The 57671-nt window shown below is 68.0% G+C and carries 50 protein-coding genes, 1 tRNA gene and 1 pseudogene (2 of these 52 cut by a window edge); 21 read left to right on the top strand and 31 right to left on the bottom strand.

What is annotated here, in order from left to right; translation table 11 throughout:
* From murC to dinB, 13 genes are all read right to left on the bottom strand, one after another.
* Positions 1-885: the 5' portion of a UDP-N-acetylmuramate--L-alanine ligase gene (murC, locus tag LTH96_RS03365; RefSeq protein WP_241464328.1), read on the bottom strand. 552 nt of this gene lie to the left of the window's left edge; only the first 885 of its 1437 coding nucleotides appear in the window; its start codon is at positions 883-885; its stop codon lies off the left edge, out of view.
* 14 nt (positions 886-899) lie between these two features.
* Positions 900-2018 (bottom strand): undecaprenyldiphospho-muramoylpentapeptide beta-N-acetylglucosaminyltransferase, encoded by a 1119-nt coding sequence (murG, locus tag LTH96_RS03360; RefSeq protein WP_241464327.1) that lies wholly within the window; start codon positions 2016-2018, stop codon positions 900-902.
* Positions 2019-2038: 20 nt separating this feature from the next.
* The gene (gene ftsW / locus LTH96_RS03355) at positions 2039-3535 is read right to left on the bottom strand and encodes a putative lipid II flippase FtsW (protein WP_241464326.1); all 1497 of its coding nucleotides are present in this window, start codon (positions 3533-3535) and stop codon (positions 2039-2041) included.
* 47 nt (positions 3536-3582) lie between these two features.
* Positions 3583-5172 (bottom strand): UDP-N-acetylmuramoyl-L-alanine--D-glutamate ligase, encoded by a 1590-nt coding sequence (gene murD, locus LTH96_RS03350; protein WP_370644367.1) that lies wholly within the window; start codon positions 5170-5172, stop codon positions 3583-3585.
* On the bottom strand, positions 5154-6257 hold the full coding sequence (mraY, locus tag LTH96_RS03345; RefSeq protein ID WP_241464325.1) for a phospho-N-acetylmuramoyl-pentapeptide-transferase: 1104 nt from the start codon (positions 6255-6257) through the stop codon (positions 5154-5156). The genes murD and mraY overlap by 19 nt, the downstream gene beginning before the upstream one ends.
* Positions 6254-7756, bottom strand: a complete 1503-nt coding sequence (murF, locus tag LTH96_RS03340; RefSeq protein WP_241464324.1) for a UDP-N-acetylmuramoyl-tripeptide--D-alanyl-D-alanine ligase — start codon at positions 7754-7756, stop codon at positions 6254-6256. Before murF ends, mraY begins: the two co-directional genes overlap by 4 nt.
* On the bottom strand, positions 7753-9489 hold the full coding sequence (locus LTH96_RS03335; RefSeq protein WP_241464323.1) for a UDP-N-acetylmuramoyl-L-alanyl-D-glutamate--2,6-diaminopimelate ligase: 1737 nt from the start codon (positions 9487-9489) through the stop codon (positions 7753-7755). Before LTH96_RS03335 ends, murF begins: the two co-directional genes overlap by 4 nt.
* Positions 9486-11276, bottom strand: coding sequence for a penicillin-binding protein 2 (locus LTH96_RS03330; protein ID WP_241464322.1), 1791 nt, complete (start codon positions 11274-11276; stop codon positions 9486-9488). The genes LTH96_RS03335 and LTH96_RS03330 overlap by 4 nt, the downstream gene beginning before the upstream one ends.
* Before the next feature lie 27 nt (positions 11277-11303).
* The gene (locus LTH96_RS03325) at positions 11304-11981 is read right to left on the bottom strand and encodes a hypothetical protein (protein ID WP_241464321.1); all 678 of its coding nucleotides are present in this window, start codon (positions 11979-11981) and stop codon (positions 11304-11306) included.
* Positions 11978-12985 (bottom strand): 16S rRNA (cytosine(1402)-N(4))-methyltransferase RsmH, encoded by a 1008-nt coding sequence (gene rsmH / locus LTH96_RS03320; protein ID WP_241464320.1) that lies wholly within the window; start codon positions 12983-12985, stop codon positions 11978-11980. Before rsmH ends, LTH96_RS03325 begins: the two co-directional genes overlap by 4 nt.
* A gap of 197 nt (positions 12986-13182) precedes the next feature.
* Complete coding sequence (gene mraZ, locus LTH96_RS03315) at positions 13183-13614, bottom strand: division/cell wall cluster transcriptional repressor MraZ (protein ID WP_241464319.1); 432 nt, start codon at positions 13612-13614, stop codon at positions 13183-13185.
* Positions 13615-14122: 508 nt separating this feature from the next.
* Complete coding sequence (locus LTH96_RS03310; protein WP_241464318.1) at positions 14123-14530, bottom strand: DUF3040 domain-containing protein; 408 nt, start codon at positions 14528-14530, stop codon at positions 14123-14125.
* Positions 14531-14673: 143 nt separating this feature from the next.
* The gene (gene dinB, locus LTH96_RS03305; RefSeq protein WP_241464317.1) at positions 14674-15867 is read right to left on the bottom strand and encodes a DNA polymerase IV; all 1194 of its coding nucleotides are present in this window, start codon (positions 15865-15867) and stop codon (positions 14674-14676) included.
* A gap of 18 nt (positions 15868-15885) precedes the next feature.
* Here dinB and LTH96_RS03300 point away from each other — a divergent pair, with 18 nt between their 5' ends.
* Both LTH96_RS03300 and LTH96_RS03295 read left to right on the top strand, forming a co-directional pair.
* The gene (locus LTH96_RS03300) at positions 15886-16974 is read left to right on the top strand and encodes a polyprenyl synthetase family protein (protein ID WP_241464316.1); all 1089 of its coding nucleotides are present in this window, start codon (positions 15886-15888) and stop codon (positions 16972-16974) included.
* 78 nt (positions 16975-17052) lie between these two features.
* A complete protein-coding gene (locus LTH96_RS03295; protein ID WP_241464315.1) occupies positions 17053-18510 on the top strand; it encodes a protein kinase in 1458 nt (485 codons plus the stop codon).
* A gap of 76 nt (positions 18511-18586) precedes the next feature.
* Here LTH96_RS03295 and LTH96_RS03290 read toward each other — a convergent pair whose 3' ends face one another.
* The 4 genes from LTH96_RS03290 to LTH96_RS03275 all read right to left on the bottom strand — a co-directional run bounded on the left by LTH96_RS03290 (position 18587) and on the right by LTH96_RS03275 (position 23199).
* The gene (locus tag LTH96_RS03290) at positions 18587-19957 is read right to left on the bottom strand and encodes a class II 3-deoxy-7-phosphoheptulonate synthase (protein ID WP_241464449.1); all 1371 of its coding nucleotides are present in this window, start codon (positions 19955-19957) and stop codon (positions 18587-18589) included.
* Between the two features lie 189 nt (positions 19958-20146).
* Complete coding sequence (locus LTH96_RS03285) at positions 20147-21970, bottom strand: AMP-dependent synthetase/ligase (protein WP_241464314.1); 1824 nt, start codon at positions 21968-21970, stop codon at positions 20147-20149.
* Between the two features lie 96 nt (positions 21971-22066).
* The gene (locus tag LTH96_RS03280) at positions 22067-22456 is read right to left on the bottom strand and encodes a hypothetical protein (RefSeq protein ID WP_241464313.1); all 390 of its coding nucleotides are present in this window, start codon (positions 22454-22456) and stop codon (positions 22067-22069) included.
* Positions 22453-23199 carry a carboxylesterase gene (locus LTH96_RS03275; RefSeq protein ID WP_241464312.1) on the bottom strand — a complete coding sequence of 249 codons (747 nt, stop codon included), beginning with the start codon at positions 23197-23199 and terminating at the stop codon, positions 22453-22455. Before LTH96_RS03275 ends, LTH96_RS03280 begins: the two co-directional genes overlap by 4 nt.
* Positions 23200-23264: 65 nt before the next feature.
* Between LTH96_RS03275 and LTH96_RS03270 the strand changes: the two genes are divergently transcribed.
* Positions 23265-24026: a lysophospholipid acyltransferase family protein gene (locus LTH96_RS03270; protein ID WP_241464311.1), complete on the top strand. Its 762-nt coding sequence runs from the start codon at positions 23265-23267 to the stop codon at positions 24024-24026.
* Between the two features lie 27 nt (positions 24027-24053).
* On the opposite strand, the gene LTH96_RS03265 is transcribed toward LTH96_RS03270, so the two are convergent.
* Positions 24054-25034, bottom strand: coding sequence for a YeeE/YedE thiosulfate transporter family protein (locus tag LTH96_RS03265; protein WP_241464310.1), 981 nt, complete (start codon positions 25032-25034; stop codon positions 24054-24056).
* A gap of 99 nt (positions 25035-25133) precedes the next feature.
* Here LTH96_RS03265 and LTH96_RS13175 point away from each other — a divergent pair.
* The 4 genes and pseudogenes from LTH96_RS13175 to LTH96_RS13170 form a co-directional block, all read left to right on the top strand.
* Positions 25134-25409 (top strand): annotated as a pseudogene (locus LTH96_RS13175) (helix-turn-helix domain-containing protein); the annotation flags it as partial.
* A gap of 67 nt (positions 25410-25476) precedes the next feature.
* Positions 25477-26313: an IS30 family transposase gene (locus tag LTH96_RS03260; protein ID WP_241464309.1), complete on the top strand. Its 837-nt coding sequence runs from the start codon at positions 25477-25479 to the stop codon at positions 26311-26313.
* 274 nt (positions 26314-26587) lie between these two features.
* Positions 26588-27064, top strand: coding sequence for a DUF2975 domain-containing protein (locus tag LTH96_RS03255; protein WP_241464308.1), 477 nt, complete (start codon positions 26588-26590; stop codon positions 27062-27064).
* The gene (locus LTH96_RS13170) at positions 27064-27381 is read left to right on the top strand and encodes a helix-turn-helix domain-containing protein (RefSeq protein ID WP_370644365.1); all 318 of its coding nucleotides are present in this window, start codon (positions 27064-27066) and stop codon (positions 27379-27381) included. Before LTH96_RS03255 ends, LTH96_RS13170 begins: the two co-directional genes overlap by 1 nt.
* A gap of 292 nt (positions 27382-27673) precedes the next feature.
* On the opposite strand, the gene LTH96_RS03245 is transcribed toward LTH96_RS13170, so the two are convergent.
* The 4 genes from LTH96_RS03245 to LTH96_RS03230 all read right to left on the bottom strand — a co-directional run bounded on the left by LTH96_RS03245 (position 27674) and on the right by LTH96_RS03230 (position 30594).
* A complete protein-coding gene (locus tag LTH96_RS03245; protein WP_241464307.1) occupies positions 27674-28456 on the bottom strand; it encodes an alpha/beta fold hydrolase in 783 nt (260 codons plus the stop codon).
* A 37-nt stretch (positions 28457-28493) separates the two neighbouring features.
* Complete coding sequence (locus tag LTH96_RS03240; protein WP_241464306.1) at positions 28494-28967, bottom strand: hypothetical protein; 474 nt, start codon at positions 28965-28967, stop codon at positions 28494-28496.
* A gap of 104 nt (positions 28968-29071) precedes the next feature.
* Positions 29072-30277 (bottom strand): sulfurtransferase, encoded by a 1206-nt coding sequence (locus LTH96_RS03235; RefSeq protein WP_241464305.1) that lies wholly within the window; start codon positions 30275-30277, stop codon positions 29072-29074.
* Positions 30278-30510: 233 nt separating this feature from the next.
* Positions 30511-30594, bottom strand: a tRNA-Leu gene (locus tag LTH96_RS03230).
* Between the two features lie 195 nt (positions 30595-30789).
* Between LTH96_RS03230 and hrpA the strand changes: the two genes are divergently transcribed.
* Positions 30790-35055: an ATP-dependent RNA helicase HrpA gene (hrpA, locus tag LTH96_RS03225; protein WP_241464304.1), complete on the top strand. Its 4266-nt coding sequence runs from the start codon at positions 30790-30792 to the stop codon at positions 35053-35055.
* 57 nt (positions 35056-35112) lie between these two features.
* On the opposite strand, the gene LTH96_RS03220 is transcribed toward hrpA, so the two are convergent.
* Entirely contained in the window at positions 35113-35547 is a 435-nt protein-coding gene (locus LTH96_RS03220; protein ID WP_241464303.1) for an HIT family protein, read from the bottom strand.
* 38 nt (positions 35548-35585) lie between these two features.
* Between LTH96_RS03220 and LTH96_RS03215 the strand changes: the two genes are divergently transcribed.
* Positions 35586-36011: a Fur family transcriptional regulator gene (locus LTH96_RS03215; protein WP_241464302.1), complete on the top strand. Its 426-nt coding sequence runs from the start codon at positions 35586-35588 to the stop codon at positions 36009-36011.
* A 3-nt stretch (positions 36012-36014) separates the two neighbouring features.
* On the opposite strand, the gene LTH96_RS03210 is transcribed toward LTH96_RS03215, so the two are convergent.
* The 6 genes from LTH96_RS03210 to LTH96_RS03185 all read right to left on the bottom strand — a co-directional run bounded on the left by LTH96_RS03210 (position 36015) and on the right by LTH96_RS03185 (position 42985).
* Positions 36015-36896 carry a metal ABC transporter permease gene (locus tag LTH96_RS03210; protein ID WP_370644380.1) on the bottom strand — a complete coding sequence of 294 codons (882 nt, stop codon included), beginning with the start codon at positions 36894-36896 and terminating at the stop codon, positions 36015-36017.
* A complete protein-coding gene (locus LTH96_RS03205; RefSeq protein ID WP_241464300.1) occupies positions 36896-37702 on the bottom strand; it encodes an ABC transporter ATP-binding protein in 807 nt (268 codons plus the stop codon). The genes LTH96_RS03210 and LTH96_RS03205 overlap by 1 nt, the downstream gene beginning before the upstream one ends.
* Complete coding sequence (locus tag LTH96_RS03200) at positions 37695-38780, bottom strand: metal ABC transporter solute-binding protein, Zn/Mn family (protein WP_241464299.1); 1086 nt, start codon at positions 38778-38780, stop codon at positions 37695-37697. The genes LTH96_RS03205 and LTH96_RS03200 overlap by 8 nt, the downstream gene beginning before the upstream one ends.
* A 140-nt stretch (positions 38781-38920) precedes the next feature.
* On the bottom strand, positions 38921-40000 hold the full coding sequence (locus LTH96_RS03195; protein ID WP_241464298.1) for a hemolysin family protein: 1080 nt from the start codon (positions 39998-40000) through the stop codon (positions 38921-38923).
* Positions 39997-41397, bottom strand: coding sequence for a hemolysin family protein (locus tag LTH96_RS03190; RefSeq protein WP_241464297.1), 1401 nt, complete (start codon positions 41395-41397; stop codon positions 39997-39999). The genes LTH96_RS03195 and LTH96_RS03190 overlap by 4 nt, the downstream gene beginning before the upstream one ends.
* 127 nt (positions 41398-41524) lie before the next feature.
* Positions 41525-42985: a GuaB1 family IMP dehydrogenase-related protein gene (locus LTH96_RS03185; protein WP_241464296.1), complete on the bottom strand. Its 1461-nt coding sequence runs from the start codon at positions 42983-42985 to the stop codon at positions 41525-41527.
* Between the two features lie 262 nt (positions 42986-43247).
* Here LTH96_RS03185 and LTH96_RS03180 point away from each other — a divergent pair, with 262 nt between their 5' ends.
* Genes LTH96_RS03180 through LTH96_RS13165 form a run of 3 tightly spaced genes read left to right on the top strand, consistent with a single transcriptional unit; the run spans position 43248 to position 47914 of the window.
* Complete coding sequence (locus LTH96_RS03180; protein ID WP_241464295.1) at positions 43248-47144, top strand: multifunctional oxoglutarate decarboxylase/oxoglutarate dehydrogenase thiamine pyrophosphate-binding subunit/dihydrolipoyllysine-residue succinyltransferase subunit; 3897 nt, start codon at positions 43248-43250, stop codon at positions 47142-47144.
* A gap of 5 nt (positions 47145-47149) precedes the next feature.
* Entirely contained in the window at positions 47150-47809 is a 660-nt protein-coding gene (locus LTH96_RS03175) for a GDSL-type esterase/lipase family protein (RefSeq protein WP_241464294.1), read from the top strand.
* A 30-nt stretch (positions 47810-47839) separates the two neighbouring features.
* Positions 47840-47914 (top strand): 50S ribosomal protein bL37, encoded by a 75-nt coding sequence (locus tag LTH96_RS13165; protein ID WP_369699669.1) that lies wholly within the window; start codon positions 47840-47842, stop codon positions 47912-47914.
* Positions 47915-48058: 144 nt separating this feature from the next.
* Here the strand turns inward: LTH96_RS13165 and rsrA are convergent, their stop codons facing one another.
* Together rsrA and LTH96_RS03165 are read right to left on the bottom strand one after the other, a co-directional pair.
* A complete protein-coding gene (gene rsrA, locus LTH96_RS03170; protein ID WP_241464293.1) occupies positions 48059-48400 on the bottom strand; it encodes a mycothiol system anti-sigma-R factor in 342 nt (113 codons plus the stop codon).
* Positions 48397-49035, bottom strand: coding sequence for a sigma-70 family RNA polymerase sigma factor (locus LTH96_RS03165; RefSeq protein ID WP_241464292.1), 639 nt, complete (start codon positions 49033-49035; stop codon positions 48397-48399). Before LTH96_RS03165 ends, rsrA begins: the two co-directional genes overlap by 4 nt.
* 275 nt (positions 49036-49310) lie before the next feature.
* Here LTH96_RS03165 and LTH96_RS03160 point away from each other — a divergent pair, with 275 nt between their 5' ends.
* From LTH96_RS03160 to LTH96_RS03120, 9 genes are all read left to right on the top strand, one after another.
* Positions 49311-49967 (top strand): DoxX family protein, encoded by a 657-nt coding sequence (locus LTH96_RS03160; RefSeq protein ID WP_241464291.1) that lies wholly within the window; start codon positions 49311-49313, stop codon positions 49965-49967.
* 11 nt (positions 49968-49978) lie between these two features.
* A complete protein-coding gene (locus LTH96_RS03155; RefSeq protein ID WP_241464290.1) occupies positions 49979-51538 on the top strand; it encodes a 3-phosphoshikimate 1-carboxyvinyltransferase in 1560 nt (519 codons plus the stop codon).
* Positions 51535-52650: a ribosome small subunit-dependent GTPase A gene (gene rsgA, locus LTH96_RS03150; RefSeq protein ID WP_241464289.1), complete on the top strand. Its 1116-nt coding sequence runs from the start codon at positions 51535-51537 to the stop codon at positions 52648-52650. Before LTH96_RS03155 ends, rsgA begins: the two co-directional genes overlap by 4 nt.
* Positions 52651-52697: 47 nt before the next feature.
* A complete protein-coding gene (hisN, locus tag LTH96_RS03145) occupies positions 52698-53510 on the top strand; it encodes a histidinol-phosphatase (RefSeq protein WP_241464288.1) in 813 nt (270 codons plus the stop codon).
* A gap of 136 nt (positions 53511-53646) precedes the next feature.
* Positions 53647-54651, top strand: a complete 1005-nt coding sequence (locus tag LTH96_RS03140) for a metal ABC transporter solute-binding protein, Zn/Mn family (RefSeq protein ID WP_241464287.1) — start codon at positions 53647-53649, stop codon at positions 54649-54651.
* Positions 54648-55433, top strand: a complete 786-nt coding sequence (locus LTH96_RS03135) for a metal ABC transporter ATP-binding protein (RefSeq protein WP_241464286.1) — start codon at positions 54648-54650, stop codon at positions 55431-55433. Before LTH96_RS03140 ends, LTH96_RS03135 begins: the two co-directional genes overlap by 4 nt.
* A 16-nt stretch (positions 55434-55449) precedes the next feature.
* Positions 55450-56361, top strand: coding sequence for a metal ABC transporter permease (locus LTH96_RS03130; RefSeq protein ID WP_241464285.1), 912 nt, complete (start codon positions 55450-55452; stop codon positions 56359-56361).
* A complete protein-coding gene (locus tag LTH96_RS03125) occupies positions 56362-57120 on the top strand; it encodes a metal-dependent transcriptional regulator (RefSeq protein WP_241464284.1) in 759 nt (252 codons plus the stop codon).
* Positions 57121-57150: 30 nt separating this feature from the next.
* Positions 57151-57671, top strand: partial view of a CrcB family protein gene (locus LTH96_RS03120; protein WP_241464283.1) — the 5' portion only. Its footprint extends 19 nt past the window's final position; the window shows 521 of its 540 coding nt (coding positions 1-521); its start codon is at positions 57151-57153; its stop codon lies off the right edge, out of view.

Here is a 57671-nt window from a genome sequence, read left to right as displayed (position 1 = left end):
CGCCTCCTCGGCGCCCTCACGCACCACCCCGCCGTCGCGGGTGACGCTGCTCAGCCGAAGGTCGGCGTCCTCGCGGGTGCCGTAGCTGGTGATGCTCACGCCGCGGGCGGCCAGCGGCTGCTCCACCTTCGCCAGCAGTTCGCGGGCACCGGAGTCGTCGGCGCAGATGATCAGCGCCCCGCCGTCGGTGATCCGCTCGGTGAAGTCCACGAAGACCTGCTCCACCGCCTCCGCGGTGCCGTAGTGATCGAGGTGGTCGGCTTCGACATTGGTGACCACACCGACCTCTGGGGCGTAGTTCAGCAGCGAACCGTCGGACTCGTCGGCTTCGGCGATGAACCACTCCCCGGTGCCCGCCGCGGCGTTGACGCCGAGTCCGGCGACGTTGGCGCCGACGGCGAAGGTCGGGGAGAGTCCGGCCTGCTCCAGCAGCACGGTGGCCATCGAGGAGGTGGTGGTCTTGCCGTGGGTGCCCGCGACGGCGACGGCGCGGCGGGTCCGCATCAGCGCCGCCAGACCCTGCGAGCGGTGCAGCACCGGCAGGCCGCGGCGCACGGCCTCGTCGTATTCGGGATTGCCGGCAGCGGCGATCGAGGAGGCGATCACCGCGGTGATGGGTTGGCCCAGCTGTTCCTCCGCCGCGGCCAGGTTCTCGGCGCGGTAGCCCACCTGCACGGCGGCGCCGCCGCGACGGAACTCCTCGAGCACGGGGAGCTCCTTGGCGTCGGTGCCGGAGATCGGCACGCCGTCGGCGGCCATCAGGCGTGCGACGGCGGAGACGCCCACTCCGCCGAGCCCCAGGAAGTGGACGTGCCCGAGTCCGGCGGCGGGAGGTTCAGCGGAGCTGGGCCGGGCGGTGGGCTCCGCGGCGTGAGCAGGATTCATGGGAGGCAGGGTCACTACGCGGTCTCGGACTTGCTCATCGGGTGGCCGGCGGCGGCGAGGGTGGCGCGGGCCATCCGATCGTCGGCATCGGTGATCCCGCGCGAGGCCGACTGCTGCTCCATGGTGGCCAGCAGCTGCGGGTCCTCGAGCAGCGGAACGATGTTGCGCCGGATCCAGGACTTGTTGAAATGTTCGTCCTTGACCAGCAGGGCGCCGCCTGCGGCGACAAGTTCGCGGGCGTTGAGCTCCTGCTCGCCGTTGCCCACCGGCAGCGGCACGAAGATCGCGGGAAGCCCCACGGCGGCGACCTCGCTCACCGTGGCGGCGCCGGCGCGGGCGATGATGAGGTCCGCGGCGGCGTAGGCGAGCTCCATGCCGTCGAGGTATTCCCGCTGGTGGTAGCCGGGGGCTTGGATCAGCGCGCCGTGCTCACCGGTGAGCGCCTTGTCCCGGCCGGTCAGGTGCAGCACCTGGGCCCCGGTGCCGAGCAGATCGGTCAGCGCCGCCTTGATCGAGTTGTTCAGCGACAGCGCCCCGGAGGAGCCGCCGGTGATCACCAGGGTGACCTTCTCCGGGTCCAGGCCCAGGGTCTTGCGGGCCTGTTCCCGCTGCTGGGCGCGGTCGAGCTGGGAGATCTCTCGGGCCATCGGCATGCCCACCCATTCGGAGCCCTTCAGCGGGGTGCCTTCGAAGGCGACGCCGGTGAAGGCGGCGAACCGGTGGCCCAGCTTGTTCGCCAGACCGGGACGAGCGTTGGCCTCGTGGATGACCACGGGGATGCCCAGCCGGCGGGCCGCTACGAACACCGGGGTGCACACGTACCCGCCGACGCCCATGACCACGTCGGCCTGCTCGGCGCGGAGGATCCCGGCGGCGTCGCGCACGGCCTGCCCGAAGCGGGAGGGGAAGCGCAGCATGTCACGGGAGGGCCGCCGGGGCATGGCGACCTTGTCGATGGTCTCCAGTCGGTAGCCGGCCTCGGGGACCAGCCGGGTCTCGAGTCCGGCGGCGGTGCCGATGACGGTCTGGCGGACCTCGGGGGCGAGGCGATCGAGGGCACGGGCGACTGCCAGCATCGGGCTGACGTGCCCGGCGGTTCCCCCGCCTGCGAGAACTATGGAGAGCTCATTCATGGGTTTTCCTTCGGCAGCCATCAGACGGACATGGGGTTTCGGTGGGAGGCTTTGGTGGCCTTCGACGGGGAGCTGCTCCGGCGAGGCCGGGGTCGGCCGTCCAGGCGCTGCCTGCGGGCGAAGTTCAGCACCACCCCGACGGCGATCAGGGTCACGGTCAGCGCCGAGCCGCCGTAGGAGATGAACGGCAGCGGCACGCCCACCACCGGGAGCAGCCCGGTGACCATGCCGATGTTGATGAAGGCCTGACCGTTGATCCAGGCGATGACCCCGAGGCAGACCAGTCGGGTGAACTGGTCGTTCGTGTTGTAGGCCACGCGGAACATCCCCACGGCGAGCACCGCGAAGAGGCCCAGCACCGTGAGGGTGCCGAGCAGTCCCAGCTCCTCTCCGATGATGGTGAAGATGAAGTCGTTGTGGACCTCGGGGATGTAGTCCCATTTCTGCCGCGACTGGCCCAGGCCGACGCCCCAGAAGCCGCCCGAGGCCAGCGCGTAGTAGCCCTGCTGCATCTGGTGACAGGGATCGGTGGGGTGGTCGCAGTTGACCCCGAGCCACGCCCAGACCCGCATCATGCGGTAGGGCGTCACCAGCATCAGCAGCGCCACCATCACCGCGGCGAGGCTGGCCGCGATCACGAAGTACCGCATGGCGACCCCGGCGGCGAAGAGCAGCGTCCCGACGATCAGGATGATGATCAGGCTGGTGCCCAGGTCGCCGCCGGCGAGCACCAGGACCAGCACCGAGAGGGCACCGGGAGCCACGAAGGGAGTGACCCAGTGCGCGAACTGGGAGAGCAGCCGGCCCTTCTTGGCCAGCACCGCGGCGCCCCACATCACCAGGCCCAGCTTGGCGACCTCGGAGGGCTGTCCCTGGACCGGTCCGATCCGGAGCCAGTTCGTCGAGCCGCCGCCGGTATGGCCCAACGGGGTGAACGCGACCAGGGCGAGCAGGACGGCGGAGAGCAGCATCAGGAACCAGCCGATGGCGCGCAGCCAGCGGGTGGGCAGGACCATCATGACCAGCATGCCGACGAGCCCGATGGCCGCCCAGGTGGCCTGGCGGGTCGCTGTGGTGAAGGCTCCCCCGGTCGGATCCACCGAGGTCGAGGACAGCACGAAGGTCAGCCCGATGATCGAGAGGGCCAGGGTGGAGCCGAGGATCAGCCAGAACGTGGTGTAGGGGTTCCCGATCTCCAGGAAGCTCCAGAAGCGCTGGACCCGGTTCTGCCGGGAGTCCGCCCGCTCCGCCTTCCAGCGCCGACCTGCGGCGCCGTCGGAGGTGTCGGCGTCCCGGGTGTCCGCGGCGGGGCCCTTGGCGGCGGGGGTCTTCGCGGTGGAGGTCTTGGCAGCGGAGGTCTTCGGGGCAGAGGTCTTGGCCGCAGTCGACCGATGCACGCGCCGCTCAGCCGCCGGTTCGACAGGCTCGTCGCCCGGGTCGGTGTGGTCGTCCACGGCGCGAAGCTGGGACCTGCGCTGTTCGGGGGAGGCTGGGACTCGAGGTCTCCGCTTGTCCATCCAGTCCTCCTCCTGGTGAAGTCCCCTGCGGGGCTCCACGTCTGCGATCAATCGGTCATGAGCTCTGCCACTGCTTCGATGAATGCTTCCCCGCGGGCTGCGTAGGAGGCGAACTGGTCCATCGAGGCAGCGGCCGGGGCCATCAGCACCGTGTGGTGCGGCGCAAGCGCCTTGGCGGCTTCGGCGACGGCGGTCCGCATCGCGCGCACCCCGTCCTCACCCGCCAGCGACGCGTCCAACTCGCTGCGCCTCTCATCCTCCCGCAGGCGTCCACCGATCACCGGGACTCCCGGCGCGTGTCGCTCGAGGCTGGACCTCAGCTGGGAGGAGTCGGTGCCGATCAGGATCACCTGACGCAGCCGTGGGGCGATCTCCCGGACGAGTTCGTCGTAGACCACCCCTTTGGGCAGTCCCCCAGCGATCCAGATGACATCGGTGAAGCTGCGCAGCGAGGCCGCGGCGGCATGTGGGTTGGTGGCCTTGGAGTCGTTGATCCAGAGCACGTCGTCGGCCTTCGCCACCGGCTGGATGCGGTGATCACCGGCCTCGTAGGCCTGCACGGCCGCTCGGATCGCGTCCGGTGCGGCGCCGGCGGCGCGCGCCAGGGCGGCGGCGGCAAGGGCATTGGCGATGAGGTGCTGCGGGGCGAGCGGGCCGAAGTCGGCAAGTTCCGCCAGTTCCAGCGCCTGGTGCGCGCGATCGGCCAGGAACGCTCGGTCCACCAGCAGGTCATCGACCACGCCGAGCATCGAGGGTCCGGGGGCTCCGGTGGTGAAGCCGATGGCTCGGCATCCCTCCTGGACGTCGGCCTCGGCGACCATGTCCTCGGTGACCCGCTGGTCGGCGTTGTAGACGCAGGCCAGCTCGGTGTTCTCGTAGATCTTGGCCTTCGCCGCGCGGTAGTCCTCGAAGCTGCCGTGCCAGTCGACATGGTCCTCGGCGATGTTGAGCACCGCTGAGGCCAGCGGGGAGAGCAGCTCGGTGTATTCGAGCTGGAAGCTGGAGAGCTCCACGGCCAGGGCGTCATAGCCTTCCGGATCGCGGATCGCGTCGAGCACCGGTACACCGATGTTGCCGCAGGCGATGGCGCGCTGACCGTCGTGGATCAGCATCGACTCCAGCAGCGTGACGGTGGTGGTCTTGCCGTTGGTGCCGGTGACCACGAGCCAGCTGGGCTTCGTGGCGCCCGGGCGGGGTCCGAGCCGCCAGGCCAGCTCCACCTCGGAGAGGACCGGGATCCCGGCGGTGCGCGCCGCACTGATCAGCGCGGAGTCGGGCCGCCAGCCCGGAGAGGTGACCACGAGCTCGACGGGCTCACCGTCGAGCAGCGGCAGCTCGGAGAGGTGTTCCTCGCCGAGCAGGATCTGACTCACCCCGACCAGCCGCAGCGTCTCGGCGTCGCGGCGCGTCTTGGGTGCATCGGTTCCATCGACGACGACGACGCGCGCGCCCAGCTCGGCCAAGGTGTCGGCGGCGGCGAATCCCGAGACGCCGAGCCCGGTGACCATCGCGCGCAGTCCCTTCCAGGGGCCGTCCCAGCCGCGAAGCTCGGGGCGGATCTGCGGCTGCCGGGAATTCTGGTGCTGCGCGTGCTGTGGGTCCTGAGAGTCGGACACGCTCACTGACGGATCACCCATTCGCCGTAGAAGACGGCCAGACCGATGCCCACGGCGAGGGCGCCGATGATCCAGAACCTGACCACCACGGTGACCTCTGCCCAGCCTTTGAGCTCGAAATGGTGCTGCAGCGGGGCCATCAGGAACACCCGCTTGCCGCCGGAGAACTTGAAGTAGCCGACCTGGATGATCACCGAGAGGGTGATCAGCACGAAGAGCCCGCCCAGGATCACGAAGAGCAGCTGGGTATGGGTCAGGATCGCGAAGCCGGCCAGAGCGCCGCCGAGGGCGAGGGAGCCGGTGTCGCCCATGAAGATCTTCGCCGGTGAGGTGTTCCACCAGAGGAAGCCGATCAGCGCGCCGGTGATGATCGCGGCGATCATGGCCATGTCCATCGGGTCGCGCACCTCGTAGCAGACGCTCTCCACGGCGCTGCGGCTGCCGCAGGCCTGGTTGAACTGCCAGATCGAGATGATCGTGTAGGCGGCCGTCACCATTGCCGTGGCCGCCGTGGCGAGCCCGTCGAGGCCGTCGGTGAGGTTCACGCCGTTGGTGGTCGCGGTGACGATCAGGTTCGCCCAGATCACGAAGAGGATCATGCCGATGATCGGGCCGGCGAAGGCCAGGTCGAGCACCGTCTCGCGGACGAAGGAGATGTTCGTCGAGGCAGGGGTCAGCCCGTCGGCGTCGGGGAAGTTCAGCGCCAGCACGGCGAAGAGCACACCGACGGCGACCAGCCCGGCGATCTTGCGCCAGGGCGTCAGTCCCAGCGACTGCTTCCTGCTGATCTTCGCGAAGTCATCGGCGAAGCCGACGAGGCCCATGCCGACCATCAGCATCAGCAGCAGCAGCCCGGAGGCTGTCGGTCCGGCGGTGTCGCCGGTGATGCTCAGCAGCAGGTGGGTCAGCAGGTACGCGGCGACCACGGCCATCATGATGACCGCTCCGCCCATCGTGGGCGTGCCGCGCTTCACATGGTGGGTGGTGGGGCCGTCGTCACGGATGAACTGGCCGTATCCTCGCTTCACCAGGAAGCGGATGAACAACGGCGTCCCGACGAGGGTGAGTCCCAGGCCGAAGACGGCACCGATGACTACAGCGATCACAGGGCCCCTTCCTTTGCGGCGATCTTGTCACCCAGGAGTCTAAGCCCTGCGCTGTTGGAGGATTTGAACAGCACGATGTCACCGGGAGCGAGCTCCTGGTCCAGGTAGGCCTCGGCCTCCTCGACCGTGGCGACCCAGTGCACCTCAGAGCCCCAGCTTCCCTCCGCGATGGCGCCGCGGTAGAGCGGGTAGGCCAGATCGCCCACCACCAGGGTCTTGTCGATGTTCAGCCGCACCACGGTCTCCCCCAGCTGGGTGTGCTTGGGGATGGAGACGTCGCCGAGCTCGAGCATCGCGCCGAGCACGGCCACCGAGCGGCGTGCCGGGCGGCCCTGACCGGGTCTGGTGAGCATCGCCAGGGTGCGCAGCGCCTCCCGCATGGATTCGGGGTTGGCGTTGTAGGCGTCGTTGATCAGGGTGACCCCGTCCGCGCGCTCGGTGCGTTCCATCCGCCAGCGGCTCGCCGGGCCGAGCCCGTTCAGCCGCTCGGCGATGGCGTGAGGGGCGACGCCTGCGCGCAGCGCGCAGGCCGCCGCGGCAAGGAGGTTGGAGACGTGGTGGGCGCCGGTGAGGCCGGAGACCAGCGGGAACTCTTCGCCGGACTCGGTGAAGCGCAGCTGGAACCTCGGGTGCCCGGCCTCGTCGAGGCTGAGGTCCACAGCGCGCACCTGGTCCGGGGTCCCGGCGGCGTGGTCACCGCCGGCGGCCTGACCGGCGTCCGGACCCGTCTCCTGGCCGGTGTCTTCGCTGAACCAGGTGATCGGAGCCTTCGCGGCCTTCGCCATGGGGGCGACCTGGGCGTCGTCGCGGTTGAGCACGACGGCGCCGGTGGCGCTGATCTCCTCGACGAGCTCCGCCTTGACGGCGGCGATCTTGTCCGCGCCGCCGAACTTGCCGGCATGGGCGGATCCGACCATGAGCACCGCCCCGATGTCGGGGCGGACCATCTCCGCGAGCTCGCGGATGTTGCCGGGGGCGTCTGCGCCCATCTCCACGACCACGTACCGGGTGTCCAGCTCAGCGGTGAAGATGGTCAGCGGGACTCCGACCTCGCCGTTGTAGGAGCCCTGGGGCGCCACGGTGGGGCCCTCGGGCTCGAGGATCGACTTCAGCAGGTCCTTGGTGGTGGTCTTGCCGGCGGACCCGGTGATGCCGATGACGGTGGTGGCCGAATGGGCGCGCACCCGGTCGAGGATCGCCGCGGCGATCTGTCCCATGGCGGTGACCACGTCGGTCACGATCACGCTGGGATGCGGGGCTCCGTGTGGGGTCTGGGTCTCGCGCTCGGCCAGCACGAGGGTGGCGCCGGCGGCGAGGGCGACGTCGATGAAGCGGTGACCGTCGGTGGTCTCCCCGGGCTTGGCGATGAACAGCGAGTCCGCGACCATGCTGCGCGAGTCGGTGTCCGCGTGGCGCACGCGGACCGCGGCGGGGTCAGGGACGCCGCGCAGGGTCCCTGCGGTGATCTCGGCGATCTCTTCGGCTGAGAGTTCGATCATGCCTTGTCGCCTCCTTCTGCTGTGGAAAAGCTGTGGGTCTTGTCGGTGTTCGGAGCGGACTCGGTCTGCGGAGCATCGTCGGCGGTGGGGAATCCGCGCAGGCGCAGCGCCCGGGCCAGCTCCACCCGGTCGTCGATCGGGTGCTTCGTCCCGGCGAAGTCCTGGTGGACCTCATGTCCGCGTCCCGCGAGGATGATGGTGTCCTCGGGCTCGGCCACCGCCACGGCGCGGGTGATCGCGTCGAGTCGCGGCGAGATCTCCTCCAACGTGGTGTCCAGATCCTCTTCGGCCAGGGCCTCACGGGCGCCCTCCAGGAGCCCGGCGCGGATCTGCGCGGGGTCCTCGCCGTGCGGATCGTCGTCGCTGATGATCACGTGATCGGCCATGCGCACCGCGATGGCGCCCATCAGCGGGCGCTTGGCGCTGTCACGCTCCCCCGCGGCGCCGACGACCAGGATGGTCTTCCCGCGCGAGGTGCTCGCGGCGGCCTCGAGGGTACGGATCATGGCATCGGGGTTGTGCGCGAAGTCGACGATCGCGGCGGGCTCGGTGCCGATCACCTGCATCCTGCCTGGGACGCTGATCGTGAAGGGGTCGGCCTGCTCGAGCGCGGTGACGATCTCGTCGCGACTGACTCCGAGCGCGGTGGACTCATCGGCGGTGAGCACCATCACGGCGGCCAGCGCCGCATTGGCGACGTTGAACCGGCCGGGCAGCCCGGTGCGGGAGCGGATGCTCTCCCCGGTGTGGCGGTTGCGCAGCGTGAAGGCGCTGCCGAGCAGATGCGGGGTCACCTCGGTGACGCTCCAGTCCGCGGCCGGGTCCGGCACCTCTGCGGTGGCAAGCGTCACGACGTGGCCGGTTGCGGTCTCAGCCATCCGCCAGCCCCAGGGATCATCCACGATGACCACGCTGCTGCGGGTGCGGCGACGGGCGAACAGGGCCGCCTTGGCCGCGAAGTACTCCTCCATCGACCCGTGCAGGTCCAGGTGGTCCTGGGTGAGGTTGGTGAAGCCCGCCACGGCGTAGAAGAGCCCGGAGGTGCGCTGATAGGAGATGGCGTGGGAGGAGACCTCCATCGCGGCGGCGGCGACGTCGGCCTCGCGGAAGAGCGCCATCAGGCTGTGCAGCTGCACGGCCTCCGGCGTCGTCATCTTCGAGGGGATGGTCGCCGCACCGGAGGCGATCTCGATGGTGCCGATCAGGCCGGTGGCGCGCTCGTGCGGGCGCAGCAGCGTGTCCAGCAGGGAGCGCAGGAAGTAGGTCGTGGTGGTCTTGCCATTGGTGCCGGTGACCCCGAAGAGCGCCGGCCCGGAGGTGGCGGTGTTTCCGTAGATCAGCGCGGCCGACGGGCCCGCCGCCTCGCGCACGCGGCGCACCTCGATGACCGGGATGCGGTAGCCCACGCGTTCACGGACCTTCTCGGCGCCGGCGACGTCGGTGAGGATCGCTGCCGCCCCGCCGTCCAGAGCGGTCATCACGAAGTCAGCACCATGAGCGCGGGAGCCGGAGACCGCGACGAAGAGGTCCCCGGGGCCTACGGCCTTGGGGTCCATGGCGGCACCGGTGAGCCGGATCTCGCCTGCGGCACGACCCACGGGGGTGACCAGCGGGTCATAGCCGGTGCTGGCGAGCTCGGCGACGAGCTCTTCCACACTGGTGCCGAGCACGCCGTCTGGACGGAAGACTCGGTCCTGCTGCGCGACGCTCAGCCCTGCCTCTACCGCGCTCACCAGGGCTGATCCTGATTCTCGCCTTCGAAGCCGTCGTAGGCCTCGCTCTCCGCCCCGCTGGGCGCCTCGTCATAACTGCTAAGCACGTAGGCCATGATCTCACGGAACGTGTCGGTGACCTCCCAGTCACGCCAGTAGCCCTGCGGGCGGTGCACGGTGACGGAGACCAGATACTGCGGGTCATCCAGCGGCGCCATTCCGATGAAGGACTGGGTGTGGCCGTCGAACCCTCCGCCAGCACCGGCTGCCTCCGCGATCCCGGACTTGCCGCCCACGCGGTATCCGGAGACGGCGGCCTGGCCGCCGGTTCCGTAGTCCACCACGCCTTCGAACATCCGGAGCATCTCCGCGGAGGTCTCCTCGGAGAAGATCCGCTCACCCGGCTGGGTCTGAACCGGGTGCTCGGTGCCGTCGGCGTCGACGTAGGCGTCGATCAGGCGCAGCGGGACGTCGACTCCGCCGTTGGTCATGGTCTGGAAGGCCTGCACATTGTGCAGCACCGAGGTCGTGTAGCCCTGCCCGAACTGCGTGGTCAGGTGCTGGCGGGCGTCCCATTCCTCGGGGGGCCGCAGCACCGAGTTCGCTTCGGTCCCGAGCCCGATGTCGAGCGGTTCGCCGAGGCCGACCCGGCGCATGTAGTCGTACCGGGTCTCTTCGGGGATCTCTCCGCCGATCATCACGGTGCCGGTGTTGTAGGAGCGGGCGAAGATGCCTGCGGCCGTCATGTCCAGGGTCGGGTGGCGGGTGGCGTCGCTGATGGTCTGGCCGTCCACCTCGTAGCGGTTGTCCACGGTGAAGCCGTCGGTGGGGTTCAGCGTCCCCTCCTCGAGCGCCATGGCGAAGGTGATGGCCTTGCCGGTGGAGCCTGGTTCGAAGTCCTGGGTCAGCGCGAGCGGTCGGCGGAAGAGCTCGTCGGTCTCTCCCGGTTCGGCCGGATCGACCGTCTCGGAGTCGGCCATGGCCAGGATCTCTCCAGTGGTGAGGTCCACGACGGTGGCATTGCCCCAGGCTGCGTTGTACTGGTTCGACTTCTTCGCGATCGCCTCCTGGGCGAACCACTGCAGGTCCTGATCGATGGTCAGACGGACGTCCTGGCCGTCCTCGGCCGGGAGCTCCTCATAGGTGGCCACCGGAATCCGCACGCCGTCGCCGCCGACCTCATAGATCCGTTCCCCGTCGACGCCGCTGAGCGCCTCGTCCTGGGCGGCTTCGATTCCTTCGAGGGGGCCGTCAGCGCCCATGAATCCGATGATCGAACCCGCCACGGCGCCGGACGGGTAGCTGCGCTGGGACACCGGCTCGGCGTAGAGGCCGGGGAGCCCGATGTCCACGGCCTGCTCGCTCTGCTCAGGCGTCAGTGATCGAGCCACCACCGAATAGCGGCTCTCGCCCACGATGAGGTCTGTGAGCTCCTCGGTGCTGCGATCCAGCACCTCGCCGAGCTCGGCGATCCCGGCCTGCACCGAGATCTCCTCGCGCAGCCCGGTGGCCTCGTCGCTGCGCTCGAAGTCTTCCACCACCGCCTGGTCGACGACCAGGTCATAGCGGTTCACCGAGGCGGCGAGCACTCGACCTTCGGTGTCGAGGATGTCCCCGCGGTGTGCGGGCAGCGGGACGCTGCGCAGCCGTTCGGAGACCGCCGCCTGGGCGTTTCCTGCAGGGTCCAGGCCCTGCACGTGGAAGAGGCGTCCTCCGAGCAGGAGCAGCATCACCAGGATCAGGGTGAGTCCGATGCGCATCCGGAACGAAAGGACCCGTTCTGCGCGTTTCTTCTGAGCGGCTGCCATGGCGTCAGCGTTCTCCCAACAAGTCGATCAGTCGAATGAGGGCGCCGGTATGGTCCCGCCGTTGAGTTCAGCAGGGCTGAACTGGTCTTGCGTCCCTGCAGATGCCTCCTGGCCATTCTGCCCGCTGGGAGCCTCGATGAGCGTGTTCAACGCGCCCCCGCCGAGAATCCCTGACGGCGCGCCGGTCACGGCATCCGAGACGTTCAGCGCAGCGGCGGAGTCGCCTCCGGGAACTGCGGGCGAGGCCACGAAGCTGGAGGGACGGTCGCCGCTGTCCGCGGGCGCCGCGGTGCCGGTGACCTCACCGTTGCCGAGATCCAGGGCCGCGGCCTCGGCAGGCATGACCATGCCCAGTCCGACGGCGGCACTGGAGAGCGCCTGCGGCGATTCCAGGTGCTGGACCTCTTCGGTCAGCGCCTGGTTCGCCTGGACCAGCGAGAGGTGCTGATTCTGCAGGTCCACGACGGTGTACTGCGCGTTGGCCACGTGGATGTTCACCGCGAGCACGATCGTCAGCGCGAGCCCGAGCAGTGCGATGATCCCGCCGATGAGTCCCTTCTGCCGCCCCCGGAGCTTGGGCAGGGCGCGGAGCATCGGACTGGGGCGTGCTGGGGAGCCTGCGTCGTCGGTGCGTCCGGGGAAGGAGAGGCTGCGCGCCAGTGACCCGCGGCTGGCCGGGGCGAGGGAATGTGCTTCTGCGCTCATGCGGCGGTTCTCCTGGAGTCGGTCAGCTTCTCCACTGCACGCAGCTTCGCTGACGCTGCGCGGGGGTTCTCGGCGATCTCGGCCTCGTCGGGCAGCTCTGCCCCGCGGGTGAGGGATCTGAATGTCGGCTTGTGCTCTTCGAGCTCCACGGGCAGCCCCGTCGGCGCCGAGGACTTGGTGCGTCGAGCGAAGGCCTGCTTCACGATGCGGTCCTCCAACGAGTGATAGCTCATCGCCACGATCCGACCGCCCGGCGCCACGGCGTCCAGGGCGTTCGGGATGGTGCGCTGCAGGACCTCGAGCTCCTCGTTGACCGCGATGCGCAGGGCCTGGAAGGTGCGTTTGGCGGGGTGTCCCCCGGTGCGCTTGGAAGCCGCGGGGACCGCGCGGTCCACCACGGCGGCGAGGTCCGCGGTCGTGGTGAAGGGGCGACTCTCTCGCCGGGAGACGATGGCCGAGGCGATGCGTCCGGCGAAGCGCTCTTCGCCGTATTCGCGCAGGATCCGCCTCAGCTCGGGCACCTCGATCCGCGCCAGCAGCTCGGCGACCGACTCGTCGGGGGAATCCTCCGAGGCATCCATGCGCATGTCCAGCGGGGCATCGTAGGAGTAGGCGAAGCCGCGGGAGGCCTCGTCCAGCTGCAGCGAGGAGACCCCGAGGTCGAGAAGCACCCCGGCGACTCGCTGATCGGAGTCCAGCTCCTCTGCGGCGACCTCGTCCACGCGGTCGTAGACCGTGTGGATGCCGCGAAAGCGGTCGCCGTAGGCGGAGAGGCGCTGCGCCGCGAGGGCATGCGCCTGGGGATCCCGGTCCAGGCCGAGCACGAGCACCTCGGAGTCGGCCGCAAGCATGGCTTCGGCGTGGCCGCCCATGCCCAGGGTGGCGTCGATGACCACGGGACGGTGGCCGGCGGCCCGGATGTTCTCCACTCCGAGGGCCAACAGTCTGATGCAGCGATCTCGCATCACCGGCACGTGCCGGTCTGCTGTCTCTCGTTGCGCCATACTGCCTCCGTCATGGGAAAGGATCCTTGGACCAGCTCCTCCTCCGCTCCGGCCTGCTGCCTGACATCGGGGAAGATAAGTCAGGAGTGCGGCCGGGCGGCGGAAGAACTCACCCAAGGATCCCCTTGAAGTGTTCGAACCGTCTTCACTTGTCGTACTTTGTTCGGTCGGCGTGTCGCGTCGAGCGCCTTCGGTGCTCAGAAGAGACCGGGAATGGCGTCCCCATCGGTGGATGAGAACTCCGACTCCTTCGCCTCCAGGTACTCGTTCCAGGCTGCGGTGTCCCAGATCTCGGCGCGGTCTCCCGCTCCGATGACCGTGACATCGCGGTCCAGTCCGGCGTACTCCCTCAGCGCGGCGGGAACCGTGATCCTGCCCTGCTTGTCCGGAATCTCGTCAGAGGCTCCGGAGAGGAATACGCGGATGTAGTCGCGTGCTTGGCGTGAGGTCAGAGGAGCCTGCCGCATCTGCTGATGGACGTTCTTGAACTCTTCCGTGCTGAACACATAGATGCAGCGTTCCTGCCCGCGGGTGAGGACCAGGCCGTTGGCCAGTTCTTCGCGATACTTCGCGGGAAGGATCAGGCGAGCCTTCTCATCCATGCGAGGCGTGTATGTGCCCAGGAACAAAGGACACTCACCACCTCACTTGTTGAGGAGAATCATTCCTTCTCCCTCTACCGAGCTCCACTTTACCCCACTTCCCCCCACTTGCAACCAAAATCTGCCGTCGCACGGCCGACACTTCCCCCACGTCGGCGATTTCAAGCCTCTGACCTGGAGTGATACCACTCAGGTGCAGGTGGAGGGCGGTGGAGGGCTTCTCCCGGACAGGCCCGCTCCGGGTGCGCCGGGTGAGTGTCGCGCCGTGCGGAGCGACCCGGAGCAGCGTCGCGAGAGCCTGGATGATCCGCCTCTGACCAGGCGAGACGGGCGCAGCGGCGGGAACTGAGGACCGTTGTGGCGGGATGTGGGGTGCTGTGGGGTGGGAAGTGGGGGTGTTGTGTGGTGGGAAGTGGAGGTACCCGATGGTGGGAAGTGGAGGTACCCGATGGTGGGAAGTGGAGGCGCTGCGATCAGGCACGAAAAAGGCCCCTCCGGAGAGGGGCCTTTCGAAGTCAGGTGATGCCTGGAGGAGTCAGTCCTGCCGGCGTCGTTCTTCCCAGCGCTGTTCGAGTCCGGTCATGAAGTTTCCGGACGGACTCGGGGCCGAGCTGCGGGGTCCGCCGCCGCCGCCTCCACCGCCGTTGCCGTTGCCGCCGCCGTTGCCGCGGGAGTTTCCGGAGGTTCCTCCGGTGGTGGCGTAGTAGACGCCTGCACCCATGATCAGGAAGCCGATCACACCGACAGGGATCCACTGGTTGTAGATGCTGACCAGCAGGACGACGATGCCGAGGACTGCGACCAGAGCGCCGAGCACAATGTTGCGCACGTTGAGCTTTCCCGTCGGGGAGTCCTGCATGGAGCTTGCGAAGCTCGGATCCTCCGACTGCAGCTGTTCTTCGAGCTGCTTGAGCATGCGCTGTTCACGCTCCGACAGTGGCATCGTGAAGCTCCTCGCGGTCGTCGTATGGCGTGGTGGACGATCTGGATACGCCTAGGTGTATAGTCTAGCGGTTTCGTCACCGCAGACCTAGCCCGCAGTCCGCCCTGCGGCGATCTCTGGGCTGGTGCCCAGGAACCCTCCAGTCATGGATCCTCGCGGCGAGCGCGCAGCAGCGAGGCAGGAGCAGTCTGGACCTGTGGGAATTTCTTCGCGATCGCGTCGAGCGCACTCTCGGCGTCGAGCCAGTTCGTCTCCGTGCGATCGAAGCTCAGCTGCAGCGAGCCTCCCTCATCCACCAGCCGTTCCGCCCGGACTCCGACCAGGCGCACCGGCTGCGGCCGCTCCCCCAGCCGTTCCAGCATCCCCAGCACGCGGGCGTAGATGGCCAGTGCGGAATGGGTGGGATGGGAGAGGGTGGACGAACGGGTCAGCGTCTCGAAGTCGCTGTAGCGCAGCTTCAGGCTGATCCCCTCGGCGGAGACCCCCGACTCGCGCAGCCGCGCGGCGACCCGGTGACTGAGTCGCAGCAGCTCTGCGCGCAGCGCCGCTTCATCCTCGACATCGACCGCAAAGGTCTCTTCGGCCCCGATGGACTTCTCGATCCGGTGCGGCTGGACCTCGCGGGCGTCCTCTCCCCAGGCCAGCCGGTGCAATGCCGTGCCGGTGACCCCGAAGCGGCGGCGCAGCGCCGGTTCCGGGGTCTCTGCGAGCTGGAGCACCGTGGTGATCCCGAAGGCCTTCAGGGACTCTGCGGTCTTTCCCCCGACGCCCCACATCGCGGTCACCGGCAGGGAATGCAGGAACTCCAGGCGGCGGTGCGGCGGGACCAGCATCAGCCCGTCCGGCTTTGCCCGGGTGGAGGCGATCTTGGCGATGAACTTGCGGTCGGCGATCCCCACGGTGGCGGGGAGGTTGAACTCCTCACGGATCTCACGGCGGATCTTCTGCCCGATCTGCTCGGGTCCGCCCAACCGCCGTCGAGCCCCGGTGAGATCGAGGAAGGCCTCGTCCACGCTGAGCTGCTCCACGGCGTCGGTGACGGTGTCGAAATAGCTCATGATCCGCCGCGAGAGCTCTCGGTAGACGTCCATGTGGGGCGAGATCACGACGGCGTCGGGACTGGCCCGGCGCGCCCGGGCCAGCGGCATCGCCGAGCGCACCCCGTCCGCGCGGGCCTCATAGGAGGCCGAGAGCACCACGGAGCGACCCGAGTCCTGCGCGACGATGATCTTGCGCCCGCGCAGCTCGGGGCGGGTGAGCAGCTCGACCTCCACGTAGTAGGCATCCATATCCACATGCGCGAGGACGCGTGAATCAGCCGGTGGGGACGGTGCCATACCGATAGGCTATCCGCCATGAAGCGCGAAGAATTCATCAGCGAGGTCAACGCGAGGTGCGCCGGCTTTCTCGAGGCGCGGCACGCAGAGGTCCATGCAGTCTCCCGACACGCGGTCCCCTTGGTCACGGCGCTGATGTCACTGACCCGGGGTGGGAAGAAGATGCGTCCCGCCCTGGCACGACTGGGCTGGCAGGCGGCCTCCGGGCGCGGCGCGGGCGTCGTCGAGCTGGGGGTGGCGCTGGAGCTGTTCCAGGCGGCTGCGCTGGTCCACGACGACGTGATCGACCGCTCCGCGACCCGCCGGGGTCTGCCCAGCGCGCACATCCGCTTCGAGCAGCTCCACCGCGAATCCGGCTTCAGCGGAGACCGCGGTCATTTCGGGACCACCGGTGCGATCCTCTCCGGCGACCTCGCCCTCGCCTGGGCCTCGGAGGCCTTCTTCCATGCCCAGTCCACCGCCGCCCGGGACGGGCTGGCGAGCAGTCCGCTCGCCGCGCGGACCTTCCATCAGATGCACACCGAGGTCATCACCGGGCAGTACCTCGACGTGCTGGAGGAGGTGCGCACCCCGGCCGACACCGAGACCGAGGCGGTCAGTCGGGCCCGCGGGGTGCTGCGCTACAAGGCTGCCAAGTACTCCACCGAGTACCCGGTGGTCCTCGGCGCGGCCCTGGCCGGCGGCTCGGACCAGCTGTGCCGCGCCTTCGCCGCGGCGGCGCTGCCGGTAGGAGAGGCGTTTCAGCTGCGCGACGATCTGCTCGGGGTCTTCGGAGACCCGGAGACCACCGGCAAGCCGGTCGGTGATGATCTGCGTGAGGGCAAGCGCACCGAGCTCATCGCCTACGGGTTGTTCCGCTCCTCCGCGGCGGGAGCCCAGGAGCTCAGCCAGATGCTGGGAGACCCGGCGCTGAGCGAGGAGCAGGTGGAGCGGGCCCGCGCCATCCTCACCGAGTCTGGAGCCGTCGACGAGGTCGAGCGCAGCATCGAGAAGCTCACCGGCGAGAGCGTCGCCCGGACACAGCACCTTGTGGATCTCGGCGTCTCCGCGGAGGTGCTCGAGGAGTTCGACCAGCTGCGCGGACACCTGGTGCTGCGCACGGTCTAGCGTCGAGACCCGCGCGGGGCCCGGGATCGACTCGCGCCGCGGCAACTCGGAGTTGGGCAGGTTCGATACCCTGGGGCTGTGAGCTCTGAACAGATTGACCCGTGGATAGGTTCCAGGATCGATGACCGCTATGTGATCGATGAGCGCATCGCACGTGGCGGCATGTCCACGGTCTACCGCGCCCAGGACCAGCGGCTCGGCCGAGAGGTCGCCCTGAAGGTGCTGTTCCCGCACATGGCGGAGGATCGCAAGGTCGTGGAGCGATTCGAGCAGGAGGCCCGGAACTCCGCGCTGATCGCCCACCCCAATGTGGTCCAGGTGCTCGATCAGGGACAGGCCCAGGAGACCGCCTACCTGGTGATGGAGTACGTCCCCGGCGCCACCCTGCGCACGCTGCTCAAGCACGGGGCGATGACGCCTCGGCTGGCGCTGACCTACATGGACTCGATCCTGCAGGGCCTGGCTGCGGCACACCGCGCCGGCCTGGTCCACCGAGACATCAAGCCGGAGAACGTGCTGGTCTCCCATGACGGGCGGATCAAGCTTGCCGATCTGGGGCTGGCCCGCGCCGCGACCCACCACTCCGGGACCTCGACGCTGATGGGCACCGTGGCCTATATCTCTCCGGAGCTGCTCTCCGGAGAGGGAGCCGATGAGCGCTCCGACATCTACGCCATCGGCATCCTGCTCTACGAGATGCTCACCGGCGTGCAGCCCTTCACCGGAGACTCCCCCGTGCGGGTCGCCTACCAGCACGTGAACTCCACCGTGCCGGTCCCCTCGGCTCAGGTCCAGGGACTCGCCGGCGAGCTCGATGACCTGGTCAGCATCGCCACCCGGCCCGAGGTGGCGCTGCGGCCGAAGAACGCCGATGAGCTGCTGAAGATGCTGCGTGAGACCCGCGGCCTGCTCAGCGACGCCGAGCTCGACTTCGACGGCGCGCTCAGGAGCCCCGCGACGCGACCGATCCCCGCCATGGGCGTCTCCGCACGAGCGTCCGAGCGCACCGGCCAGCGGCCCACCACGATGCTGCCCGGGGACTCCGACGAGGCCTTCCTGGAGACCGGAGCGCAGCAGGCATCGGCTTCCCTGTTCGAGACTCCCGGGGACGAGCCGCAGCCCGACGACCTGCAGCCCTGGGACGAGGACATCGACGCGGCCCTGGGCAACGCGCGGACCACCCACCTGGAGGCCGAGCATCGCGACGCCGCCCACGGGCGCCCCTCGAGCCTGGCCGAGGAGGATCGCCAGCTGGTCACCGAGGTGCCCACCAGCGGGCTGCAGCTGCGCCCGCCCCGGCTCAGCGTCGCAGAGCCGGCGACCGGCATGCAGCCCTCCGTCGGCGCCCGACGGCCGGTGGAACGGGTCCGCACGGAGAAGCGCGAGCGTCAGCGCCCCACGGTCGAGCTTGCTGGCCCCGATGCCACCCGGGTCTGGCTGATGATCGCCGCGATCATGATCGGCAGCGCCCTGTTGGTGCTGCTGGCCGGCTGGATCGGCGTGAGCAGCGCGCTGATCCCCAGCCTCGGGGGCTGAGGACCTGCGCGCGGCCTGGGACCGGTTCGCCTGTGGCCCGCGTCAGCGGCCCGTCCCGAGAACCTGCCGCTGGGGCCTATCTCACCTGGGTGAGGGACTCTGCCACCAGGAACGCCAGCTCCAGGGACTGCTTGTGGTTCAGCCGCGGGTCCACCAGGGACTCATAGCGCTGATCGAAGGCTGATTCGTCGACCATGTCGGAGCCGCCGAGGCACTCGGCGACGTCGTCGCCGGTCATCTCCACGTGCAGCCCACCCGGGTAGGTGCCCAGCGAGCGGTGGACCTCGAAGAAGCCGCGCACCTCGTCGAGGATGTCGTCGAAGCGGCGGGTCTTGTAGCCGTTGTCGGCCGTGATGGTGTTACCGTGCATCGGGTCGGTCACCCAGACCACCTTGGCGCCGGAGTCGCGCACCGCGGTCACCAGCGGCGGGAGCTTCTCCCGGACGTTGGAGGCGCCCATCCGCACGATGAAGGTCAGCCGTCCGGGCTCCCGCTCGGGATCAAGCTTGTCGATGATCGCCAGGACGGTCTCCGGGGTGGTGCTGGGGCCCAGCTTGACCCCGACCGGGTTCTGCACCCGGGAGAGGTAGTCCATGTGTGCGCCGTCGAGCTCGCGGGTCCGCTCGCCGATCCAGACGAAGTGGCCGGAAGTCACGTAGGGCTTTCCGGTGCGGGAGTCGATCCGGGTCAGTGCGCGCTCGTAGTCCAGCAGCAGCGCCTCGTGGGCGGCGTAGAACTCGGTGCGCTTGAGTCCTTCGAAGTCAGCACCGCAGGCCTCCATGAAGCGCACCGCGCGGTCGATCTCCCCGGCGAGCTGCTCATAGCGGGCGTGGGCGGGGTTCTCCATGAATCCCTTGTTCCACTGCTGCACCGCGCGAAGGTCGGCGAAGCCGCCCTCGGTGAAGGCCCGGACCAGGTTCAGCGTGGCGGCGGACTTGTGGTAGGCCGCGACCATCCGCTTGGGGTCGGGCACGCGGGATTCCTCGGTGAACTCGAAGCCGTTGACGATCTCGCCGCGGAAGGTCGGCAGCGTCACGCCGTTGCGGGTCTCCACATCGGAGGAGCGCGGCTTGGCGTACTGCCCGGCCATGCGCCCCATCTTCACCACCGGCAGCGAGGCGCCGTAGGTGAGCACGACGGCCATCTGCAGGATGGTCTTGATCTTGGCACTGATCCGGTCGGCGGTGACGCCGTCGAAGGTCTCGGCGCAGTCGCCGCCCTGGAGCAGGAACGCCTCACCGTTGGCAACCTTGGCCAGGCGTCGCTTGAGCTTGTCGACCTCCCCGGCGAAGACCAGCGGAGGGTGCGCGGAGAGCTCCGCATAGGCGGAGTCGAAGTCTTCGTGGCTGCGCCAGTCCGGCTGCTGGCTCAGCGGCAATGAACGCCACTCGTCCAGGCCCGGATAGTCTGCTGCCCCGACGTGGAGGATCTCTCCGGGGGCGGTCAGCGGGGCGTCGGTTCGGGGCTCTGGCGTGGTAGTCACCTGTTCAGGGTAGTCCGCCGCGCACGGGCGCGCCTAATGGCGGAGCGGCATTCCATCATGCGGACGAAGTGAGCCCGGGGGCGGTGTGCGCCCCCGGGCTCCTCAGCTGTTCTGCATCGATCGACGTCTGAAGGTTTCAGCGTCTCTTGCTGCTCAGCCCTTCTTGGCGGCAGCCTCGGTGTAGAGCGCCTCGACCTCTTCGGCGAAGTCCTTCATCACCACAGGTCGCTTGATCTTCAGGGAGGGGGTGAGGTGGCCGGATTCGATGGTGAAGTCGGTGTGCAGCAGCCGGAAGTCGCGGATCGATTCGGCGCGGGAGACCGACTCGTTCGCCCGGTCGACCACCGACTGCACGTGGGCGATGATCGTCTCGTGCTTCGCCAGCTCGGAGACCGGAGTCTTGGGGTCCAGTCCCTTGCGCTCGAGCCACTGCGGCAGGGTCTCCTCGTCCAGGGTGATCAGCGCCGCCACGAAGGGCCGGTTGTCGCCGACCACCACAGCCTGGGAGACGATCGCGTCGGAGCGCATCAGGTCTTCCAGCTGGGCCGGTGAGACGTTCTTCCCGGTCGCGGTGACCAGGATCTCCTTCTTGCGGCCGGTGATGGTGAGGCAGCCGTCGGAGTCCAGGGTGCCGACGTCGCCGGTGCGGAACCAGCCGGTGTCGGTGAAGATCTCCTGGTTCAGCTCGGGCCGGTTGTGGTAGCCGCGGAAGACGCAGATGCCGCGGCCGAGGATCTCGCCGTCCTCAGCGATCTTCACCGCGCACCCGGGAAGCGGCGCCCCGACGGTGCCGATCTTGCTCAGCGCAGGGGTGTTCACGGTCAGCGGCGCCGTGGTCTCGGTCAGCCCGTAGCCCTCGAGGATCTGCACGCCCACGCCGTAGAAGAAGTGGCCGAGCCGCTCCCCCAGCGGCGAGCCGCCGGAGACCGCATGGGCGACCTGTCCGCCCATCCGGGCGCGCAGCTTGGAGTAGACGAGCTTGTCGAAGACCGTGTGCTTGAGCCCCAGGGCGAAGGGGACCTTGCCGTTCTGCTTGGCGCGGGACCATTCGATGGCGGTGTTCGCCGCCTTCTCGAAGATGGCTCCCTTGCCGTCGGACTCGGCCTTGAGCATCGCGGCGTTGTAGATCTTCTCGAAGACCCGCGGCACGGCCAGCAGGAAGGTCGGGTGGAAGGTGCCCAGGTCGTCCACCAGCTCCTTGATGTCGGAGGTGTGTCCGACCCGGGAGCCGCCGGCGACGGCGAGCACGGAGATGAAGCGGGCGAAGACGTGGGCCAGCGGGATGAACATCACCGTGGAGGCGTTCTTGTCGACCACCGTGCCCAGCGAGGAGCCCAGCGCCTGGAGCGAGAGCTCGGTGAAGTTCGAGTGGGTCAGCTCGCAGCCCTTGGGCCGCCCGGTGGTCCCGGAGGTGTAGATGATCGTCGCGAGGTCAGCACCGACGGCGGCGCTGCGTCGAGTGGCGACCTGCGCCTCGGTGACCTCAGCGCCCTTGGCGCGCAGCTGATCCAGGCCGGAGCCTTCGATGGTGTAGACGTTGCCCAGACCCGTGAGGTTCTCCTGGGCGACGGCGCGCTCGACGATCTTCTGGTGGGCCGGGGTCTCGGCGACGAGCAGCTTCACGCCGGCGTCTTCGATGATCCACGCGACCTGGGAGGGCGAAGACGTCTCGTAGACCGGCACGGTCACGGCGCCGGCGTAGAAGATCGCGAAGTCGAGCAGCGTCCACTCGTAGCGGGTGGGGGCCATGATGGCGACCCGGTCACCGACCTCGACGCCGGAACCGATGATGCCCTTGGCGAGCTGCACCACCTGGTCGCGGAACTCGGCGGCGCTGACGTCGGTCCACTGGCCCGGGGTGAGCTGGCGACCGAAGAGGATGTTCTGCGGGTCCGCGGTGACCTGACGTTCGAGCAGGTCAGTGATGTTCAGCTCGGCGGGAACATCGACTGCGGGCGGTGTTGCGATTTCCTTCACGGGGGCTCCTCCATCGTGTGTGCTATCTCACATCATCGTCTCACAGCCCGTTACTGAACGGTAGCTGGATGATTCGTGTCCCCATGGAAAACTTGCTCAGACCTGTGCGCCGTCGCCTGACCCGGTGCGGCTGCGCGGCATCTGCAGGAAGAGGATGACCAGTCCGGCCAGCACCACGCCGATCAGCGCGGGCACGGTCCAGCCGGGCGCATTCAGCGGCAGGAACGGCACGATGATCAGCGCCAGGATCGCGCCGATGCTGAGCACCGCCCCGAGCACCACGGCAGGCTTGGCGCCGGCGAGCGGGTTCTTCGGGTTGGGCGGCTGGAAGTCGTCGATCTCTTCGAGCGCGGAGTCATCCACGCTGTGATCCCGGGGACCCTGACCCGGGCCGCCCTGACCCGGACCTCCCTGGCCGGGCAGCGGCCGTGAGCGGCCGCCTCGACCGAAGACTCTGCTGGGTTCGTCGTCGCGATAGGTGCTCATGGCGCCATCCTCTCAGGGGGCTCGGCGGCGTGGTGCCGTCGGTGAAGAAAGTCGATCAGCTGCTCGTGGATGATCTCGGCCTCATGGTCAAGCGTCGCCACGTGCTGGCTGCGGGTGAGCGCCACGACCTCGAGCTGCTCCGCCGAGAGCGCCCTGCCCAGGGTATCGGCTGAGGAAGGGGGCAGGACGTTGTCCACGCCTGAGCGGAACAGCAGCACCGGCGTGCCCCGACGGGCGAGCACCGGAAGCTCGCGGCGGACCTGCGCGAAGAGCCGGTCGAGCTCGACGACGGCGCGCAGCGGGGTCTGTGCGTAGGCCTCCTCCACGACGTCGGGCTTGGCGATGTCTCCGGCGATGCTCGCCACCGAGGGCCGGATCCGGCCCAGCGCCCAGGCCTTCGGTCCGGTGAGCGGCGCCAGCCGGAGTCCGGGATTGATCACCGAGACGGCCTCCACCCCACGGTGGGCGGCCACATGCAGCGCCAGCGACCCTCCCATCGAGAGGCCCACGGTCGCCACCCGGGGGCAGCGGGCGGCGAGCCGGTCGTAGCTGGCCAGCGCCGCGCGCATGATCTCAGCGCGCGGGGTGCTCGCCAGCTCCTCCCAGCTCGTGCCGTGACCGGGCAGCAGCGGGAGATCCACCGTGAAGCCTGCGGCCTGCAGCGCGTCGGCGAGCGGGCGCATCGAAGCGGGCGTGGAGGTGAATCCGTGGAAGACGGAAACTCCGAAGCCGGACATGTCCATTCCTTCACTCTATTGCCTCTACAGTGGTCTCCAAGCTCAGCCGCCTGAAAGGACCCCCTCCCACCGTGTCGTTCTACAGCGTCGCCAAGAAATTCGTCGTGGCCCCGGTGGTCAACACGGTGTTCCGCCCCTGGGTCCGCGGCCTGCACAACATCCCCAGCGAAGGTCCGGCGATCCTGGCGTCGAACCACATGTCCTTCTCCGATTCGGTGTTCATGCCGGTGAAGGTGCCTCGGCAGGTGCACTTCATGGCGAAGGACGACTACTGGGGCAGACAGGGCGCCTACGGGTGGGGGATGCGGAAGTTCTTCGACCTCTCGGGCCAGATCCCGATGGACCGCTCAGGCGGCAAGGCCAGCCAGGACTCGCTGAACGCCGGGGAGCAGGCGCTGCGCGACGGAGAGGTGCTGGGCATCTACCCCGAGGGCACGCGCAGCCCGGACGGGCGGCTCTACCGCGGCAAGCTCGGCATCGCGCGGCTGGCGCTGAACACCCGCGCTCCGGTGATCCCGATCGCCCTGATCGGCACCGACAAGGTCCAGCCGATCGGGAAGAACATCCCCCGGCTGGGCCGGGTGGGGATGATCGTGGGCGAACCGATGACCTTCGAGTCGTACTACGACAACGCCGAGGATCGCTTCGCCCAGCGCGCCGTGGCCGACGAGATCATGTACCGGATCATGCGGCTCTCTGGCCAGGAATACGTCGATGTGTACGCCTCGGATGTGAAGCGTCAGCTGGAGGCGGAGAAGGCCGACGCGAAGGCGGCGCGCAAGGCGCTGCGCCACCACAGCGGGCGCCGCACCGTGGACCCGTCCGCCGACTAGGCGAGGCACGCCCACATCCCGGGGCGCTCAGAACACCCCCGGCGCAGCCTTCCGGTGCAGGCCGAAGCGGAACCCCAGGCCGGCCGCGAGGACCATCGCCGCGCCGAACACCCATCCGGAGAGCGCGAGCGCCTGCGTCCCGGAGAGCAGGACCCCGATGGTGCAGCCCAGCCCGATCATCGCACCCCACCCCAGCAGCACCCCTCCGCCGAGGGCGGTGACCGAGTTGAACGCCGTGGTCTTCTCGAGCCGCACGCACCGACCCGGCAGCGCCACGGCCAGCGAAGCCAATACGATCCCGACGATCAGCCAGCCGTTGGTGGTGATGGTGTCGACCATGATGGCCACGCATCCGGCCAGGCGCTCGTCGAGCCCCGGCATGAGGCGCTCCATCCAGCCGGCCTCGGTCATGGACGTCCGGGTCATCGAGGAGATCTGCTGGGTGACCCCCAGCGGCTGGTCCTTGTAGTAGGCCAGAATCGCCAGGATTCCGACACTGGAGCCGGTGAACAGCGCCGGCCAGCGCTTGAAGAACACGAGCCGTCGAACTTCGGTGGCGTCCACCGTCCGGTCGCCTCGACCTTGGACCGGCGGGTTCCAGCGCAGCAGCCAGACACCCAGGCACACCAGCACGCCGAGCTGCAGCAGTACCGCGAGCGCGTACCCGTTGTCCGCCGCCAGCCAGGTGGCCGGGGAGCCGAGGATGAACCGGGAGTACATGGTGTCCCAGCTGAGGAACCCGAGACCGAAGCCCAGGACGACGCCGAGCAGGGCCGGTATGGACCGCAGGTGACCCTCCGGGAGACGGTACGGGTGCCCGGCGATGCAGCCCCCGGAGATCACCATGCCCAGCCCGAAGGAGAGTCCGGCGATGACCAGCGCCAGCGAGACCGGGGCGATATGCGCGTCCGTCGGCACGTTGTCCGCGGTGGGCGTGGGAATCCGGGTGGAGAAGATCACCGCGTAGCCGATCGTGCCGACAGCGATCGAGACCAGGATCGCGTACATCCCTCTGCTGTCATGCTTCTCGAAGAGGTCTCGGAATACGCAGGTGGCCTCAACCGGTGAATGCACCGCTACTCGGCAAAATGAGTGGTGGAGGTGCGCATGGAGTTCACACCAGAGCAACAGCAGGCCATCTGGGACGGTTGGCGAGAGGGCGAGTCCTTCCAACGAGTCGCTGACAGGGTTGGGCAACGCGCCCACGTCATCCAATACTTCCTCCGAAGTCACGGAGGCATCAGACCGAAGCCGTCTCAACGAGACCGCCGGCACCTCGCCCACGACGAGCGCGAAGAGATCTCGAGAGGAATCGCCGCTGGTTGGTCGCTACGCAAAATCGCAGCGGCCCTGAACCGTCCGCATTCCACCATCTCCAGAGAACTCACAAGGAACGGCGGGCGCCTGGCCTATCGCGCCGCTGCGGCCGAGCACGCCGCAGGGTATTCGAGTGAAACGACCGAAAGTCACCAGGCTCAGGGAAAAGCCCGCACTATTGCAGGTGGTCAGAGCGAAGCTGGAACTGGACTGGTCTCCAGAACAGATCTCTGCCTGGCTGAAGAAGGCCTACCCCGATGATCAGAGCATGCGGCTATCGCACGAGGCGATCTACCGGTCGATCTACTACGTCTATCGGCGTGAACTCGATCGAGGCACATCCCAGCATTTACGGTCTGGGCGCACCGTTCGTCGGCCGCGGCGACGCGTCCAACCATCGGGGCGTGGTCGCCTGAAGAACATGGTGCCCATCAGTGCCCGTCCCGCATCAGTCGAGAACCGTGTTGAAGTCGGGCACTGGGAGGGTGACCTTGTGATGGGGAAACGGCCTTCGGTGGTCGCGACTCTGGTGGAACGAAGTACCCGGTTCTTGAAGATCGTCCCGCTGCCGAACGGGTACAAGGCCGACGCTGTGAGGCTCGCGCTCACAGCTGCTCTGGGTGAGATTCCCGAGGAGGTGCGCCGGTCATTGACGTGGGACCGAGGTCGGGAAATGGCAGAGCATGCGCAGCTCTCCAAGGATCTGAGCATGGATGTTTACTTCTGCGCCCCGGGGAGTCCATGGCAACGGGGGTCGAACGAGAACACCAACCGGTTGCTGCGGCAATACCTCATCAAAGGATCTGATCTTCGACGCTTCACTCCTGACGAGCTCAACGAGATCGCCGGACGACTCAATGATCGACCTCGACATGTCCTGGATTGGTCCAGTTCGAACGACCTCATCAGGACTTGGCATGTCGATCAGGGTGCGTCCGCGCTAATCTCGAAGCCAAGGGCGGTGCACTGATCGGTTGAGCCCACCACAGATACTTGAGACAGGTCGAGAGGCGTTGAATCTCGACCCACGTGAAGCGGTTCTCCACAGTCACAGCCAGCAAGAAGGATGGCACTGTCGCAACGACCGCCACGATTCCACCGTGCGAGTCCGCGGAGAACCCATCACAGGGCGATGACGCTGAAACCCCTACTGTCCGCCCAAGATCGAAACTCGCGACCAGGACACCATTAGCGCGAAACCTCCCTCTATTGACTAACAATATGAATCGCCTGATACTCAATATATGTCTACTCTTTACTCGACCGCGCTACGAGCTGCTATAGGCCTTCTGCTGCTGGGAAGTCTCATCGTCCAGGTGGCGATCCCTGTCAACGCACGAAGTGCCGGAGAGGTGTTTCCTGAGATTGAACCGCTGACCATGTCCTACGCGATTCTCGCGATCGCCGCCATCGTGGGAGTCCAAGTCGGGTTGGTCGCTACGTGGCGCCTCGCATCGATGGTGTCGAAGGACCGGATCTTCGATAGGTCTGCGTTGAAATGGGTCAACGTCATCATCGTTGCGCTGATCGTCTCCACCGCATTGGCCGCATCGGTTTTCGTCCACCTGATATTCATTGTCCAGGTCGGCGGTCCTCCGGCGCTGCTCGGGCTGGGTGGCGCCGTGGCACTGGGAGTGTCACTCTTGTTGCTTCTCGCGGTCATGCGCGGCCTGTTGGCCCAGGCGATCGACTACCGCAGCGAACTGGCGGGGGTCGTCTGATGGCCATCAGGGTCGCCATCGATGTCATGCTCGCCGAACGCCAAATGTCAGTGGGCGAGTTGGCCGAGAAGGTCGGAATCACTCCTGCCAACATCTCGATATTGAAGAACAATCATGCTCGGGCCATCAGGTTCTCCACCCTGGAAGCACTCTGCGAAGCCCTCGACTGTGAACCTGGCGACCTGCTGCGCCGGGAGAACCACGAACCCACCACTAAAGAGGTACGGAAAGCACCTGCAATGAGAGCCAAGGACACCGGCAAAGGGTCTCCCGTGGATGAACCAGAGAACCCTTCCGCCGCTCGGCCGCAGAACTAGAAGAAGGGTCCACGCCTGACCAAGCCACAGTTTCTCGTCATCCGAATCACTCTCGGAGAGCTGGCTCTAGGGGCCCTTATCGCGCCATTCATCGTGGTCCCACGACTAACGTTGACGTCTCATCAACCTAAGGTTAATGAGACACGAATCCTCTTTGCCTCGTTACCCGTCGACTCAGATTGGTAAAAGGTGATGATACGCCCCTCCTGTCTGAAGGAGGCGGCGACCACCTTTTCTTCGAGTTCGGCCGCGGATGCGCGCGCAGCGTCGATGGAGGTGGTTCGAGCATGTGTCAGTGAGTACCGGTCAGGATGAGCTCCACTGCCTCGTGCGGCGCGTCCCATTGCGGGAAGTGTCCGCACCGGGGGAACCAGTGCAGGGTCGCATCGGGGAACGCCGCAACAGCGCGATGGGCCTGCCGCGGAACGGTGACGAGGTCTCGACGTCCCCACCCGATGGTGACGCGACCGGGAACCTTCCCGAGCGAAGCGCCCTGCTGCTTGGGCCCCTTCGTGAGCGCGTCCAGCGCTGCATCCGTCGCTGGAGCATCGGCCAACCCGAGCAGGTCGGGCAGCACCGTCTGCTGCGTCAGCGACCACGGGTGGGCTGAGAACTGCGCGAGCAGCGCGGTCCGACTGACGCGATTGCCCAACAGTGTCGGCAGGACGCCGCGCAAAGCACGGACCAGGGCGATCGAGGGTCGAAGTGTATAGCCAAAGACCGCCAGCTCGCGGTCGCTCCAGAAGCCCCCAGGGTCCAATGCCACGGTGTCACCACCGACTCCGCGTCTGGCGAGCTCAAGCACGATCCGTCCACCCATCGACTGCCCGGCAGTGGCCACACCGTCCAGGCCCTGCTCGCCGATGAATTGCGCCACCGAATCGGCAAGTGTGGCGATCGACACCTCGCCTGGTAGCGGCGGTGTCTGGCCGAATCCGGGTAGGTCGACCGCGATGATCTCACGGTGCTCGGCCAAGGCGTCGATGATCGGATCCCAGGAGTGCCAACCAGCCCCGAGGCCGTGCACCAGCAGTAGGGGGCTTCCGTTGCCTCTTCGGACATGGTGAAGACTCATCCGATCAGTGTACGGCGGGGTTCGGGGTCGAACCGTCTCAGCGACCGCTCCGCCTCCGGGGCCAGCCGTGCCAGGTCGCCAGAGCACCAGCGGCGAAGGAAGTCACGTGGTCTGGCGATGCCCTGAGAGCCGTCTCAGTTCCTTGGATGTGGGACGACTTCCACCCCCAGCCGTTCAACCCAGCAGGAACCGGCGCGTCTGTGTTCCAGAAGTTGCGCCCATTAAAGTGTCCTGCCTCGTCCGCGCTAATCTCGAAGCCAAGGGCGGTGCACTGATCGGTTGAGCCCACCCAGAAGAAGCAGTACCGGCCGCGCTCGAACAGGATGCCCAGCCCTGCACCGACGAGCAGCATCAGGGCGGCGTTGGAGCCACCGGCCCCCTCCCCCTCCGTGGCGGAGAGATACCAGGCCAGTCCCAGCAGCACCGCTGCGACTGCGACCGCGATCGTGGTGCGGACGGTGTCCGCACGGGTCCAGCCCAGCTCTCGGTCTGCTCTGACGTCGACGGTCATGAGGTTCCCTTCCTGCACAGGGGAACCGGGCCCACCGCGGCGGGCCCGGTTCCTGAGATGTTCCACGCTCAGATGTTCCACGCTCAGAGGTCACGTGGCAGAGGTCAGTCTCCGGACTGGCCCCAGAGTCCGGCGCGCTGCCCGGAGCTGTTCGCCACCGGCACCCCAACGCTGTTGCCCCATTCCGACCAGGAGCCGTCGTAGACCTCGACGTCTTCGCCGAGGATCTGGCTCAGCGCGTACCAGGTGTGGGAGGCGCACTCCCCGATCCGGCAGTAGGCGATGATCGGGTTCTGGAAGTCCACCCCGGCCGCTTCGTAGATGCTGCGGATCTCCTCGGCGGGGAGGAACTCTCCGGTCTCCTCGTCGACGATCTGGGTCCAGGTGACGTTCACGGAGCCGGGGATGTGTCCCCAGACCGCGGCGCCCTCGCCCTGGAAGATGTCGGGGTCCACGCCGACCTCGCCGTCGTGCTCCTCGGCCGAACGGATGTCGACCAGGTTGACGGCGGCCACGGCGTCGCCGTCGGCCTCGGTGTTCTGCTCCGCAACCTCGAGCACCTCAGGCTGGAAGGCGCGGATGTCGTGGTTCTGCGGACTGGCCTGGAAGTTCCCCGCCGGAACCGCGGGAACCTCTTCGACGAGTTTGCGCTCGTCATAGAGCTCCCATCTGTGCAGACCTCCGTCGAGCAGCACCACGTCTTCGACGCCGTAGAGGTTGAACACCCAGGAGGCGTAGGCGGCGAACCAGTTGTTGTTGTCCCCGTAGAGGACCACGGTCGAGTCCTCATTGATGCCCAGCGACTGGGCCAGCTCGGTGAACGCTTCGGCGGAGATGGACTCACGAGTGTTCGGCGCGGTGAACTCCTGAGACCATTCCACATACTGTGCCTGCGGGATGTGCGCCTCGGCGTATGGGGTGAGCTCGGAACTGGGCAGGTCCTCCGAGACGTCCAGCAGCACGATGTCCTGCTCGTGGAAGTCTCCCTCATCGAGGCGTTCAGCCAGCCAGTCGGTGCTGACCAGCGGCTCATCGGTGTGGACGTCGTCGAACCCGCGATTCTCCCCCGGAATGTCCACGGCCACGACCGTGGTGGCGGTCTCGCCGTCGCCGGTCTCGGCGGCCCCGGATGCGGTGGCCCCGGATGCGGTGGACGAGCCGCTTGCCGGGTCATCTCCCGTGGAGTTCGCCACCACGAAGCCAGCCGTCCCGGCCAGTGCCGTCGCGGCGACCACGGCGATCACGGTCTTGCCCGGGGATTTCTTCGGCGCCGGGGCCGCTGGCCCGGCAGTCGTCTCATCGGTGCTCATCGGTGCGCCTCTCGTAGTGGGACGAAGTGTGCTGAGCACCACTATGAGACATTATCTTCAACTATGTACAACTTTTCGTTCACATAGAGGCACATTCTTTGCGGGCGCCGTGGATGCGCCATGCCCAAGAACCCGCACCGATGCAGGAAAAGGAGGTCCGGACACAGCGAAGGCTCCGTCTCCGATGATCGTGATCATCGGAGACGGAGCCTTCGCCTCTGTTCGATACTCTGTGCGCGAGGGGGGACTTGAACCCCCACGCCCGTGAAGGCACTGGCACCTGAAGCCAGCGCGTCTACCTATTCCGCCACTCGCGCATACCTGCTGTTCAGGCTCTTTCGGGCCTGTCTCACAACCGGCGATCGCTCCCCGGCAGCGAGAAACATATTACCCATAATCTGGACCGGATGCCTAATCGCCGGGCTGCCGCAGGGACCCCCGGGCGGCTCACCTGGCTGCGCCCGCCCGGCGTTGCCAGCCGCGCCCCGCATCAACCCTAGTATTGGAGGGTTATGTCTGAGCCCAGAACAGCCCGCCGCGAGTCCTGGTCCCCCGAGGACCTCGCCTATCCCCCTGCGCTTCCGGTCAGCGGCGAGCGCGAACGCATCCTGAAGGCCCTCACCGACCACCAGGTCATCGTCGTCGCCGGGGAGACCGGCTCCGGCAAGACCACCCAGCTGCCGAAGATGGTCCTGGAGCTCGGGCTGCACAACCAGGGGATGATCGGCCACACTCAGCCGCGCCGCCTGGCCGCCCGCACCGTGGCCGAGCGGCTGGCCGAGGAGCTGGGCACCTCGGTGGGGCGCGACATCGGCTACCAGGTGAGGTTCAACGCCGAGGTCTCCGGGTCCACCGCAGTGAAGCTGATGACCGATGGCATCCTGCTCGCGGAGATCCAGCGCGACCCGAACCTGCAGCGCTACTCCGCCATCATCATCGACGAGGCCCACGAGCGAAGCCTCAACATCGACGTGATCCTGGGCTACCTGCGTCGACTGCTGCCCTCCCGGCCTGACCTCAAGGTGATCGTCACCTCGGCCACGATCGACCCGGAGCGCTTCGCCCGGCATTTCAGCCCGGACCCGGAGAACTGGACCCGGGAGACCTCCGACGTGCCCATCATCGAGGTCTCCGGACGCACCTATCCGGTGGAGATCCGATACCGCCCGGTGAACCCAGAGGCGGAGCTCGAGGACTTCGACGAGTCCGAGCATTTCGGTGAGACCGAGGACGGCGACTCGCGCATCCCCCAGCGCACACCCCAGCGCGGCTCGCAGCCAGGTGCCAAGGTCCCGGCCGCGGCCGATGAGGAGCGGGATCTCCTCGACGCGGTCAGCGACGCGGTGCTGGAACTCAGCGCCGAACCCGACGGCGACGTGCTGATCTTCTTCCCCGGGGAGCGCGAGATCCGCGACGCGGCGGAGGCGCTCACCGAGACCATCGCGGCGGACCGACGGCTGCGCGGCTCGGAGATACTCCCGCTCTTCGGCCGGCTCTCCATGGCGGAGCAGAAGCGGGTCTTCTCCCCCGGCGGCCGCCGCCGGATCGTGCTGGCCACCAATGTGGCGGAGACCTCCCTGACGGTGCCCGGGATCAAGTATGTGATCGACACCGGCACCGCCAGGATCTCGCGCTACTCCACCCGGACGAAGGTGCAGCGGCTGCCCATCGAAGCGATCTCTCAGGCCAGCGCCAATCAGCGCTCCGGCCGGTCCGGACGGACCAGCGACGGCATCGCCATCCGGCTGTACTCACAGGAGGACTTCGACTCCCGACCGGCCTTCACCGATCCCGAGATCCTGCGCACCTCCCTGGCCTCGGTGCTGCTGCAGATGTCCTCCATGGGCATCACGCGGACCCCCGAAGATCTGCTGGACTTCCCCTTCGTGCAGAAGCCCGACTCCAAGGCGGTCAACGACGCCGTCCGGCTGCTCACCGAGCTCGGCGCGCTGAGCCTCAGAGCCGACTCAGGATCCCAGGCGGGTGGCAGGAAGGGTCGCGGCACCAGCGCCGTGACCCCTGTGGGGCGGATGCTCTCCCAGCTGCCGGTGGACCCGCGGATGGCCCGGATGATGGTCGAGGCGGCCCGCCGGGACTGCCTGCCCGAGGTCACGGTGCTCACCGCGGCGCTCTCGATCCAGGATCCCCGGGAGCGTCCGGCCGAGAAGCGGGCGCAGGCCGATGAGCTCCACTCCCGGTTCAAGGATGAGAACTCCGACTTCTCCGCGCTGCTGAACCTCTGGCGCTACCTGCAGGACAAGCAGACCGAGCTCTCGGGCAACCAGTTCAGGAAGCTCTGTCACCGCGAACATCTGAACTACCTGCGCGTGCGGGAATGGCAGGAGCTGGTCAGCCAGCTCACCGAGATCGCCGATCAGGTGGAGTTCAGCGGAAAGGGCTCCGGCCGGCGTCATGCTTCCTCCGGGCGCCGGGGCAAGAAGCTGCCCGCGGTGGATCCTGCGGCTAAGCATGACCAGATCCACCAGTCGCTGCTCTCCGGGCTGCTCAGCCATGTGGGTCTCTACAATCCCCGCACCCGGGACTATCAGGGTGCCCGCGGGACCCGCTTCGCGGTGTTCCCGGGTTCGCACCTGTTCAAGAAGAACCACGACTGGGTGATGGCCAGCGAGCTGGTGGAGACCTCCCGGCTCTGGGCGCGCTCGGTGGCGAAGATCGACCCCGCGTGGGTGGAGGAGCTCGCCCCGCACCTGGTGAAGACCAGCCATTCGGAGCCGCGCTGGTCCGCCCGCCAGGGCGCCGTGGTGGCCACCGAGAAGGTCACCCTCTTCGGGGTCCCGGTGATCGCTGACCGGCAGGTGCTCTACTCCAAGGTCGACCCCGAATACAGCCGCGAGCTGTTCATCCAGCGTGCCCTGGTCGACGGGGACTGGTCCACCCGGCACCACTTCGACCGGCGCAACCGGGAGCGCTTCGCCGAGCTCGACGAGCTCGAGAACCGCACTCGCCGCAAGGACCTGCGCGCCTCGGATGAGGAGCTGTTCAACTTCTTCGACGCGCGGATCCCGGAGAACATCGTCTCGCAGCGGCACTTCGACTCCTGGTGGAAGAACCAGCGCATCACAACCCCTGAGCTGCTGGACCTCACCGACGTCGAGCTCATGGCGCAGGCGGCCGACGAGCTGGACATCGACTCCTACCCGGAGCACTTCGATCACGACGGGCTGGCGCTCGAGCTGCAGTACGAGTTCAACCCCACCCGATACACCGCCGAGTCCGGCTCCTCCCCCAGCGCGGCGGCCGACGGCGTCACGGTGCGGGTCCCTGTGGTGTTCCTGAACCAGCTCCAGCCCGAGCGCTTCGACTGGCTGATCCCCGGGCTGCGCACCGAGCTGATCACCGCGCTGATCCGCAACATGCCCAAACCGGTGCGGAAGAACTTCGTCCCCGCCCCCGACGTCGCCGCGAAGGCCCGCGCCGGGCTGGAGCAGGACTTCACCCCGGGCGTGGACTCGCTGACCGGCTCGCTGGCCGCGGTGCTGCGCCAGCTCAAGGGACATGTGGTCGATCCGGAGGTCTTCGACACCAGCGCGCTGCCCGAGCACCTGCGGTTCACCTTCGCGGTGATCAGTGAGCGCGGCCGGGTCCTGGACAGCGGCTTCGATCTGCGTGAGCTCCAGATCCGGTTCTCCGGGGAGAACCGCGAGGCCATCGGGCGCAGCCTCTCGGAGGAGCAGACCGCCGACGGCCGGCAGCCAGCACCGCAGCCGGGTCGCCCCGGCGCTGCATCGCAGGCTCAGTCCAGGTCTTCGGTTCCGTCCGGGTCTTCGGCTCCGTCCGGCGCCGCCGCGCAGACCCGTAACGGTCGCGGCAAGAAGCCGCAGAAGCCCGCAGCCTCTGTCCCGGCGGGCAGGCAGCAGCAGACCTCGTGGACCTTCGGGGATCTGCCCCAGGAGATCACCACGGTGGTCTCCGGGCGCCAGATCATCGGCTATCCCGCCCTGGCTCCGGCCGGCAGCGTCGGCAACGGTGCCGGGGCCGACTCTGCGAAGCAGACCGCCCAGGGCGTCTCCTACACGATCCAGGACTCCGCCGCCGAGCAGGCCCGGGTCCACCGGACCGGCGTCGTCGCGCTGCTGCGCGAGGTGCTCCCCTCCCCGCAGCGCTATGTGCTGGATCATCTGAGCAACCGGGAGCGGCTGGCGTTCAGCCAGTCGCCGCACGGCACCGTGGAATCGCTGGTCTCCGATGCGACGACGGCGGCGCTGGCTCACCTGGTGCCCGTGCAGCTGCCCTACCGCGAGGCGGAGTTCGAGGTGATCGCCCGGAACTGCCGGGCCGAGCTGATCGAGACGGTGCTGCGGCTCACCGATGTGCTCGCGCAGGTCCTGAGCCTCTCCACAGAGCTCGGCTCACGCCTGGAGCGGGTCAGCTCCCCGGCGCTGAAGGCCGCGCGAAGCGATATGACCGCCCAGCTCCAGCAGCTGGTCCACCCCGGCTTCGTCACCGCCACCGGCCAGGCGCAGCTGCAGCATATGCCGCGCTACCTGCAGGCGATGAAGACCCGGCTGGATCGGCTGGAGTCAGGACAGGGGCTGACCCGGGACGCCCAAGACATGGCGGCGGTCCAGGAGCTGGAGGATGAGTACGACGCCGCGCTGGAGGCAGTCCCGGCGCAGCTGCCGGTGCCCGCGGAGCTCGCGCAGGTGAAATGGATGCTCGAGGAGTTTCGGGTGAACCTCTTCGCCCAGCAGCTGGGCACCGCGCAGACGGTCTCGGTCAAGCGTATCCGCCGCGCGATCAAGACTTCGCGCCCCTGAGCTTCTGAGCCGCTGGACGTCCTGGCCGCTGGACTTCTTGGCCGCTGGGCCGGTGGGTCAGTCCTTCTCGGCGGGGACGTGCTCGGCGTCGCCCATCAGGCGCAGCGCCACCCGCAGCTTCTCGGCGGACTCGTCCATCCGGGACTGGTCCGGGTCGTCGTCGGCATGGGCGAAGCTGTGATCGGACATCGAGTTCGACGGCCAGACATGCAGATGCAGGTGCGGCACCTCGAAGCCGGCGATGCTCAGCCCGGCCCGCTGGGAGCCGAAGGCCTCGACCTGGGCCTTGCCGATCCGGTGCGCCACCTGGAACAGGTGCGCCATCAGAGAGCCCTCTGCATCGGTCCACTTGTCCACCTCCTGCCGCGGCACCACCAGTGTGTGCCCGTAGGCCATCGGGGCGATGGACAGGAACCCGACGCAGGTCTCGTCCTGCCAGACGAAGCGGCCCGGGATCTCACCTGCAATGATCTTGCTGAAGACTGTGCTCATGCATCTACTCTAAGCCTGACTGCTAGTCTGGAGCGAGCATGAACGAGAGAACCTCCACCCCTCCGGCACGCGGCAGATCCACGCGACAGAAACGTGCCGTATGGGCCGCCCTGCACTCCCTCGACGATTTCGTTAGCGCCCAGGATCTGCACAAGATCCTCGACGGTCGCGGCGAGAAGGTCTCCCTGGCCACGGTGTACCGGGTGCTGCAGTCACATCAGGAAGAGGGACTCGTCGACGTGCTGCGCCCCGACGACGGTGAGGCGATCTTCCGGCTCTGTGAGCGCGAGGAGCACCACCATCACCTGGTGTGCCGCTCCTGCGGCCTCACCGTTGAGTTCGAGGCCCCCGTCATCGAGGACTGGGCGACCACGCTCGCGCAGGAGCACCACTTCACCGATGTCCGGCACACGCTGGAGATCTTCGGGCTCTGCGCCAGCTGCGCCGCCATCGCCCGCAGCTGAGGCTCAGGCGGTCAGCGGCCAGCCGGTCAGCACGGCTGCGGCTTGGCGTCGGCGGTTGCGACCGCCGCGGCCGACGAGCACACAGACCACGTAGATCATGAAGGAGATCGTGGTGATGTAGGGGCTGATCGGCACCGTGCCGGTGATCGCGAGCATGATCCCGCCCACCGAGGAGATCAGCGCGAAGAGCATCGAGAGCAGCACTGCCAGATACGGACGCACCGTGACCTTCAGCGCTGCCGCCGCCGGCACCACCAGCAGCGCGAGCACCAGCAGCGCCCCGACCACCTGGACCGACATCGCCACCGCGACGCCGAGCAGCACCATGAACACCATGGAGAGCAGGTTGACCCGGACCCCGCGGGCCCGGGCCAGCTGCGGGTCCACCGAGGCGAACATCAGTGGGCGCCAGATCAGCAGCAGCACGATGCTGATCACCACGGCGCCGGTCACCAGGGTCTGCGTCTGGATGTCGTCCACGCCGACGATCTGCCCGGTGAGCAGCCCGAACTTGTTCGCACTGCGCCCCTGGTAGAGCGAGAGGAAGAGGATGCCGAGTCCGAGTCCGAAGGGCATCAGCACCCCGGTCACGGCGGAGGTGTCTCGGTCCTTCAGGCTGAGCACCCCGATCAGCACCGAGGCTGCGACGGCGCCCAGCGCTGAACCGGCGACGACGTCGACTCCGATGAGCAGCGCCAGGGCCGCTCCGGCGAAGGAGATCTCGGCGATGCCGTGGACCACCAGAGCGGTCCGGCGGAGCATGATGAAGACCCCGATCAGGCCGCCCATCAGGCCGAGCACACCGGCGGTGATCACCGAGTTCCGGACCAGGGAGAACAGCTCCCAATAGCCTTCGGTGGTGAATGAGCCGGTCAGCGTCTCCATCATGGCAGCGCCAGCTCCTCGGGGTGGTGGTGGCATCCCTCGTCATGGGCGGACATGACCAGAAGCCGTCCCTTGTGCTCGATGACGTCCACCGAGGAGCCGTACAGCTCGGAGAGCACCTCGGAGCGCATCACCTCGGCGGTGGTGCCGATCCGGTATTGTCCGCGGGCGAAGTAGAGCACCCGGTCGACGTGTTCGATCACCGGGTTGATCTCGTGGGTCACGAAGACCACCGCGGAGCCGCGCTCCACGGCCTGGCGTCGGATGAGTTCGGTGACGGCCTGCTGATGGTGCAGATCCAGCGAGTGCAGCGGCTCGTCGCAGAGCAGCACGGCGGGGTTCGAGGCCAGCGCCTGGGCGGCGCGCAGTCGCTGCTGCTCCCCGCCGGAGAGCAGGCCCACCGGCATGTCCGCATAGGCGGTGGCGCCCACTGCCTCGAGCAGCTCATCGACGCGGCGGCGCAGCGCGCGGGGGTGCAGTCGGATGCCGAATCGGTGCCCGTCCAGACCCAGCGCGACCATGTCGCGGGCGCGCAGCGGGGTCTCTTCGGGCATGGTCTGCTGCTGCGGGATGTAGCCGACCCGGCTGCTGCCGCGGCGCACCGGGGCACCGGCGATCTCTGCCGATCCGGAGGTGAGTCTGGTCAGTCCCAGCAGGACCTTCAGGAACGTCGACTTCCCGGCCCCGTTGGGCCCCAGCACGGCGAGGAACTCACCCGGAGCCAGATCAAGGTCCAGACCCTCCCAGAGGGTGCGGCCGCTGAACCCGACGCTCGCGTCGCGCAGCGTCACCAGCGGGTCAGCCACGCGACTCCTCGACCAGAGTCTCGACGGCGGTGATGTTGGCGTCCATCCACTCCAGGTAGGAGTCGTGCTCGTCGCCGATGGTCTCGTTGAAGTCCAGGACGGCGACGCCGGCGTCCTCGGCGGCCTCTCGGATCTGCGCGGACTGGTTGGTCTCGGTCTGCGGGTTATAGGAGAGCAGATCGATCTCCTGATCGGCGGCGGCGCTCAGCGCCTGCTGGTAGAGCCGGGCCGAGACGTCGTCACCGTGTTCGATCGCGGCGAGGAACTGCGGGTCGGTGGCGTCTTCGAAGCCGGCGTCGGTGAGCAGGAACTGCGAGACGGCCTCGGTGGCGAGGAAGCTCATCCCGTCGGCGTTGATGGCCCGGTTCCGCTGATCCATGGCGTCGATCTCCTCGGCGAGGGCGGCGGCGTTGTCCTGGTAGAGCTCGGCGTTCTCCGGGGAGATCTCGGCCATGTGCTCATGGAAGCCCCGGGCGAAGTCGCTCATCGCGGCGAGGTCATACCAGATGTGCTCGTTGACGAAATCGTCGGAGTGGCCGTGTCCCTCGTGCGCATCCTCAGCCTGGTCGTCCTCGGCGTGGTCGTCCTCAGCCTGGTCGTCGTCGTGGTCGTCCTCAGCACGGTCGTCGTCGTGCTCGTCGTCAGCGTGGTCGTCCGCGGCGTCTTCCCCTTCGTCCTCCTCGGCGTGGGCATTCTCGCCCTCGATGAGCTGATAGACCGCGTCCTCCTTGCCTGAGGTGGCGGCCAGACGGGTGAGGAAGGGGTCATACCCGCCGCCGTTGGCGAGGATCACGTCGGCGCCGTCCACGGTCAACCGATCCTGCGGGGTGGCCTCGTAGGAGTGCGGGTCCGCCGCGGCGTTGTCCACCAGCGCGGTGACCTCGGCGGTGTCGCCGAGGATCTGCTGGGCCAGGTCGGCGTAGACGTCGGTGGAGGTGACCACGCTCAGCGTCTCGCCCTGGTCTGCCGCGGCGCCACCGTCCTCGTCGGGCGAGCCCGCCGAGCCGGTGCAGGCGCTGAGCAACAGGGTCGTGGCGCCCAGCAGGGCGGCGGAGGGAAGCAGACGTGGCGCGGGCATGGATCGTACTTTCGTCGTGGGGAGGCGCTGCCGGGGCGTGAGCAGCTGAGACCAGCGTACGGCCAGACTTTGTTGAGAACAAATCTCAACTAGGCCGTGGTGCGCCGCGTCTCCCTCTGTCGCTCAGCTCTCCTCTGCGCTCAGCTCTCCTCTGCGCTCACCGTGTGCCGTCGGCGGGAGTCCCAGGACTGGGTGGCGTCGTGGATCTCGCCGACGAGCACCTCCAGCACGTCTTCGAGGAACAGGATGCCGCGGGTGACGCCCTCGGCGTCGATCACGCGGGCCAGGTGGGATCCGGTGCGCTGCATCTGCGCCAGGCACTCCTCGATCTCGTCGGTGAGGCCCATGTTGCCCAGGGAGCGCACCACGGTCACCGGGATGGGCTCCCCGGAGGCGGAGGCGGGCAGGCTCATCACGTCCTTGAGGTGCACGTAGCCGGTGTAGACGTCCTGATCATCTGTGCTGACGAAGCGGGAGAACCCGGTGCGTCCCACGGCCTTCTCCACCTTGCGCGGGGTGACGTCGGCCGGCAGCGTGATCACCTCTTCGACCGGGATCATCACCTCGGCGGCGGTGTAGTCGCTGAACTCCATGGCACCGGCGATGATCCCGGCGTCGTCGCGCACCGTGCCGCCGCGCTTGGACTCGGCCACGATCGATTCCATCTCCTCCAGGGTGAAGGTGGAGACCACCTCGTCGCGCGGGGTGATCCCGAAGGCGCGCAGCACCAGGTTCGCGGTGAGATTCAGCACCCAGATCAGCGGCATCAGGATCCGGTAGAGGAAGACCAGCGGCGGGGCCAGCAGCAGGACCGCGCGGTCCGCCACGGAGACGGCGGCGTTCTTGGGCACCATCTCGCCGATGGTCACGTGCAGGAAGGAGACCAGCGCCAGGGCGATGATGAAGGCGATCACGCTGGCGGCGGTGTAGCTCAGCCCGAACGAGGTCAGCGGCTCGGTCAGCAGGTGATGGATCGCAGGCTCGGAGACCATCAGGATCAGGAGCGAACACACCGTGATGCCCAGCTGGGCGATGGCGAGCATCTGCGAGACGTGTTCCATCGCGTAGAGCGCGGTCTTGGCGCGGGCGGACCCGGCCTCGGCCTTCGGCTCGATCTGGCTCCGCCGGGCGCTCATCACCGCGAACTCGCCGCCGACGAAGAAGGCGTTGGCGCCGAGCAGGATCACCAGCCAGAGGATGCCCATCAGGTCGGGGTTCATCGTCGTTCACCCCTTTCGCGGGCATGACGGACATGGTCCGCGCGGTCCTCGGCCAGCTTCTCGGCCCGGGCGGCGGCGTGCTGCAGCGCGGCGTCGCGGGCCCGTGGGTCAGGGGTGAAGCAGAGCCGGTCGATCCGGCGACCGTCGACCCCGACGACGGCGAGCCTGCCGCCGTCGACCTCGACGGCGTCTCCCAGTCCGGCCACCCGGCCCAGGGTGAGCAGCATGAAGCCGGCCACCGTCTCATAGGCGGGATGTTCGGGGATGGCGAGCTCCAGGATCTGGGCGTTGATCTCGTCGGGGCGCAGCAGCCCGGGGAAGAACCAGTCGCCGGAGGCGCTCTGCAGCACTCCGGGAGCGATCCGGTCGTGTTCATCGGCGACCTCGCCCACGATCTCCTCGATCAGGTCCTCCAGGGTGACCACACCGGAGGTGCCGCCGTATTCGTCCTCCACGATGGCCACCTGCAGCGAGGCCTCACGCAGCACCGGCAGCAGCGCATCGAGGTGGATGGTCTCGGGCACCCGGGTGATCTCTGACATCACGGTGGCGGCGACCAGGCCTTGGCGCTTCTCGCGGGGCACGGCCACAGCCTTCTTCACGTGGGTCACCCCGCGGACGTCGTCGACGCTGTCTCCCAGGACCGGGAAGCGGGAGAACCCGGTCTGCCGGGCCAGATCGATGAGGGCTTCCAGGGAGGCGTCGGCGTCGACGCTGGCCATCCGCGGGCGCGGGGTCATCACGTCGGCGGCGGTCTGGTCGGAGAAGCGCAGCGTGCGGTCCAGGAAGGTGGCGGTGCCCTCGTCGAGGGTGCCCAGCATCGCGGAGCGGCGCACCATGGAGGAGAGCTCCTCCGGGGTGCGAGCCCCTGAGAGCTCCTCTTTGACCTCCAGGCCGAAGCGGTGCAGGACCTTGTTGGAGAAGCCGTTGAGCACCTTGATCAGCGGGCGGAAGACGGCGGTGAAGACCAGCTGCGGCTTCGCCAGCACCCGGGCCACCCCGTAGGCCTCGGCGATCGCGAGGTTCTTCGGGACCAGCTCGCCGATGATCATGGTGACCATGGTCGCGATGATCAGCGCCACGGTCAGCGAGACCGCGGAGAGCGCCTGCTCGGGCACGCCCAGGGCTTCGAGCGGGGCTGCCAGCAGCGCGCCCAGCGCCGGTTCGGCCACATAGCCGGTGAGCAGGGTGGTCAGGGTGATGCCCAGCTGACAGGAGGAGAGCTGGGTGGAGAGCGACTTCAGGCACCGCATCACCGCCGGAGCAGACTTGTCTCCGCGATCGATCGCGTGCTGGACGGTGGGCTGGTCCAGAGCGACCAGCGAGAATTCGACGGCGACGAAGAACCCGGTGCCCAGGATCAGCAGGAACCCCAGGCCGAGCAGAAGCAGTTCCACTTAGCGCAGCCACCCCCGGCCGAGGCGCTGCGCCTCGGGCGTGTGGATCAGGGGGTGGGCGTGGATCAGGTGCGGGCCGCGGCCAGGTTGTCGATGCTCCATGAGATCTCAGAGCCTACCGCCTGGATCACCAGGAACCGGAAAGCGGCTTGCCCTCCTCATATCCGGCTGCGGACTGGACTCCGGCGACGGCGCGCTGGCGGAACTCGTGCAGCGAGGTGGCTCCGGCATAGGTCATCGCGGACCTCACCCCGGCCGTGATGGAGTCCAGCAGGTCTTCGACTCCGGGCTTCGCCGGGTCCAGGTACATCTGCGAGGTTGAGATGCCCTCTTCGAAGATCGACTTCCGGGCCCGTGCGAAGGCGCTCTCCGTGGCGGTGCGGTTCTGCACGGCTCGCGAGGAGGCCATCCCGAAGCTCTCCTTATAGCGCCGTCCGTCGATCCCGGTGAGCATGTCGCCGGGCGACTCATAGGTCCCGGCGAACCAGGATCCGACCATCACCTGGGAGGCCCCGGCGGCCAGGGCCAGGGCGATGTCGCGCGGGTAGCGCACTCCCCCGTCGGCCCAGACATGCTTGCCCATCTCGCGGGCGGCCGCGGCGCATTCGAGCACCGCGGAGAACTGCGGGCGGCCCACCGCGGTCATCATCCGGGTGGTGCACATCGCACCCGGTCCGACTCCGACCTTGGCGATGTCCGCGCCGCCCTCGATGAGCTCGCGCACGCCGTCGGCGGTGACCACGTTGCCGGCCACGATCGGGACCTGCAGTCCGGAGGCCTCCACGGTCGCGCGCACCTCGGTGAGCGCCTCGAACATCTTCTGCTGGTGCCCGTGAGCGGTGTCGACCACCAGCACATCGACCCCGGCGCCGAGCAGCGCCTCGGTCTTGCCGGCGACGTCGCCGTTGATGCCCACCGCCGCGGCGACCTTCAGCCGGGACTTCGCGTCGAGGTTGGGCCGGTAGAGCGTCGAGCGCAGCGCCCCGCGCGGGGTCAGCGCCCCGGCGAGAGTGCCGTCGGAGGTGGTCACCGGGGCGTACTCGGCGCCGGCGGCGTCCATCGCGATGAAGGCCTGTTCCAGGCCGGCGTCGGTGAGCACCTCCTCGGCGGTGAAGCGCAGCGGAGGAATCCGCATCACCGACGCCACGGAGGAGAAGCGGTCCACTCCGAGCCCGTCGTTGGCGGTGACCACGCCGGCCAGGCGCAGGTCCTCGTCGACCACGCAGACGGCGTCGTGGTTGCGCTTGTCCAGCAGGTGCAGCACATCGAGCATGGTGTCTGTGGGATGGACCTTCAGAGCGGTCTCCAGCACCGGATGACAGGACTTGACCCAGTCGGTCACCTGCCGGATGACCTCGAGCGGGACATCCTGGGGCAGGACCCCGAGTCCACCGCGGCGCGCCATGGTCTCCACCATGCGACGCCCCGTGACGGCGGTCATGTTCGCGGCCACCACTGGAATGGTGGAGCCCGTGGGATCCTCGGCGGAGAGGTCGACGCTCATCCGTGACTGGGTGTGGGATCGCGAAGGGACCAGAAAGACGTCGGAGTAGGTCAGATCGGTGATCGGCTCGTTCAGGAATCTCACGGGGATCCGCGCCCTTCGTAGTGCTGGTGACGATGCTCGCCGCCGGTTCAGCTCAGCGGCGCAGGCGCTGAGGCAGCGGCCCCTGACACGATACCGTGGCCGGTGGCGGCACGGTGCACAAAGTCACTATGCTTGGACGAGGTGAAGATCCACGTGCACGAAGCTGTGCCGGATAACTACACAACACAATGGAAGAGGCGTATCCACAGTGCCAGAGCTAACGTCCAGCCGTCTTGCCGAGGAATTCCCGGGGAACGAATGGTTGGTCGCCGACATATACGACAAGTTCAAGGACGATCCGGATTCGGTGGATCGGAAGTGGGCTGAGATCTTCCGCCAGCTCGAGGGCGACGGTGATTCCCGTCCGTCCGGCACCTCCTCCGCCCCTGCGCCGACGGCGGCCACCCCCGCCGAGCCGAAGAGCAGCTCCAGCTCCGGCAAGGCTGCCGGGTCTGACAGCAACGGTGCCGCGAAGGCCAGCACCGCCTCAGGTGAGAAGTCGTCCGCCAAGTCTCCGGCGAAGCCTGCCGTGGACTCCAAACCCAGCGCGGACAACCAGCGCGAGTCCACCGCTGAGACCACTCCGGCCACCGCGAAGCCCGCCGAGCCCGAGAAGTCGCAGAAGCCGGCCGGCGAGAAGGGCCCCTCGGTCAGCAAGCCGGTGGCCCCGCGGACCCCGACGACGAAGAAGTCCGAAGGCTCCTCCAGCACTCCCATCCCTTCCGAGCCCTCTGCCGCCAAGGCCGAGTCGGCGACGAAGGAGGAGAAGGAGGACAAGGTGATGCCGCTGAAGGGCATCTCCAAGGCCATCGCGGCGAACATGGATGCCTCGCTGACCGTGCCCACCGCCACCACGGTGCGCGCGGTGCCGGCGAAGCTGCTCATCGACAACCGCACCGTGATCAACAATCACCTCAGGCGCACCCGCGGCGGCAAGGTCTCCTTCACCCATGTGATCGGCTATGCCCTGCTCAAGGCGCTGCGCAAGCACCCGTCGATGAACGTCACCTATGACGTGCAGGACAACAAGCCGGTGGCTGTTCACCCGGCCCATGTGAACTTCGGGCTGGCCATCGACATGCCCCGCCCCGACGGCACCCGTGCGCTGGTGGTGCCGAACATGAAGGCCGCCGAGGAGATGAGCTTCACCGAGTTCTGGGCCGCCTACGACGACGTCGTCAAGCGCGCCCGGGACAACAAGCTCACCCCCGGGGACTACGCCGGGACCACCGTCTCGCTGACCAACCCCGGCGGCATCGGCACCGTGCACTCGGTGCCTCGGCTCTCCAAGGGCCAGGCCGTGATCGTGGGCGTGGGCGCGCTGGAGTACCCCGCCGAGTTCCAGGGCGCCTCGGAGAAGACGCTGAACAACCTCGCTGTCTCCAAGGTCATCACGCTGACCTCCACCTATGACCACCGCGTCATCCAGGGCGCCGGGTCCGGTGAGTTCCTCAAGACCATCCACCAGTACCTGCTCGGCAAGGAGGGCTTCTACGAGGAGATCTTCGAAGCCCTGCGGATCCCGTATGAGCCCATCGCATGGTCCGCCGACATCCAGGTCAACCCTGAGGACCAGATCAACAAGGTCGCCAGGATCCAGCAGCTCATCCACTCCTACCGGGTCCGCGGTCACCTGATGGCCTCGGTGGACCCGCTGGAGTACCAGATGCGCAGCCACCCGGACCTCGACATCGAGTCTCACGGGCTGACCCTGTGGGACCTCGACCGCGAATGGCCCACGGGCGGCTTCGGCGGCAATTCCATGCTGCCGCTGCGCAACATCCTGGGCGTGCTGCGTGACACCTATTGCCGCAGCACCGGCGTGGAATACATGCACATCCAGTCCCCCGAGGAACGCCAGTGGTTCCAGGACGAGATCGAGCATCCCTACGAGAAGCCCACCCGGGATGAGCAGTTCCGGATCCTGGGCCGGCTCAATGCGGCCGAGGCGTTCGAGACCTTCCTGCAGACCAAGTTCGTCGGGCAGAAGCGCTTCTCGCTCGAGGGCGGCGAATCGCTGATCCCGCTGCTGGACACGATCCTCTCCGAGGCGGCCGATGAGGGCCTCGACGAGGTCGCGATCGGCATGGCTCACCGCGGACGCATCAACGTGCTCACCAACATCGCCGGCAAGACCCACGCACAGGTCTTCCGCGAGTTCGAGGGCCGCGAGGCCGGCACCGGCTCGGGCGACGTGAAGTACCACCTGGGCACCCGGGGCTCCTTCACCTCGGACCGCGGCAACTCCACCAGCGTCTACCTGGCCGCGAACCCCTCACACCTGGAGGCGGTCAACCCCGTGCTCGAAGGTGTGGTGCGCGCCAAGCAGGACCGGATCAACCAGGGCGCGGATGCGCTGAACTCATTCTCGGTGATGCCGCTGCTGGTCCACGGCGATGCGGCATTCGCCGGCCAGGGCGTGGTCGCGGAGACGCTGAACATGTCCCAGCTGCGCGGCTACCGCACCGGCGGCACCGTGCACGTGGTCGTGAACAACCAGGTGGGCTTCACCACCGCCCCCTCGGCGGCTCGGTCCATGACCTACTCCACCGATATGGCCAAGGCCATCCAGGCGCCGATCTTCCACGTCAACGCCGATGACCCGGAGTCGGTGGCCCGCGTGGCCCAGCTGTCCTTCCGCTACCGCCAGCGGTTCAACAAGGACGTCGTGATCGATCTGGTCTGCTACCGCCGACGCGGTCACAACGAGGGTGACGATCCCTCGATGACCCAGCCCAAGATGTACAACCTGGTGGAGGCCAAGCGCACCACGCGTCGGCTCTACACCGAGGCGCTGGTCGGACGTGGCGACATCACCCAGGAAGAGGCCGACCAGGCGCTGCGGGACTTCCGCCAGCGGCTGGAGCGGGTCTTCACCGAGACCCACGCCGCCCAGACCCAGCCGATCTCCACGGCTGATCCCGACGCCTCCGGCACCCGGGGCATGGCCCCGACCGCCTCCGAGGACGAGACCAGCACCCCGGACCGTGAAGGCGATGACACCAAGATCAGTGAGGACTCCCTCGCGCACATCGGCGAGGTCCACACCAACATCCCGGAGAGCTTCACCCCGCACCCGAAGCTGAAGTCGCTGCTGGAGAAGCGGGCCAAGATGGCCCGCGAAGGCGGCATCGACTGGGGCTTCGCGGAGATCGCGGCCTTCGGCTCGCTGCTCATGGAGGGCACCGAGGTCCGTCTGGCAGGTCAGGACTCGCGCCGCGGCACCTTCGTGCAGCGCCACGCGGTCTTCCACGACCGGGTCAACGGCGACGAGTGGTACCCGCTGAAGAACCTGACCGAGGATCAGGCACGGTTCTTCATCTATGACTCGCTGCTCTCCGAATACGGCGCACTGGGCTTCGAGTACGGCTACTCCGTGGAGAACCCGAATGCGCTGGTGCTCTGGGAGGCTCAGTTCGGCGACTTCGTCAACGGCGCCCAGATCATCATCGACGAGTTCATCGCCACCGCCCAGCAGAAGTGGGGCCAGAACTCCTCGGTGGTCATGCTGCTTCCGCACGGCTATGAGGGCCAGGGACCGGACCATTCGTCAGGCCGTCCCGAGCGTTTCCTGCAGCTCTGCGCCGAGGACAACATGACCGTGGTGCTGCCCTCTTCGGGTGCGAACTACTTCCACCTGCTCCGCCGTCAAGCGGTGGCGCGTCCGCGCCGTCCGCTGATCGTCTTCTCACCGAAGCAGCTGCTCCGCCTGAAGGCTGCGGCGAACTCGGTGGAGGACTTCACCACGGGCACCTTCCAGGAGGTGATCCCGGACCGGGAAGTGGACGCCGCGAAGGTCAAGCGCGTCCTGATCGTCTCAGGCCGGCTCTACTACGACCTCGTCGCCACCCGGAACAAGCACAAGGACGAGGCCACCGCCATCGTGCGGCTCGAGCAGCTCTACCCGATGCCGGTGGAGGAGCTGCAGGCCGAGCTGGACCGCTACTCCTCGGCAGAGGAGGTCGTCTACGCCCAGGACGAGCCGGTCAACCAGGGTCCATGGCCGTTCCTCGGCATGAACCTGCGTCCGCTGCTGAAGCAGGAGCTCAAGCTGGTCTCGCGCGCTGAGTCTGCCGCCACCTCGGTGGGGCAGGCCAAGCGTCACGCCAAGGAGCTGGAGGGCCTGCTCAGCAAGGCCTTCCCGCACCTGGACCTGTGAACCGGATGGAACACTCCACTCAGGATCTCAGAGCCGCAGCCTCCGGTCACCGGCGCCACGTGCGCATCGTCGCCCTTGGCGACGAGCTGCTCAGCGGCGTCGGTGACCCCCGGGCGCTGGGGTGGTTCGGTCGGGTGATCTCCAAGACTCCGATCGAGGGACTCACCCTGGAGAGCTACGCCCTGGCCATGCCCGGTGAGGGCACCGAGGCGCTCTCCGAGCGGTGGCAGGACGAGGCCGTCGCCCGGTTCTCCGGCGCCACGACGGACGGCGGCACACCCGAGCGTCATCTGGTCATCGCGCTGAACGACACGGACCTCTACAGCGCCACCTCCTCCGCCCGATCCCGGCTGAACCTGGCCAATATCCTGGACCGGGCCTCCCAGGAGGGCATCCGGTGCCTGGTGCTCGGGCCGGTCCCGACCCTGGATGCGGAGCGCAACCAGCGGATCTCCGAGCTCAACGCGGCCTACCGGGACGTGGCCTCACGGCGCTCACATGTCTATGTGGACGCCTACACGCCCCTGGTCAGCCACGAACAGTGGCGCAGCGACCTCGCGGCCAACGGCGGACTCCCCGGCCAGGCAGGCTATGGTCTGATCGCCTGGCTGGTGCTGCACCGCGGGTGGTATCCGTGGTTAGGGCTCCAAGAGCCCGTGGCCTAGAATTACCCCAGCCGACGAAAGGAGTTCATCATGAGCAAGCGTGGACGCAAGCGCAGCGCACGTCGCAAGAAGAACGCCAACCACGGCAAGCGCCCCAACTCCTGATCTCAGTGGTCCAAGGCCCTTGCTGCGGCTGACGCGTTTCGAAGCGGCAGCGCAGAACACAGAACCCCCTGCAGAGAATCTCTGCAGGGGGTTCTGTCGTGCTCAGGGCTTGAAGCGAGCCCGAGGTTCAGGGCTGGTGCCGGCTCAGGACTGGTCGTCGTCCTGCTGGTGTCCTGCCTCGACGCGGATCTGACTGATCCGCTCCAGGATCGTGACCTTCAGCGTCTCCGGTGCGCGCTCGGCGCAGGAGCGGCGGACCACGGTGCGGATGATGCACTCCAGGTCGTAGTCGTCGGCGCACTCCGGGCAGGCATGCAGGTGGGCCTCGACCTCATCGATGTCCTCCCGGCTCAGCGCACCGTCGGCGTACTCATAGATGCGCTCCATGCGGGTCTGCTTCTCGGTGCAGTCACCGTCTCTGCAGTTCTCATCAAGCCATTTCCCGGGGCTGACCTCGGTGGCCTGGCTGCGATCTTGGTCGTTCATGGTTTGGCCTCCTGCTTCTTGAAGCCACGTTCGCGGGCATAGTCTTTCAGGAGTTCGCGCAGCAGCTTCCGGCCGCGGTGCAGTCGCGACATCACCGTGCCGATCGGGATGTTCATGATCTCGGCGACCTCTTTATAGGCGAATCCCTCGACATCGGAGAAGTAGACCGCCAGGCGGAACTCCTCGGGGATCTGCTGCAGCGCGTCCTTGACGTCGGAGTCAGGCAGATGATCCAGCGCTTCTGCCTCAGCCGAGCGCAGCCCCGAAGAGGTGTGCTCTGCGGCCTGGGCCATCTGCCAGTCCTCCACGGTGTCCGTGTTGGCCTGCAGGGGCTGGCGCTGCTTCTTCCGGTAGATGTTGATGTAGGTGTTGGTCAGGATCCGGTAGAGCCAGGCTTTGAGATTCGTGCCGGGCTTGTACTGGTGGAATGCGGAGTACGCCTTGGTATAGGCCTCCTGCACGAGGTCTTCAGCGTCCTGCGGATTGCGCGTCATCCGCATGGCAGCTGAGTAGAGCTGGTCCACGTACTGGAGAGCCTCGCTCTCAAAACGCACGCGACGCTGCTGTTCGGTCTCTTCGGCGACGACGACGCTGCTTGAATCAGCGTCGGTGCCGGTGGCTGCGGGCTTTTCCATCACCTCTGAGTCTACTCGCACAGCGCACACCGGTCGTCGGGCGTCAGGTGTGGGGGCGCGGACGCGCTTCGGGGTGAGAGTCGGCGTGGTCATAAAGGGCACAACGACGACGCCGCGCTGTGCATTCCTGCTCATCACCTGACGTCCACACCGGATGAGCGCCGCATCCGCGTCGGATGAGCGCCCATAGGGCCTGCTGATTCCCGTGACAGCCCTGATTGGGTAGATTGGACCTTGAACGATGCTTCAGCGCCACACTCCTACAGGAGGACACTATGTCTCTGCTTCGTAAATTCGCCCGCCCACTGCTGGGCGCGAGCTTCATCGCCAGCGGTGTCGACCGCCTGCGCAACACCGATGATGCCTCGGCGCGAATCGGGTCCACCCTCGAGGAGATCGGCTCACTTCTCCCCCAGGCCGAACCCCTGGTCTCCAACGCCAAGCTCACCACCCAGGTCCTGGGCGGTGTCGAGGTCGTTGCCGGAACCGCACTGGCGCTGGGCCGGTTCCCCCGCGCCTCGGCCCTGATGCTGGCAGGAGTCCACAAGTTCAACAGCTACGCCGAATACCGCAACGCTGAGATCGAGAGTGACTCTGACGTCACCGCTCAGCGCAAGACGCTGCTGAAGAACGCCTCCATCCTGGGCGGCCTGAGCCTGGCCATGGTGGACCTCGACGGCAAGCCGTCGCTGGGCTGGCGCGCCGAGCACCTGGCCAAGACCACCCGCAAGAAGGGCGCCAAGTTCGGCGACAAGACCTTCAAGTGGGCCGATGATCTCGGCAGCGACGCCACCAAGAAGGTGCGCGACTTCGAGAAGCACGCCAAGAAGAACTTCCAGCGCGCCGAGAAGGATGCCCTGAAGGCGATCACCAACGCCTCCAAGGGTGCCAACAAGGGTGTCAAGAGCGCCAAGAAGAAGGTCGGAGCGTAGAACCTAGCGACGTGAGCACTACATCTACACACGCTGCATCGGTGCCCCCGCAGCCGTGGCCTGCGCCACGGGCGGGGGCACCTCTGCGCGCAGAGGTCACCGTTCCCGGGTCGAAGTCCCTGACCAACCGCTACCTGCTCCTGGCCGCCCTCGCCGACGGCCCGTCCGTGGTCATCAACCCGCTGCGGTCCCGGGACTCCCGGCTGATGCTCGATGCGCTGGCGGCCCTGGGCAGCGTCGTGGAGCACATCCCGGACTGGGAGAACTCCGGGGTTCCCGCCGTGCGGATCTCCCCGCTTCCGGCCCTCACCAGCGCCTCTCACCCCGGCCCCATCCCTGACTCTTCCGGCGCTGACTCTCCCGGTGCTGACTCTTCCGCCGCTGACTCTCCCGGCACCGCTGACTCCTCCGGCACCGCCCCGACCACCAGGGCGGTGAGCATCGACTGCGGCCTGGCCGGCACCGTGATGCGGTTCATGCCAGCCGTGGCCGCGCTGACCGGCGCACGGGTCCACTTCGACGGCGACCCCGAGGCCCGCGTCCGCCCGATGGGCGCGGTCCAGCACGGGCTGCGCGATCTCGGCGTCGAGATCACCGGCCCGGGCGCTCCCGCACCCGGCGGCGAGGGCCATCTGCCGTTCACCGTGCACGCCCCGGAGGGCATCACCGGGGAAGAGATCACCATCGACGCCTCAGCCTCCTCCCAGTTCGTCTCCGGGCTGCTGCTCACCGCGGCACGGATGCCGCACGGACTCACGCTGCGTCATGTCGGCGAATCGGTGCCCTCGCTGGAGCATGTGGAGATGACGCTGCAGGTGCTGACCGAGGTCGGGGTGAAGGTCAGCTCCCCCGCGAAGCACACCTGGCGGGTGGAGCCCGGCGAGATCCGGGCCTTCAGCGTCCGCGTGGAGCCGGACCTCTCCAATGCCGGACCCTTCCTCTGCGCGGCCGCCGTCACCGGCGGAGAGGTGACCATGCGCGGCTGGCCGATCGTCTCCGCCCAGATCGGACGCCGCTGGACCGAGCTGCTGCCGGCCTTCGGCGCCCAGATCGAGACGGACCCGGAGACCCCCACCACGGTGACCCTGCGAGTCCGCGGCACGCAGCTGCGCACCCCCGGCGCCGTGGACGGCACCGCCGAGCTGACCCCCACGGTGGCGGCCCTCGCCGCCCTGTGCCAGAGCCCCACACTGTTCACCTCGGTCGGACACCTGCGCGGACACGAGACGGATCGGATCGCGGCCCTGGTCACGGAGATCCGCCGACTCGGCGGATCTGCGGAGGAGACCGAGGACGGGTTCGAGGTCACCTCACCCGTGACCCATGGCGGTCTGGTGCGCAGCTATGCCGATCACCGGATGGCCACCTTCGGCGCGGTGCTCGGTCTGGTGCTCGACGACGTCGAGGTCGAAGACATCGCCTGCACCGCGAAGACCATGCCTGACTTCCCGCAGCTCTGGGCAGGGCTGCTGGCGCCGGCGTCGGACGCCGCGCCTGGCGTCGGGCCTGGCTGCGCGGCTGACTCCGTGCCCGGCTCCGGTTCTGTCTCCGCGTCGGGGGCGCGCGGATGAACCGCTGGGCCGATTGGGACGAGTCCCACGTGCGAGTGCGCCCGAACAAGAAGGGCTCCCGACCCCGGACCAAGGAGTCACCCGACTACGCCGACGCCGAGCTGGGCCGGGTCGTCACGGTGGACCGCGGGCGCTACACGGTGCGCCTGGATGACCCCGACGGCGGAGAGCGGATCATCTCCGCAGTGCGCGCGCGTGCGATGCGCCGCACCCCGGTGGTCCCGGGCGACATCGTGGGCCTGGTCGGGGACACCACCGGCGATGCGGGTTCACTGGCCCGGCTGATCCGGATCCAGGAGCGCTCCACGCTGCTGCGCCGCAGCGCCGAGGACACCGACGACGCCGAACGGGTGATCGTCGCCAACGCTGATCAGCTGCTGATCGTGGTCGCAGCGGCGGATCCTGCCCCACGCACCGGATTCATCGACCGGGCCCTGGTCGCAGCCTACGACGCCGGGATCACCCCGATCCTGCTGGTCACCAAGGCCGACCTGGTCGAGGACCCTGCGGATCCGGCCGGACTGATCAGCCACTACGCGGAGCTGGACCTGCAGACCGTGGTCTCCCAGCAGGCCACCGGCACAGCCTCGGGCACCCCCACCTTGGACTCCGCCGCGGTCATCGCGCTGCGCAGCTCGCTGACCGAACGGGTCACCGCGATGATCGGACACTCCGGGGTGGGCAAGTCCACCATGGTCAACGCCCTGACCGGCGCGGATCGGGCCACCAGCGGGGTCAACGCGGTCACCGGGCGCGGCCGGCACACCTCCTCCTCCGCCGTCGCGCTGAACCTGGAGCCTGCCGATTCCCTCGACGTCGCCGCAGCACGGAACTCCTGGATCATCGACACCCCCGGGGTGCGCACCTTCGGCCTGGCCCATGTGGCCCCCGACGATGTGCTCGGCGCCTTCTCCGATCTGGTCGAAGGCTCCGCGGCCTGCGAGTCCGGCTGCGCCCACGTCTCCCCCGAGGGGGGCTGCGCCTTGGACGCCTGGGTGGCCGATGGCCACGCCGGCGACCACGGCGCCGCCCGGCTGGCCTCGATGCGCGGTCTGATCAGGTCCATGGCGGGCACCGAGGACGGTCCGGAAGAGAAGCGGCTCGGCGCGTAAAGCCGTGAATGCGGGTCCTGCCGCTCGGTGATTGCTAGCGTGGCGCTATGAGCCTTAGCACCAGCGCCTACACCGATGACCTGCGCCTGGCGCATATGATCGCCGATTCCGTGGATGCGAAGACGATGTCCTTCTTCTCCTCCATGGACTTCGAGGTCGAGACCAAGCCCGATCTGACCCCGGTCACCGAGGCTGATCGCCAAGCCGAGGAGCTCATCCGCGGCCAGCTCAGCCGGGCCCGCGGCCGCGACGCCATCCTGGGCGAGGAGTTCGGCTCCACCGGATCCGGACCGCGCCAGTGGGTCATCGACCCGATCGACGGGACCAAGAACTTCATCCGCGGGGTGCCCGCCTGGGCCACGCTGATCGCGCTGGTCGATGACGGCGAACCGGTGGTCGGACTGGTCAGCGCACCCGCGCTGGGTCGGCGCTGGTGGGCGGCCAAGGACGGCGGCGCCTATACCGGCAAGGCCCTCGCCTCGGCCAAGCGGCTCCAGGTCTCGAAGGTGCCCCAGCTCGAGGACGCGTTCTTCTCCTACTCCTCGCTCGCCGGGTGGCGGAAGATCGGCCGCAGCCAGAACTTCCTGGAGCTCACCGAGACCGTCTGGCGCACCCGCGCCTTCGGTGACTTCTGGTCCTACTGCATGGTCGCCGAGGGTCAGGTGGACATGGCCGCCGAACCGGAGCTGAGCCTGCACGACATGGCGGCCCTGGTGCCGATCATCCGCGAAGCCGGCGGCATCTTCACCTCCCTGGACGGTGAGCCCGGATGCACCGGTGCCAACGGCCTGGCCACCAACGGACTGCTCCACGAGGCCGCCCTGGGCGCGCTCGCCGCAGATCGCCCCGCCCCGTTCTGAGTTCCGCCCCGGCCTGAGTCCAGCACAGGCCTGGGTCCAGCACCTTCCTGAGCCCAGCAGCGCTGTCAGAGCCGGGTCTGCTTCGTCCTGCCGGCCCCACTTGCAGTTTTAGGTGTGCCTAAATCATACTGTGGGCATGCGCCACACCAGGTTCTTCACTGTCACCGCCGGACTGATCTGCGCCCTGGCCTTGAGCAGCTGTGCCGCGGCGAACTCCGATGAGCAGGGCGCCTCCACGGAGGACCAGCCTCCCGTGGTGCTCACCAGCTTCTCGGTGCTGGCAGACATGACCCGGGCCGTGGGCGGCGACCTGGTGGACACCCGCTCCATCACCCCGCCCGGCGCCGAGGTGCACGAGTACTCCCCCACCCCCGGCGATCTCCGCGATGCCGCAGCGGCGGACGTGATCTTCTTCAACGGACTGGGCCTGGAGGCCTGGTACGAGCAGTTCCTGAGCCATTCTTCGGCGGAGGTGGTGATGCTCTCCGAGTCGGTGGAGACCCTGCCGGTCACCCGGCTGCCCGAAGCTTCTCCGGGCTCCGGCGAGTCCGACGACGTCGAGGACCCCGGGGCTTCCGAGAGTGCCGGCGCGGAGGAGACCGCCGAGCTGCCGGTCAACCCGCACGCCTGGATGTCTCCGGCACAGGCCATGGTCTATGTGGACAACATCGAGGCCGCACTGAGCGAGCTCTCCCCCGCCGACGCCGAGCAGTTCACCGAGAACGCCGGCCGCTACCGGGAGCAGATCCAAGCGGTCTGGGACCAGGCCGAGGAGCGGCTGGCACCGCTGCAGCAGGACGGTGAGATCCACCTGGTGACATGCGAGGGCGCCTTCAGCTACCTGGCGAAGGACCTGGATCTCCGCGAGCACTACCTGTGGCCGCTCAACGCCGAGGACGAGGGAAGCCCGAAGCAGGTCGAGGCGCAGATCCGCTACGTCGAGGAGCACCAGGTGCCCACGATCTTCTGCGAGTCCACTGTCAATGACTCCACCCAGCGGCAGGTGGCCGAGACCACCGGCGCCACCCTGAGCGAGCCCCTGCACGTGGACTCGATCACCGAGCCTGACGGACCGGCACCGAGCTACCTCGAGCTCTTGGAACACGACCTGGACCTGATCATCGAAGGAGCCCAGCGATGAGCACTGACATAGACACTGGATCAGCCACAGGCGTGGACGCCCCACCCGGTGCTGCCGCCGTCGTCGTCGATCAGCTGAGCGCCGGCTATCCAGGCGTCCAGGCTCTGGACGAGGTCAGCATCACCGTGGGCACGGGCAGCATCTGCGCCCTGCTGGGAGCCAACGGCTCCGGGAAGTCCACGCTGTTCAAGGCGCTGCTGGGACTGCACCGACCCACCGCCGGGACCGTGCGGCTCTTCGGCATGGAACCGACGAAGGCCCGACGGCGCAACCAGGTCAGCTACGTGCCGCAGCACGAACAGGTGGACACCAGCTTTCCGATCAGCGTGGAGCAGGTGGTCATGATGGGTCGCTACGGGCACATGGGCTTCACCCGCCGCACCCGCCCTGCGGACCGGCAGGCCTGCGACCAGGCGCTGGACCAGGTGGGCCTGAGCCAGCTGCGCCGGCGCGGGATCGGTGAGCTCTCCGGAGGCCAGCGCAAGCGCGCCTTCCTGGCCCGTGCGATCGCCCAGCAGGCGCCTCTGATGCTGCTCGATGAGCCGTTCGCCGGCGTGGACCGCGGTTCGGAGGAGCTGATCAGCTCGGTGCTCAAGACGCTGCGCGACACCACGGGCACCACCGTGCTGATCTCCACCCACCACCTCGCCGGCGTGGAGGACCTCGCAGATGAGGTGGTGCTGCTGCACCAGCGGGTGCTCGCCGCGGGACTTCCGGGCGAGGTGCTCACCGAGGAACAGCTCGGCCGCAGCTTCGGCGCCGTGCTGCGCGAGACGAACTGATGAGGGAGGCAAGCTGATGTGGGAGCTGCTGGTCCAACCGATGGAGTTCGCCTTCATGCAGCACGCCCTGACGGCGGCGATCATCTCCTCGGTGGTCTGCGCCCTGCTCTCCTGCTGGCTGGTGCTCATGGGCTGGTCCCTGATGGGTGACGCCGTGGCGCACTCGATCCTGCCCGGGATCGTGCTGGCGCACATCTTCGGTCTGCCCATGGCGCTGGGCGCCTTCGTCTTCGGGATGCTCGCGGTGCTGCTCATCGGCGGGATCAGCGGAGGCTCGACGCTGAAGCATGACACCTCCATCGGCGTGGTGTTCACCTCGCTCTTCGCGCTGGGCCTGGTCCTGGTCTCCAGGACCCCCAGCGAGACGCACCTGACCCACATCCTCTTCGGCAATGTGCTGGGCATCTCGCAGCAGGACCTGCTGCAGACCGCCGGTCTGGGGTTGGCCACCGTGGCGGTGCTGTTGACGCTGCGGCGCAGCTTCGTGCTGCTGGCCTTCGACAAGGTCCACGCCCACACGATCGGACTCTCCACCGGCGCCCTGTCCATCTTGCTGCTGGCCCTGCTCGCGCTGACCACCGTGACCGCGCTGCAGACCCTGGGGATCCTTCTGGTGGTCGCTATGCTGGTGGTGCCCGGCGCCACCGCACTGCTGCTGTGCCGCCGCTTCGGGCCGATGCTCGCGGTCGCCGCGTCCAGCGCGGCAGCCTCCGCGGTGATCGGCGTCTATGCCAGCTACTGGCTCGACATCTCCACCGGAGGCTCGATCGTGCTGGCACAGTCGGGCCAGTTCGCGCTGGCCTACCTCTTCGCCCCGGTGAAAGGGATGATCCCGCGGCTGCGCCAGCGACGTCAGCGCCCACCCTCCGAGCAGGCGAGGCCGACCCGCTCGATCGATACGCTCCTCGACGTGAAGGATCCCGCCTAGATGACTCCGCGCACCTCAGCTCAGGGCCGTTCCACCGCGATCGAGGCTGCCACCACCTCCGTGGAGGACTACGCCAAGACCATCTATGGCCTCGCCGAATGGGACGGCGCCTCGGTGACCGCGTCCGCGCTGGCCAGGACCCTGGGCGTCTCCAACCCCTCGGTCTCGCTGATGATGCGCAAGATGGCCGACCTGGGGCTGGTGGAGCACCGCCCCTACGCGCCGATCGCGCTGACCCCCGCCGGACGCCAGCTCGCCCTGGCAATGGTCCGCCGGCACCGTCTGATCGAGACCTGGCTGGTGCGCGAGCTCGGATACGGCTGGGAGGAGGTCCATGAGGAGGCCGAACGGCTCGAACACGCCGTCTCGGAGACCTTCGTGGACCGTCTCGATGTGCGGCTGGGCCACCCACGCGTGGACCCTCACGGTGATCCGATCCCCGGTCCAGACCTGCAGCTGGACTACCCCGAGACCCTGCTGCTCTGCCGGGTGCCGGCCGCGATGAAGGTGCGCCTGGAGCAGGTCGACGACGCCGTGCCGGATGCGCTCTCCGCCCTGGACACCCACCGGGTGCCCATCGGTGCGCAGGTCACGGTCCAGGCCACCGACCGCGGCGCCGTCGTCCTGACCCCGCTCACCCCCGGAGGGCAGGACAGCCCGGGAGCTCCCCCGACGCAGGACGATCAGTCGGCGGCGGCCGGGAGCATCCGGCTCGCCCATGAGGTGGCCCACGCCATGCGCGTAAGCGTGGTCCGCTGAGGCCGCCCGGCCCCGACGTATCCTGTACTGGTGTCTTCTCCCGAACCGCGTGCCTCCAGCAGGCGCCCACGCCCGAAGCGGCAGGCGACCTCGCTGACGGTGCTGATCCTCCTGGTGGCGCTGGCCGGCGCCGGTGGCGCGCTGCTGCGACTTCTGGTCGGCGAGCTGATCCCGGAGCAGGGGATGAAGTTCCCGTGGACCACGCTGGTGATCAATCTCAGCGGATCAGGGCTGCTGGGCCTGCTCATCGGCGTCGCACGCGCCCGCCCGAGCACCCCGGACTGGGTGGTGCCGACCTTCGGCACCGGACTGCTGGCCTCCTACACGACCTTCTCTGCGGTGATCCTCGCCGTGATGCCCTCGATGCCCGGATCCGCCTATGAAGGACTCGCGGCCGTGACCTATGTCAGCCCGGGGGCGATGGAGATGCTCACCTACCTCATCATCAGCATCCTGGGCTGCACCGCTGCTGCCGCGGCCGGACTGACCATCAGCCGTGCGCTGTTCGGCCAGCTCGGCGCCGCCTCCGCGGATCTCGGCGTGAGCAGCGA

It is taken from the genome of Nesterenkonia sp. LB17 (assembly GCF_022565915.1).
GTDB lineage: Bacteria > Actinomycetota > Actinomycetes > Actinomycetales > Micrococcaceae > Nesterenkonia.
Note: the sequence above shows the minus strand (reverse complement) of the source record. Positions and strands in the feature narration are given on the sequence as shown.

Excerpts from the sequence above, each read along its gene's own strand:
- LTH96_RS03200 (WP_241464299.1), bottom strand. The coding sequence starts at position 38,780 with ATGCCCGCGCCACGTCTGCTTCCCTCCGCCGCCCTGCTGGGCGCCACG.
- rsrA (WP_241464293.1), bottom strand. The coding sequence starts at position 48,400 with ATGAACGACCAAGATCGCAGCCAGGCCACCGAGGTCAGCCCCGGGAAA.
- rsgA (WP_241464289.1), top strand. The coding sequence starts at position 51,535 with ATGAACCGCTGGGCCGATTGGGACGAGTCCCACGTGCGAGTGCGCCCG.
- LTH96_RS03215 (WP_241464302.1), top strand. The coding sequence starts at position 35,586 with ATGAACGAGAGAACCTCCACCCCTCCGGCACGCGGCAGATCCACGCGA.
- hisN (WP_241464288.1), top strand. The coding sequence starts at position 52,698 with ATGAGCCTTAGCACCAGCGCCTACACCGATGACCTGCGCCTGGCGCAT.
- LTH96_RS03325 (WP_241464321.1), bottom strand. The coding sequence starts at position 11,981 with ATGAGCGCAGAAGCACATTCCCTCGCCCCGGCCAGCCGCGGGTCACTG.
- LTH96_RS13170 (WP_370644365.1), top strand. The coding sequence starts at position 27,064 with ATGGCCATCAGGGTCGCCATCGATGTCATGCTCGCCGAACGCCAAATG.
- murF (WP_241464324.1), bottom strand. The coding sequence starts at position 7,756 with ATGATCGAACTCTCAGCCGAAGAGATCGCCGAGATCACCGCAGGGACC.
- LTH96_RS03140 (WP_241464287.1), top strand. The coding sequence starts at position 53,647 with ATGCGCCACACCAGGTTCTTCACTGTCACCGCCGGACTGATCTGCGCC.
- LTH96_RS03330 (WP_241464322.1), bottom strand. The coding sequence starts at position 11,276 with ATGGCAGCCGCTCAGAAGAAACGCGCAGAACGGGTCCTTTCGTTCCGG.
- murG (WP_241464327.1), bottom strand. The coding sequence starts at position 2,018 with ATGAATGAGCTCTCCATAGTTCTCGCAGGCGGGGGAACCGCCGGGCAC.
- LTH96_RS03220 (WP_241464303.1), bottom strand. The coding sequence starts at position 35,547 with ATGAGCACAGTCTTCAGCAAGATCATTGCAGGTGAGATCCCGGGCCGC.
- LTH96_RS03255 (WP_241464308.1), top strand. The coding sequence starts at position 26,588 with ATGTCTACTCTTTACTCGACCGCGCTACGAGCTGCTATAGGCCTTCTG.
- LTH96_RS03310 (WP_241464318.1), bottom strand. The coding sequence starts at position 14,530 with ATGCCACTGTCGGAGCGTGAACAGCGCATGCTCAAGCAGCTCGAAGAA.
- LTH96_RS03125 (WP_241464284.1), top strand. The coding sequence starts at position 56,362 with ATGACTCCGCGCACCTCAGCTCAGGGCCGTTCCACCGCGATCGAGGCT.
- LTH96_RS03265 (WP_241464310.1), bottom strand. The coding sequence starts at position 25,034 with ATGTACGCGATCCTGGTCTCGATCGCTGTCGGCACGATCGGCTACGCG.
- rsmH (WP_241464320.1), bottom strand. The coding sequence starts at position 12,985 with ATGGCGCAACGAGAGACAGCAGACCGGCACGTGCCGGTGATGCGAGAT.
- LTH96_RS03160 (WP_241464291.1), top strand. The coding sequence starts at position 49,311 with ATGTCTCTGCTTCGTAAATTCGCCCGCCCACTGCTGGGCGCGAGCTTC.
- hrpA (WP_241464304.1), top strand. The coding sequence starts at position 30,790 with ATGTCTGAGCCCAGAACAGCCCGCCGCGAGTCCTGGTCCCCCGAGGAC.
- LTH96_RS03300 (WP_241464316.1), top strand. The coding sequence starts at position 15,886 with ATGAAGCGCGAAGAATTCATCAGCGAGGTCAACGCGAGGTGCGCCGGC.
- ftsW (WP_241464326.1), bottom strand. The coding sequence starts at position 3,535 with ATGGACAAGCGGAGACCTCGAGTCCCAGCCTCCCCCGAACAGCGCAGG.
- LTH96_RS03245 (WP_241464307.1), bottom strand. The coding sequence starts at position 28,456 with ATGAGTCTTCACCATGTCCGAAGAGGCAACGGAAGCCCCCTACTGCTG.
- LTH96_RS03210 (WP_370644380.1), bottom strand. The coding sequence starts at position 36,896 with ATGGAGACGCTGACCGGCTCATTCACCACCGAAGGCTATTGGGAGCTG.
- LTH96_RS03130 (WP_241464285.1), top strand. The coding sequence starts at position 55,450 with ATGTGGGAGCTGCTGGTCCAACCGATGGAGTTCGCCTTCATGCAGCAC.
- LTH96_RS03175 (WP_241464294.1), top strand. The coding sequence starts at position 47,150 with ATGGAACACTCCACTCAGGATCTCAGAGCCGCAGCCTCCGGTCACCGG.
- LTH96_RS03280 (WP_241464313.1), bottom strand. The coding sequence starts at position 22,456 with ATGAGCACCTATCGCGACGACGAACCCAGCAGAGTCTTCGGTCGAGGC.
- murD (WP_370644367.1), bottom strand. The coding sequence starts at position 5,172 with ATGGGTGATCCGTCAGTGAGCGTGTCCGACTCTCAGGACCCACAGCAC.
- LTH96_RS03135 (WP_241464286.1), top strand. The coding sequence starts at position 54,648 with ATGAGCACTGACATAGACACTGGATCAGCCACAGGCGTGGACGCCCCA.
- dinB (WP_241464317.1), bottom strand. The coding sequence starts at position 15,867 with ATGGCACCGTCCCCACCGGCTGATTCACGCGTCCTCGCGCATGTGGAT.
- LTH96_RS03235 (WP_241464305.1), bottom strand. The coding sequence starts at position 30,277 with ATGAGCACCGATGAGACGACTGCCGGGCCAGCGGCCCCGGCGCCGAAG.
- LTH96_RS03165 (WP_241464292.1), bottom strand. The coding sequence starts at position 49,035 with ATGGAAAAGCCCGCAGCCACCGGCACCGACGCTGATTCAAGCAGCGTC.
- LTH96_RS03275 (WP_241464312.1), bottom strand. The coding sequence starts at position 23,199 with ATGGACATGTCCGGCTTCGGAGTTTCCGTCTTCCACGGATTCACCTCC.
- LTH96_RS03240 (WP_241464306.1), bottom strand. The coding sequence starts at position 28,967 with ATGACCGTCGACGTCAGAGCAGACCGAGAGCTGGGCTGGACCCGTGCG.
- LTH96_RS03195 (WP_241464298.1), bottom strand. The coding sequence starts at position 40,000 with ATGAACCCCGACCTGATGGGCATCCTCTGGCTGGTGATCCTGCTCGGC.